55 protein-coding genes (2 of these 55 running past the window's edge) are annotated in these 55,175 nt (G+C 69.8%); 32 read left to right on the forward strand and 23 right to left on the reverse strand.

Translation table 11 applies throughout. The features are described from left to right. The 9 genes from atpB to ACZ5U5_RS36085 all read left to right on the forward strand — a co-directional run. Positions 1-95, forward strand: partial view of a F0F1 ATP synthase subunit A gene (gene atpB / locus ACZ5U5_RS36045; RefSeq protein WP_469030632.1) — the 3' end only. Its footprint begins 676 nt before the window's first position; 95 of the gene's 771 nt are visible here — the last part of the coding sequence; the start codon falls outside the window, past its left edge; the stop codon is at positions 93-95. A gap of 78 nt (positions 96-173) precedes the next feature. Further along, the gene (gene atpE, locus ACZ5U5_RS36050; protein ID WP_249587740.1) at positions 174-413 is read left to right on the forward strand and encodes an ATP synthase F0 subunit C; all 240 of its coding nucleotides are present in this window, start codon (positions 174-176) and stop codon (positions 411-413) included. Between the two features lie 36 nt (positions 414-449). After that, positions 450-998: a F0F1 ATP synthase subunit B gene (locus tag ACZ5U5_RS36055; protein ID WP_469030414.1), complete on the forward strand. Its 549-nt coding sequence runs from the start codon at positions 450-452 to the stop codon at positions 996-998. Beyond that, positions 995-1,816: a F0F1 ATP synthase subunit delta gene (locus tag ACZ5U5_RS36060; RefSeq protein WP_469030416.1), complete on the forward strand. Its 822-nt coding sequence runs from the start codon at positions 995-997 to the stop codon at positions 1,814-1,816. The genes ACZ5U5_RS36055 and ACZ5U5_RS36060 overlap by 4 nt, the downstream gene beginning before the upstream one ends. 127 nt (positions 1,817-1,943) lie before the next feature. Further along, the gene (gene atpA, locus ACZ5U5_RS36065; RefSeq protein ID WP_469030418.1) at positions 1,944-3,542 is read left to right on the forward strand and encodes a F0F1 ATP synthase subunit alpha; all 1,599 of its coding nucleotides are present in this window, start codon (positions 1,944-1,946) and stop codon (positions 3,540-3,542) included. Positions 3,543-3,562: 20 nt separating this feature from the next. Continuing rightward, positions 3,563-4,480 carry a F0F1 ATP synthase subunit gamma gene (locus tag ACZ5U5_RS36070; protein ID WP_399394775.1) on the forward strand — a complete coding sequence of 306 codons (918 nt, stop codon included), beginning with the start codon at positions 3,563-3,565 and terminating at the stop codon, positions 4,478-4,480. Continuing rightward, a complete protein-coding gene (gene atpD / locus ACZ5U5_RS36075) occupies positions 4,480-5,922 on the forward strand; it encodes a F0F1 ATP synthase subunit beta (RefSeq protein WP_469030421.1) in 1,443 nt (480 codons plus the stop codon). The genes ACZ5U5_RS36070 and atpD overlap by 1 nt, the downstream gene beginning before the upstream one ends. Before the next feature lie 109 nt (positions 5,923-6,031). Further along, positions 6,032-6,406 (forward strand): F0F1 ATP synthase subunit epsilon, encoded by a 375-nt coding sequence (locus tag ACZ5U5_RS36080; protein ID WP_361049993.1) that lies wholly within the window; start codon positions 6,032-6,034, stop codon positions 6,404-6,406. A 130-nt stretch (positions 6,407-6,536) separates the two neighbouring features. After that, positions 6,537-6,986, forward strand: a complete 450-nt coding sequence (locus tag ACZ5U5_RS36085) for a DUF2550 domain-containing protein (protein WP_469030424.1) — start codon at positions 6,537-6,539, stop codon at positions 6,984-6,986. Positions 6,987-7,118: 132 nt separating this feature from the next. Here the strand turns inward: ACZ5U5_RS36085 and ACZ5U5_RS36090 are convergent, their stop codons facing one another. The 3 genes from ACZ5U5_RS36090 to ACZ5U5_RS36100 all read right to left on the reverse strand — a co-directional run bounded on the left by ACZ5U5_RS36090 (position 7,119) and on the right by ACZ5U5_RS36100 (position 10,991). Further along, the gene (locus ACZ5U5_RS36090) at positions 7,119-8,954 is read right to left on the reverse strand and encodes a glycosyl hydrolase family 18 protein (protein WP_469030635.1); all 1,836 of its coding nucleotides are present in this window, start codon (positions 8,952-8,954) and stop codon (positions 7,119-7,121) included. Between the two features lie 193 nt (positions 8,955-9,147). Further along, entirely contained in the window at positions 9,148-9,804 is a 657-nt protein-coding gene (locus tag ACZ5U5_RS36095; RefSeq protein WP_469030427.1) for a response regulator, read from the reverse strand. After that, on the reverse strand, positions 9,801-10,991 hold the full coding sequence (locus ACZ5U5_RS36100) for a sensor histidine kinase (RefSeq protein ID WP_469030429.1): 1,191 nt from the start codon (positions 10,989-10,991) through the stop codon (positions 9,801-9,803). Before ACZ5U5_RS36100 ends, ACZ5U5_RS36095 begins: the two co-directional genes overlap by 4 nt. Positions 10,992-11,144: 153 nt before the next feature. Between ACZ5U5_RS36100 and ACZ5U5_RS36105 the strand changes: the two genes are divergently transcribed. Further along, positions 11,145-11,723, forward strand: coding sequence for a hypothetical protein (locus ACZ5U5_RS36105; protein WP_469030432.1), 579 nt, complete (start codon positions 11,145-11,147; stop codon positions 11,721-11,723). Here ACZ5U5_RS36105 and ACZ5U5_RS36110 read toward each other — a convergent pair. The 3 genes from ACZ5U5_RS36110 to ACZ5U5_RS36120 are packed head-to-tail and all read right to left on the reverse strand — an operon-like array spanning position 11,720 to position 13,860. Next, complete coding sequence (locus tag ACZ5U5_RS36110; protein WP_469030434.1) at positions 11,720-12,292, reverse strand: cob(I)yrinic acid a,c-diamide adenosyltransferase; 573 nt, start codon at positions 12,290-12,292, stop codon at positions 11,720-11,722. The two genes, ACZ5U5_RS36105 and ACZ5U5_RS36110, sit on opposite strands and share 4 nt — an antisense overlap. A gap of 13 nt (positions 12,293-12,305) precedes the next feature. Beyond that, complete coding sequence (locus tag ACZ5U5_RS36115; RefSeq protein ID WP_469030436.1) at positions 12,306-13,061, reverse strand: ABC transporter permease; 756 nt, start codon at positions 13,059-13,061, stop codon at positions 12,306-12,308. A 16-nt stretch (positions 13,062-13,077) separates the two neighbouring features. Next, positions 13,078-13,860, reverse strand: coding sequence for an ABC transporter ATP-binding protein (locus ACZ5U5_RS36120; RefSeq protein WP_469030439.1), 783 nt, complete (start codon positions 13,858-13,860; stop codon positions 13,078-13,080). 101 nt (positions 13,861-13,961) lie between these two features. Here ACZ5U5_RS36120 and ACZ5U5_RS36125 point away from each other — a divergent pair, with 101 nt between their 5' ends. The 4 genes from ACZ5U5_RS36125 to ACZ5U5_RS36140 all read left to right on the forward strand — a co-directional run bounded on the left by ACZ5U5_RS36125 (position 13,962) and on the right by ACZ5U5_RS36140 (position 18,772). Then, a complete protein-coding gene (locus ACZ5U5_RS36125; protein ID WP_469030442.1) occupies positions 13,962-14,603 on the forward strand; it encodes a TetR/AcrR family transcriptional regulator in 642 nt (213 codons plus the stop codon). Positions 14,604-14,750: 147 nt separating this feature from the next. Then, complete coding sequence (locus tag ACZ5U5_RS36130; RefSeq protein ID WP_469030445.1) at positions 14,751-15,599, forward strand: 3-hydroxyacyl-CoA dehydrogenase family protein; 849 nt, start codon at positions 14,751-14,753, stop codon at positions 15,597-15,599. 163 nt (positions 15,600-15,762) lie between these two features. Further along, entirely contained in the window at positions 15,763-16,086 is a 324-nt protein-coding gene (locus ACZ5U5_RS36135; RefSeq protein WP_160507247.1) for an STAS domain-containing protein, read from the forward strand. Between the two features lie 214 nt (positions 16,087-16,300). Then, positions 16,301-18,772, forward strand: coding sequence for an ATP-binding protein (locus tag ACZ5U5_RS36140; RefSeq protein WP_469030447.1), 2,472 nt, complete (start codon positions 16,301-16,303; stop codon positions 18,770-18,772). A 73-nt stretch (positions 18,773-18,845) separates the two neighbouring features. Here ACZ5U5_RS36140 and nucS read toward each other — a convergent pair whose 3' ends face one another. Next, complete coding sequence (nucS, locus tag ACZ5U5_RS36145; protein ID WP_469030450.1) at positions 18,846-19,517, reverse strand: endonuclease NucS; 672 nt, start codon at positions 19,515-19,517, stop codon at positions 18,846-18,848. A 212-nt stretch (positions 19,518-19,729) separates the two neighbouring features. On the opposite strand from nucS, the gene ACZ5U5_RS36150 reads away from it, so the two are divergent. Continuing rightward, positions 19,730-20,122 (forward strand): SCO5389 family protein, encoded by a 393-nt coding sequence (locus tag ACZ5U5_RS36150; RefSeq protein ID WP_361049961.1) that lies wholly within the window; start codon positions 19,730-19,732, stop codon positions 20,120-20,122. Positions 20,123-20,192: 70 nt separating this feature from the next. Here ACZ5U5_RS36150 and ACZ5U5_RS36155 read toward each other — a convergent pair whose 3' ends face one another. Next, a complete protein-coding gene (locus tag ACZ5U5_RS36155; RefSeq protein WP_469030452.1) occupies positions 20,193-21,254 on the reverse strand; it encodes an LLM class flavin-dependent oxidoreductase in 1,062 nt (353 codons plus the stop codon). Positions 21,255-21,464: 210 nt separating this feature from the next. Here ACZ5U5_RS36155 and ACZ5U5_RS36160 point away from each other — a divergent pair, with 210 nt between their 5' ends. After that, a complete protein-coding gene (locus ACZ5U5_RS36160) occupies positions 21,465-21,797 on the forward strand; it encodes an ATP/GTP-binding protein (RefSeq protein WP_469030455.1) in 333 nt (110 codons plus the stop codon). A gap of 24 nt (positions 21,798-21,821) precedes the next feature. Here ACZ5U5_RS36160 and ACZ5U5_RS36165 read toward each other — a convergent pair whose 3' ends face one another. The 7 genes from ACZ5U5_RS36165 to mce form a co-directional block, all read right to left on the reverse strand. Next, on the reverse strand, positions 21,822-22,658 hold the full coding sequence (locus ACZ5U5_RS36165) for an ABC transporter permease (protein ID WP_469030637.1): 837 nt from the start codon (positions 22,656-22,658) through the stop codon (positions 21,822-21,824). Between the two features lie 98 nt (positions 22,659-22,756). Beyond that, positions 22,757-23,920 (reverse strand): ABC transporter ATP-binding protein, encoded by a 1,164-nt coding sequence (locus tag ACZ5U5_RS36170; protein WP_469030457.1) that lies wholly within the window; start codon positions 23,918-23,920, stop codon positions 22,757-22,759. Positions 23,921-24,099: 179 nt separating this feature from the next. Further along, on the reverse strand, positions 24,100-24,870 hold the full coding sequence (locus ACZ5U5_RS36175; protein ID WP_469030459.1) for an ABC transporter permease: 771 nt from the start codon (positions 24,868-24,870) through the stop codon (positions 24,100-24,102). A 3-nt stretch (positions 24,871-24,873) separates the two neighbouring features. Then, positions 24,874-25,869, reverse strand: a complete 996-nt coding sequence (locus tag ACZ5U5_RS36180) for an ABC transporter ATP-binding protein (protein WP_469030462.1) — start codon at positions 25,867-25,869, stop codon at positions 24,874-24,876. 113 nt (positions 25,870-25,982) lie between these two features. Continuing rightward, a complete protein-coding gene (locus tag ACZ5U5_RS36185; protein WP_160507257.1) occupies positions 25,983-26,918 on the reverse strand; it encodes a coiled-coil domain-containing protein in 936 nt (311 codons plus the stop codon). Between the two features lie 182 nt (positions 26,919-27,100). After that, positions 27,101-31,018 (reverse strand): polarized growth protein Scy, encoded by a 3,918-nt coding sequence (scy, locus tag ACZ5U5_RS36190; protein ID WP_469030465.1) that lies wholly within the window; start codon positions 31,016-31,018, stop codon positions 27,101-27,103. Between the two features lie 266 nt (positions 31,019-31,284). Then, positions 31,285-31,725 (reverse strand): methylmalonyl-CoA epimerase, encoded by a 441-nt coding sequence (mce, locus tag ACZ5U5_RS36195; RefSeq protein ID WP_135330222.1) that lies wholly within the window; start codon positions 31,723-31,725, stop codon positions 31,285-31,287. Between the two features lie 136 nt (positions 31,726-31,861). Here mce and ACZ5U5_RS36200 point away from each other — a divergent pair, with 136 nt between their 5' ends. Beyond that, on the forward strand, positions 31,862-33,064 hold the full coding sequence (locus ACZ5U5_RS36200) for an acetyl-CoA C-acetyltransferase (protein WP_469030468.1): 1,203 nt from the start codon (positions 31,862-31,864) through the stop codon (positions 33,062-33,064). Between the two features lie 60 nt (positions 33,065-33,124). Next, a complete protein-coding gene (gene meaB, locus ACZ5U5_RS36205) occupies positions 33,125-34,081 on the forward strand; it encodes a methylmalonyl Co-A mutase-associated GTPase MeaB (protein WP_469030471.1) in 957 nt (318 codons plus the stop codon). A 418-nt stretch (positions 34,082-34,499) separates the two neighbouring features. On the opposite strand, the gene ACZ5U5_RS36210 is transcribed toward meaB, so the two are convergent. After that, complete coding sequence (locus ACZ5U5_RS36210) at positions 34,500-35,198, reverse strand: PepSY domain-containing protein (RefSeq protein ID WP_469030473.1); 699 nt, start codon at positions 35,196-35,198, stop codon at positions 34,500-34,502. A gap of 145 nt (positions 35,199-35,343) precedes the next feature. On the opposite strand from ACZ5U5_RS36210, the gene ACZ5U5_RS36215 reads away from it, so the two are divergent. After that, positions 35,344-36,027, forward strand: coding sequence for a response regulator transcription factor (locus tag ACZ5U5_RS36215; RefSeq protein ID WP_469030476.1), 684 nt, complete (start codon positions 35,344-35,346; stop codon positions 36,025-36,027). Next, the gene (locus ACZ5U5_RS36220) at positions 36,024-37,457 is read left to right on the forward strand and encodes a sensor histidine kinase (RefSeq protein ID WP_469030479.1); all 1,434 of its coding nucleotides are present in this window, start codon (positions 36,024-36,026) and stop codon (positions 37,455-37,457) included. Before ACZ5U5_RS36215 ends, ACZ5U5_RS36220 begins: the two co-directional genes overlap by 4 nt. 3 nt (positions 37,458-37,460) lie before the next feature. On the opposite strand, the gene ACZ5U5_RS36225 is transcribed toward ACZ5U5_RS36220, so the two are convergent. The 4 genes from ACZ5U5_RS36225 to ACZ5U5_RS36240 all read right to left on the reverse strand — a co-directional run bounded on the left by ACZ5U5_RS36225 (position 37,461) and on the right by ACZ5U5_RS36240 (position 40,154). Beyond that, positions 37,461-37,937: a MarR family winged helix-turn-helix transcriptional regulator gene (locus tag ACZ5U5_RS36225; RefSeq protein WP_363209318.1), complete on the reverse strand. Its 477-nt coding sequence runs from the start codon at positions 37,935-37,937 to the stop codon at positions 37,461-37,463. 120 nt (positions 37,938-38,057) lie between these two features. Beyond that, a complete protein-coding gene (locus ACZ5U5_RS36230; RefSeq protein ID WP_469030639.1) occupies positions 38,058-38,855 on the reverse strand; it encodes an AIM24 family protein in 798 nt (265 codons plus the stop codon). An 8-nt stretch (positions 38,856-38,863) separates the two neighbouring features. Further along, the gene (locus ACZ5U5_RS36235) at positions 38,864-39,514 is read right to left on the reverse strand and encodes an AIM24 family protein (RefSeq protein ID WP_469030482.1); all 651 of its coding nucleotides are present in this window, start codon (positions 39,512-39,514) and stop codon (positions 38,864-38,866) included. A 1-nt stretch (position 39,515) separates the two neighbouring features. Continuing rightward, positions 39,516-40,154, reverse strand: coding sequence for an AIM24 family protein (locus tag ACZ5U5_RS36240; protein WP_469030485.1), 639 nt, complete (start codon positions 40,152-40,154; stop codon positions 39,516-39,518). A gap of 190 nt (positions 40,155-40,344) precedes the next feature. Between ACZ5U5_RS36240 and ACZ5U5_RS36245 the strand changes: the two genes are divergently transcribed. The 7 genes from ACZ5U5_RS36245 to glxA all read left to right on the forward strand — a co-directional run bounded on the left by ACZ5U5_RS36245 (position 40,345) and on the right by glxA (position 47,290). Next, positions 40,345-40,689, forward strand: a complete 345-nt coding sequence (locus ACZ5U5_RS36245; RefSeq protein ID WP_469030487.1) for a DUF3817 domain-containing protein — start codon at positions 40,345-40,347, stop codon at positions 40,687-40,689. Beyond that, positions 40,686-40,979: an MTH1187 family thiamine-binding protein gene (locus tag ACZ5U5_RS36250; RefSeq protein WP_160507269.1), complete on the forward strand. Its 294-nt coding sequence runs from the start codon at positions 40,686-40,688 to the stop codon at positions 40,977-40,979. The genes ACZ5U5_RS36245 and ACZ5U5_RS36250 overlap by 4 nt, the downstream gene beginning before the upstream one ends. A 149-nt stretch (positions 40,980-41,128) precedes the next feature. Continuing rightward, a complete protein-coding gene (locus tag ACZ5U5_RS36255) occupies positions 41,129-41,821 on the forward strand; it encodes a hypothetical protein (RefSeq protein WP_469030490.1) in 693 nt (230 codons plus the stop codon). Next, on the forward strand, positions 41,821-42,504 hold the full coding sequence (locus ACZ5U5_RS36260; RefSeq protein WP_469030492.1) for a DUF4166 domain-containing protein: 684 nt from the start codon (positions 41,821-41,823) through the stop codon (positions 42,502-42,504). Before ACZ5U5_RS36255 ends, ACZ5U5_RS36260 begins: the two co-directional genes overlap by 1 nt. Beyond that, the gene (locus ACZ5U5_RS36265) at positions 42,501-43,133 is read left to right on the forward strand and encodes a TetR/AcrR family transcriptional regulator (RefSeq protein WP_469030494.1); all 633 of its coding nucleotides are present in this window, start codon (positions 42,501-42,503) and stop codon (positions 43,131-43,133) included. The genes ACZ5U5_RS36260 and ACZ5U5_RS36265 overlap by 4 nt, the downstream gene beginning before the upstream one ends. A 353-nt stretch (positions 43,134-43,486) precedes the next feature. Beyond that, entirely contained in the window at positions 43,487-45,322 is a 1,836-nt protein-coding gene (locus ACZ5U5_RS36270) for a glycosyltransferase family 2 protein (protein ID WP_469030496.1), read from the forward strand. A gap of 3 nt (positions 45,323-45,325) precedes the next feature. Then, positions 45,326-47,290 (forward strand): radical copper oxidase GlxA, encoded by a 1,965-nt coding sequence (gene glxA / locus ACZ5U5_RS36275; protein ID WP_469030498.1) that lies wholly within the window; start codon positions 45,326-45,328, stop codon positions 47,288-47,290. Positions 47,291-47,305: 15 nt separating this feature from the next. On the opposite strand, the gene ACZ5U5_RS36280 is transcribed toward glxA, so the two are convergent. After that, entirely contained in the window at positions 47,306-48,337 is a 1,032-nt protein-coding gene (locus ACZ5U5_RS36280) for a glycoside hydrolase family 6 protein (RefSeq protein ID WP_469030500.1), read from the reverse strand. A gap of 102 nt (positions 48,338-48,439) precedes the next feature. Continuing rightward, a complete protein-coding gene (locus ACZ5U5_RS36285; protein ID WP_469030503.1) occupies positions 48,440-49,426 on the reverse strand; it encodes an ArsR/SmtB family transcription factor in 987 nt (328 codons plus the stop codon). A 72-nt stretch (positions 49,427-49,498) separates the two neighbouring features. On the opposite strand from ACZ5U5_RS36285, the gene ACZ5U5_RS36290 reads away from it, so the two are divergent. The 5 genes from ACZ5U5_RS36290 (at position 49,499) to ACZ5U5_RS36310 (ending at position 54,984) form a co-directional block, all read left to right on the forward strand. After that, the gene (locus tag ACZ5U5_RS36290; RefSeq protein WP_469030505.1) at positions 49,499-50,860 is read left to right on the forward strand and encodes an MFS transporter; all 1,362 of its coding nucleotides are present in this window, start codon (positions 49,499-49,501) and stop codon (positions 50,858-50,860) included. Positions 50,861-50,870: 10 nt separating this feature from the next. Beyond that, positions 50,871-51,380, forward strand: coding sequence for a MarR family winged helix-turn-helix transcriptional regulator (locus tag ACZ5U5_RS36295; RefSeq protein ID WP_363308244.1), 510 nt, complete (start codon positions 50,871-50,873; stop codon positions 51,378-51,380). A gap of 68 nt (positions 51,381-51,448) precedes the next feature. Then, positions 51,449-51,781, forward strand: a complete 333-nt coding sequence (locus ACZ5U5_RS36300) for a DUF3817 domain-containing protein (protein WP_469030508.1) — start codon at positions 51,449-51,451, stop codon at positions 51,779-51,781. Between the two features lie 213 nt (positions 51,782-51,994). Then, positions 51,995-53,695, forward strand: coding sequence for an acyl-CoA mutase large subunit family protein (locus tag ACZ5U5_RS36305; protein ID WP_469030511.1), 1,701 nt, complete (start codon positions 51,995-51,997; stop codon positions 53,693-53,695). A 188-nt stretch (positions 53,696-53,883) separates the two neighbouring features. After that, positions 53,884-54,984 (forward strand): alpha/beta fold hydrolase, encoded by a 1,101-nt coding sequence (locus ACZ5U5_RS36310; protein WP_469030513.1) that lies wholly within the window; start codon positions 53,884-53,886, stop codon positions 54,982-54,984. A 14-nt stretch (positions 54,985-54,998) separates the two neighbouring features. On the opposite strand, the gene ACZ5U5_RS36315 is transcribed toward ACZ5U5_RS36310, so the two are convergent. Next, positions 54,999-55,175 carry the end of a sensor histidine kinase gene (locus ACZ5U5_RS36315; RefSeq protein ID WP_469030515.1) on the reverse strand. The gene runs 1,209 nt beyond the window's last position, so only the last 177 of its 1,386 coding nucleotides appear in the window; its start codon lies off the right edge, out of view — the gene reads right to left on this strand; its stop codon occupies positions 54,999-55,001.

Raw genomic sequence — 55,175 nt, forward strand, 5'->3', positions numbered from 1 at the left:
TCCTCTTCGAGCTCTTCGTGCAGGCGGTTCAGGCGTACGTCTTCGTGCTCCTGTCCGCGACCTACATTCAGGGCGCACTCGCAGAGCACCACTGAGTCGGCCCCGGCTCTACCCCCCCCAGATCGCCCGGTGGCCAACCCCCACCGGTCCATGAAAGAGAAGGAAGTAACGGCATGTCCGCGACCCTCGAACTCGCCGCAGGCGTCACCGGCTCCCTCGGCTCCATCGGCTACGGCCTCGCCGCGATCGGCCCCGGCATCGGCGTTGGCATCGTTTTCGGTAAGGGCACCGAGGCCCTGGCCCGTCAGCCCGAAGCGGCCGGCCTGATCCGCTCCAACCAGATCCTCGGCTTCGCCTTCTGTGAGGCGCTCGCCCTCATCGGCATCGTTATGCCGTTCGTGTTCGGTCAGTAATTACTGCTTACCGACATTTCGACGAAAGGCACTGATGTGATCGCCAACCTGGTGCAGCTGGCGGCCGAGGAGAAGCAGAACCCGCTGATCCCGCCCGGCCCCGAGCTGCTCGTCGGCGCCATCGCCTTCGCCATCGTCTTCTTCTTCTTCTGGAAGAAGCTCCTCCCGAACATCAACAAGGTTCTGGACGAGCGCCGGGAGGCGATCGAAGGCGGTATCGAGAAGGCCGAGGCCGCTCAGACCGAGGCCCAGAGCGTGCTCGAGCAGTACAAGGCTCAGCTCGCCGAGGCACGGCACGAGGCCGCGCGTCTGCGCCAGGAGGCGCAGGAGCAGGGCGCCACGCTCATCGCTGAGATGCGCGCCGAAGGCCAGCGTCAGCGCGAGGAGATCGTGGCCGCCGGTCACGCGCAGCTCGCCGCCGACCGCAAGGCCGCCGCGCAGTCGCTGCGTCAGGACGTGGGCCAGCTGGCCACCGACCTGGCCGGCAAGCTCGTCGGTGAGTCCCTCGAGGACTCCGCCCGGCAGAGCCGCACCATCGACCGTTTCCTCGACGAGCTCGAGGAGAAGGCCGAGGCGGCTCGATGACAGCGCACGGAGCCAGCCGCGAGGCCCTCGCGGCCGCGCGAGAGCGTCTCGACGCGCTGACCGACAACACCTCGGTGAACGTACGGCAGCTGGCGGACGAGCTGGCCTCGGTCACGGCGCTGCTGCACCGCGAGGTGTCGCTGCGCCGGGTCCTGACCGACCCGTCGCAGTCCGGTGAGGCCAAGGCGGAGCTCGCCGGGCGGCTGCTCGGCGGGCAGGTGGGCGGCGAGACCGCCGACCTGGTGGCCGGCCTGGTCCGCTCGCGCTGGTCGCAGTCGCGTGACCTGGTGGACTCCCTCGAGGAGCTCACCAACCTCGCCGAGCTGACCGGCGCGCAGAAGTCCGGCGCGCTGGACGACGTCGAGGACGAGCTGTTCCGCTTCGGCCGGATCGTCTCCTCGAACACCGGGCTCCGGTCCGCGCTGACCGACCGCGCCGCCTCGGGTGCCGCCAAGAGTGAGCTGCTGCGCAGCCTGCTCGGTGGCCGGGCCAACGAGGTCACGGAGCGGCTCGTCGAGCGCCTTGTGACCGCGCCCCGTGGACGTAGCCTGGAGTCGGGACTCGAGTCCCTCTCCAAGCTGGCCGCGGACCGCCGCAGCCGGATGGTCGCCGTCGTCACTTCCGCTGTTCCGCTCTCGGACCAGCAGAAGCAGCGCCTCGGTGCCGCCCTCGCGAAGGTCTACGGCCGCGAGATGCACCTGAACCTCGACGTGGACCCCGAGGTCCTCGGCGGGATCACGGTGCAGGTCGGCGACGAGATCATCAACGGCAGCATCGCGGATCGCCTCGAGGACGCACACCGCCGCATGGCGCGCTAGCAGTAACGCAAAACGTTGTAATTACGGCCCTAGTTGGGCCGTGCAGAGGATTCACCTCTTACTTGGGGGGAGTCCCCAGACCCCCAAAGTGAAACTTCGGGCCCAACAAGGAGAGCAGGGAACCCAGATGGCGGAGCTCACGATCCGGCCGGAGGAGATCCGGGACGCACTGGAGAACTTTGTCCAGGCGTACAAGCCGGACGCGGCCTCGCGCGAGGAGGTCGGTTCGGTCACCGTCGCCGGTGACGGTATCGCGAAGGTCGAGGGCCTCCCCTCGGCCATGGCCAACGAGCTGCTGAAGTTCGAGGACGGCACCCTCGGTCTCGCCCTCAACCTTGAGGAGCGCGAGATCGGCGCCGTCGTACTCGGCGAGTTCAGCGGCATCGAAGAGGGCCAGCCGGTCACCCGTACCGGCGAGGTCCTGTCCGTCGCGGTCGGCGAGGGTTACCTCGGCCGTGTCGTCGACCCGCTCGGCGCCCCGATCGACGGCCTCGGCGAGATCGAGACGTCCGGCCGCCGCGCCCTCGAGCTGCAGGCCCCCACGGTCATGGACCGCAAGTCGGTCCACGAGCCGATGGAGACCGGCTACAAGGCCGTCGACGCGATGACCCCGATCGGCCGTGGCCAGCGTCAGCTGATCATCGGCGACCGCCAGACGGGCAAGACCGCCCTGGCCGTCGACACGATCATCAACCAGCGCGACAACTGGCGCTCGGGCGACGTGAACAAGCAGGTGCGCTGCATCTACGTCGCCGTCGGTCAGAAGGGCTCCACCATCGCCTCCGTGCGCGGTGCCCTCGAAGAGGCCGGCGCGCTTGAGTACACGACCATCGTCGCCGCCCCGGCGTCCGACCCGGCGGGCTTCAAGTACCTGGCGCCCTACACCGGTTCGGCCATCGGCCAGCAGTGGATGTACGAGGGCAAGCACGTCCTCATCATCTTCGACGACCTCTCGAAGCAGGCCGACGCCTACCGCGCCGTGTCCCTGCTGCTCCGCCGCCCGCCGGGGCGCGAGGCCTACCCGGGTGACGTCTTCTACCTGCACTCGCGTCTTCTCGAGCGCTGCGCGAAGCTCTCGGACGAGATGGGCAAGGGCTCGATGACGGGTCTCCCGATCGTCGAGACCAAGGCGAACGACGTGTCGGCGTTCATTCCGACCAACGTCATCTCCATCACCGACGGTCAGTGCTTCCTGGAGTCCGACCTGTTCAACGCCGGTCAGCGTCCGGCCCTGAACGTCGGTATCTCGGTCTCCCGTGTCGGTGGCTCCGCCCAGCACAAGGCGATCCGCCAGGTGTCCGGCCGTCTTCGCGTGGACCTCGCCCAGTACCGCGAGCTGGAGGCGTTCGCCGCCTTCGGTTCCGACCTGGACGCCGCGTCGAAGGCCTCCCTCGAGCGCGGTCAGCGCATGGTCGAGCTGCTCAAGCAGGCTCAGTACCAGCCGATGGCCACCGAGGACCAGGTCATCTCCATCTGGGCCGGCACCACGGGCCGCATGGACGAGGTCCCGGTCAACGACATCCGGCGCTTCGAGCGTGAGCTGCTCGACTACCTGCACCGCAAGGAGCAGGGCCTGATGACCTCCATCAAGGAGGGCGGCAAGATGTCCGACGACACGATCACGGCCATCGCCGACGCCGTCGCCGAGTTCAAGAAGCAGTTCGAGACCTCGGACGGCAAGCTGCTCGGCGAGGACGCTCCGGCTGCCGTCGACGCGTCCAAGTGACGACGGAAGGGACCTGACTCATGGGAGCCCAGCTCCGGGTCTACAAGCGTCGCATCAAATCCGTCACCGCGACCAAGAAGATCACCAAGGCGATGGAGATGATCGCCGCCTCGCGTGTCGTCAAGGCACAGCGCAAGGTGACCGCCTCCACTCCGTACGCGACCGAGCTGACCCGCGCGGTCACCGCGGTGGCCACGGGTGCGAACGACAAGCATCCGCTGACCACCGAGGCCGAGGCTCCGACCCGGGCCGCTGTGCTGCTCCTCTCGAGCGACCGCGGTCTGGCCGGCGCCTTCAACTCCAACGCCATCAAGGGTGCGGAGAAGCTCACCAAGAAGTTGCAGGACGAGGGCAAGGAGGTCGACACGTACATCGTCGGCCGCCGTGGCATCGCGCACTACAACTTCCGTGAGCGGAAGATCTCCGGGCAGTGGACGGGCTTCACCGATGCCCCTTCCTACGCGGATGCCAAGGAGATCGCCGCACCCCTGATCGAGGCCATCGAGACGGACACGGCGGAGGGCGGCGTGGATGAACTCCACATCGTCTACACCGAGTTCATCTCGATGATGACGCAGGAAGCAACCGGTTCCCGGCTGCTCCCGCTGAGCCTCGACAAGGTCGCGGAAGAGGCGGGCCAGAGTGACGAGGCCCGTCCGCTGTACGACTTCGAGCCGTCGGCGGAGGACGTCCTTGACGCCCTTCTGCCGCGCTACGTCGAGAGCCGTATCTACAACGCGCTGCTCCAGTCGGCTGCTTCCAAGCACGCCGCCACGCGCCGCGCGATGAAGTCGGCGACCGACAACGCGGGTGACCTGATCAACGCGCTCACCCGTTCTGCCAACGCGGCCCGCCAGGCCGAAATCACCCAGGAAATCAGCGAGATCGTCGGTGGCTCCAGTGCCCTGGCCGACGCTTCCGCGGGGAGTGACAAGTAATGACGACCACTGTTGATACGGCCGTTGCCACGGGCCGCGTCGCCCGGGTGATCGGCCCGGTCGTCGACGTGGAGTTCCCCGTCGACGCGATGCCGGAGATCTACAACGCCCTTCACGTCGAGGTGGCCGACCCGGCCAAGGACGGCGAGAAGAAGACGCTGACGCTCGAGGTTGCCCAGCACCTCGGCGACGGCATCATCCGCGCCATCTCGATGCAGCCCACCGACGGTCTGGTCCGCCAGGCCGCGGTGACCGACACGGGCGCGGGCATCACCGTCCCCGTCGGTGACATCACCAAGGGCAAGGTGTTCAACACCCTCGGTGCGATCCTGAACCACCCCGAGGCCGAGGCCGACGTCACCGAGCGCTGGCCGATCCACCGCAAGGCCCCGGCCTTCGACCAGCTCGAGTCCAAGACCGAGATGTTCGAGACCGGCCTGAAGGTCGTCGACCTTCTCACCCCGTACGTCAAGGGTGGAAAGATCGGTCTGTTCGGTGGAGCGGGCGTCGGCAAGACCGTCCTCATCCAGGAAATGATCATGCGTGTGGCCAAGCTGCACGAGGGCGTTTCCGTGTTCGCCGGTGTCGGCGAGCGCACCCGTGAGGGCAACGACCTCATCGACGAGATGGAAGAGTCGGGCGTTCTGGACAAGACCGCCCTGGTCTTCGGCCAGATGGACGAGCCGCCGGGCACGCGTCTGCGTGTCGCCCTCGCCGGTCTGACCATGGCGGAGTACTTCCGCGATGTGCAGAAGCAGGACGTGCTGTTCTTCATCGACAACATCTTCCGCTTCACGCAGGCCGGTTCCGAGGTCTCGACCCTGCTCGGCCGTATGCCCTCCGCGGTGGGCTACCAGCCGAACCTGGCCGACGAGATGGGCCTCCTCCAGGAGCGCATCACCTCGACGCGTGGTCACTCGATCACCTCGATGCAGGCGATCTACGTCCCCGCGGACGACCTCACCGACCCGGCCCCGGCCACGACCTTCGCGCACCTTGACGCGACGACCGTGCTGTCGCGTCCGATCTCGGAGAAGGGCATCTACCCGGCGGTGGACCCGCTGGACTCGACGTCCCGCATCCTGGACCCCCGCTACATCGCGCAGGACCACTACGACGCCGCCATGCGCGTCAAGGGAATCCTGCAGAAGTACAAGGACCTCCAGGACATCATCGCGATTCTCGGCATCGACGAGCTCAGCGAAGAGGACAAGCTGGTCGTCCAGCGCGCCCGTCGTGTCGAGCGCTTCCTGTCGCAGAACACGCACGCTGCCAAGCAGTTCACCGGTCTCGACGGTTCGGACGTGCCGCTCGACGAGTCGATCGCGGCGTTCAACGCGATCATCGACGGCGACTACGACCACTTCCCCGAGCAGGCGTTCTTCATGTGCGGTGGCATCGAGGACCTGAAGGCGAAGGCCAAGGAGCTCGGCGTCTCCTGAGTCCGTGACTCACGGGAGGGGTGGGCGAGTCCCGCCCCTCCCGGTACGCCCACTAGAATTTGACCCAACACCCGGCGAAGCCGCCGGGTGGTGACCCGAGGAGCCACCCTTGGCTGCTGAGCTGCATGTCGAGCTGGTCGCCGCGGACCGCAGTGTCTGGTCCGGCGAGGCCACCCTGGTCGTCGCGCGCACCACGTCCGGCGACATCGGCGTCATGCCCGGTCACCAGCCGCTTCTGGGTGTGCTGGAGTCGGGCCCGGTGACCATTCGTACGAGTGACGGCAACACTGTCGTCGCCGCCGTCCACGGAGGATTTGTCTCCTTCGCGGACAACAAGCTGTCACTGCTTGCTGAGATCGTCGAGCTGTCGGACGAGATCGATGTCCAGCGTGCGGAGCGGGCGCTCGAGCGCGCGAAGTCGGAGGCCGACGCCTCCGCCGAGCGTCGCGCGGACGTCCGACTGCGGGCGGTGTCGTCGCGCTGAAACCGGCGCGACGGCGTTTGACGTGACTCAGCCGCGGCCAGGTCCGGAGCAATCCGGACCGGGTCGCGGCTGAGGCAATGCGGGTGCAATTCTGTTGGTCCGTTACGTAGAGGCGAGGAGGTCGGTGCCGATGATCCTCACTCTGCTCGTGTGCGGACTCGTGTTGGTCGTGCTGGTGTTGGTGGGACTCTTCGTCTTCGGGCTGCGGCGCCGGCTCATCCAGCGCTCCGGCGGGACCTTCGACTGCAGCCTCCGCTGGAACGCCCCGGAGAAGGGCGACACCTCCGGCAAGGGCTGGGGGTACGGGGTCGCCCGCTACAACGGCGACCGTGTCGAGTGGTACCGCGTCTTCTCGTACGCTCCCCGTCCCCGGCGGACCCTGGAGCGCTCGGCCATCGAGGTCGTCGACCGGCGTGCCCCGGACGGCGAGGAGGAACTCGCGCTGCTCTCCGACGCGATCGTCCTCGGCTGCCTGCACCGCGGCGTCCGCCTTGAGCTGGCGATGGGCGAGGACGCACTCACCGGGTTTCTGGCCTGGCTGGAGGCGGCGCCTCCGGGCCAGCGAGTGAACGTGGCGTAGGTGGAGCGCCCCTAAGGGGCGCGGGGAACTGCGCGACCAGCCACGTGCGGCCCGCAGACGCCAGACATCGAGAAGCCGGGAAGACAAGGGGCGTACTTGTCTTCCCGGCTTCGTCTTAGAGGGACGGCCTTGTTACTTCAGGCCGTCGTTGATAGCGCTCACCAACTCACCGTTGGTGGTGTCCCCGCTGAACTCCCAGAAGAACGCGCCGCCGAGGCCCTGCTGCTTCGACCAGGCCATCTTGCTCTTGACCGTCGCCGGGGTGTCGTACGACCACCAGTTGTTGCCGCAGTGGGCGTAGGCCGTGCCGGCGATGGTGCCGTTGGCGGGGCAGGAGTTCTTCAGGACCTTGTAGTCCTCGATGCCCGCTTCGTACGTGCCCTGTGCGGCGCCCGTCGCCGTGCCGCCGGGCTCCTTCTGGGTGACGCCGGTCCAGCCGCGGCCGTAGAAGCCGATGCCGAGCAGGAGCTTCGATGCGGGGACGCCCTTCGCCTTCAGCTTCGATATCGCGTCGGCGGAGTTGAAGCCGTCCTGCGGGATGCCGGGGTAGGAGGTGAGCGGGGAGTGCGGGGCCGTCGGGCCCTTGGCCGCCCAGGCGCCGAAGAAGTCGTACGTCATGACGTTGAACCAGTCGGCGTACTGCGAGGCGCCGCCGTAGTCGGCCGCGTCGATCTTGCCGCCGCTGGAGCCGTCGGCCGTGATGGCGGCGGTGACCAGGGCGTCCTTGCCGAACTCGGTGCGGAACGCCTGCATCATGTTCTTCATCGAGGCGGGGCCGCTGGTGTCACAGGTCAGGCCGCAGGCGTTGGGGTACTCCCAGTCCAGGTCGATGCCGTCGAAGACGTCGGCCCAGCGCGGGTCCTCCACGAGGTCGTGGCAGGACTTGGCGAAGGCGGCCGGGTTCTTCATGGCGTCGGTGAAGCCGCCGGACCAGGTCCAGCCGCCGAAGGACCACAGGACCTTGATGTTGGGGTGCTTGGCCTTGAGCTTGCGCAGCTGGTTGAAGTTGCCGCGCAGGGGCTGGTCCCAGGTGTCGGCCTTGCCGTCGACGGACTGGTCGGCGGTGTAGGCCTTGTCGTAGTCGGCGTAGGCGTCGCCGATCGTGCACTTGCCGCCCTGGACGTTGCCGAAGGCGTAGTTGATGTGCGTGATCTTGGAGGCGGAGGCCGAGGTGTCGATGTTCTTCACGTGGTAGTTGCGGCCGTAGACGCCCCACTGGGTGAAGTAGCCGAGCTTGACCTTGTCGCCGGGTCCTGGACCCGGGTCGGTGGTGCCTGTCGTGCGCACCTTGACGGCGCCGGAGGCCGGTCCCGTCTGGTCGGCGGTGTCGCGGGCCTGGACCGTGTACGAGTAGTCGGTGCCCTTGCTGAGGCCGCTGTCGGCGTACGAGGTGCCGGTCACCGTGGCGACCTTGGAGCCGTCGCGCAGGACGTCGTAGTTCTTGACTCCCTTGTCGTCGGTGGCCGCCTTCCAGGCGAGCTTCACCGAGGTGTCGGTGATGTCGGACGCGGTGGGGGTGCCGGGTGCGGAGGGCGCCTCGTCGCCGGGGACGCTGCCGCCGTCACAACTGGCGCCGTTTATCTGGCAGTTGGAGGGGGAGCCGGGGCCCGAACCGTTGAACCCGAAGGAGACGGAGGCGCCGGGGGCGAGCGTCCCGTTCCAGCCGAGGTTCTTGGCGGTCCAGTGGTTGGCGGAGTTGGTGACGGTGGCGTCCCAGGCGGAGGAGACCTTTGTGCCGGTGGGGAAGTCCCACTCGACGTTCCAGGAGCTGATGTTGGTGGTTCCGGTGTTCTTGACGGTCCACTTGCCCTCGAAGCCGCTGCCCCAGTCCTGGGTCTTGGCGTACGTGGCGGTGGCCGCGGGGGCGGCTTCCGGTGCGGCTTCGGCGGGACCGCCGAGTGCGACCAGGGTGGCGAGCGGGAGCAGCAAGGTGGTGAGGCCTGCCACGGCTCTGTGTCTGAAGCGCAAGGTGCGCAAGGTGTGCTCCTCGGGTGAGATCCGGGGGGTCATAGGGGGTGGATCCCTGCGCCGCCCGTGAGCACGTGGAACACGTGGGGGGAGTGCTCACCGCAGTGCGGTGAGAATAGAAAGGTCTGGACCAGCGGTCAAGAGGTCTGAACCATTGGCCGGATCGTGCCGGTCGGGCGCACCGGAGCCGGGCTCATACACCCAACTCCTGCGCGAGTACGGCGGCTTGGACCCTGCTGCGCAGCTCCAGCTTGGCGAGCAGTCGGCTGACGTGCGTCTTCACCGTCGCCTCCGCCATGTCCAGGCGGCCCGCGATCTCCGCGTTCGACAGCCCTTCGCCCAGGCACGCGAGCACCTCGCGCTCGCGGCGGGTGAGGGTGTCGAGGATGGCGGGATCGGGTCCGTTCTCGCGGCGCGCGGGCTTCATGGTCTTCGGGGCGGCGAACTCGGCGATCAGCCGCCGGGTGACGGCCGGGGCGATCAGGCCCTCGCCGCGGCCGACCGCGCGGACCGCCTCCAGGAGGTCCTTGGCCTCGGTGTTCTTCAGGAGGAAGCCGGAGGCGCCCGCCCGCAGCGCGCCGAAGACGTACTCGTCGAGGTCGAAGGTGGTCAGGACGAGCACGTCCGCGAGACCGTCCGCGACGACCTGACGGGTCGCCGAGACGCCGTCGAGGCGCGGCATCTGGATGTCCATGAGCACCAGATCGGGCCGCAGTTCACGCGCGAGCGTCACCGCCTCCTCGCCGTCCGAGGCCTCTCCCACCACCTCGATGTCCGGTGCGCTGCGCAGGATCAGGACGAGCCCGGCCCGTACGGCGGACTGGTCCTCGGCGACGAGCACTCGGATCATGGGGTGGCTCCTTGGTCTGCGGGGTCGACGGGAAGAGTGGCGCGGACGTCCCAGACCTTGCCGCCCGAGGTGCTCTCGGGGCCCGACTCGAAGGTGCCGCCGAGCAGTTCGGTGCGTTCGCGCATGCCGACGAGACCGGCTCCGGAGCCGGGGGCGCGGGGTCCGGCGGGGGAACCGTAAGGGCTTGTCACGTGGACGTCGAGGGAGTGGGGGCGCTGGGTGAGCGTCACCGTGACCAGGCCGGGCGACGCGTGCTTGAGGGCGTTGGTCAGGGATTCCTGGACGATGCGGTACGCGGCGAGCTCTACGGGTGCGGGGAGCCCCGGGCCGTCCGGTTCGCGACCGTCGTCGAGGGTGACGTCCAGACCATTGGTACGGGCGTTGTCGATCAGGGAGCCGAGACCGTCCAGGGTGGGCGCGACCGTCGGCTCCCGGTCGTCGCCGGCGTCCCGCAGGATCCCGATGAGGCGCCGCATCTCGGCCAGGCCCTCGACGCTGTTCTCGCGGATGACGGCCAGGGCGTCACGGGTGGTCTTCGGGTCGTCCAGGGAGAGTGCGGCCGTGGAGTGGATGGCGATCGCCGAGAGGTGGTTGGCGACCATGTCGTGCAGCTCGCGGGCCATCCGGGCGCGTTCCGCCGTGATGGCCTGTACGCGGTCCATCTCGGCGAGCAGCGCGGTCTGTTCGGCTCGCAGCCGCGCGGCGACAACGGCCTCGCGGTGGTTGCGCACGAGAACGCCGGTACAGGCGGGTCCGAAGGACACGAGGCCGGTGACGACGCCGATCAGGATCGTCTCCGGTTCACGGATCCAGGCGAGGAACCCGATCGTCACGGCAACCGTGATCGCGCCGGTGGTGACCGGGATGCGGCGGGCGGAGGCGGGCGTCCCGTAGACCACGGCGGCGTACACGATGTCCGTGAACATCATGATCGACGCGAGATTGCCCGACGTGAACTGGTCGGCGATCAGCGCGAGCGTGCCGATGGTCAGGGCGGTCTGCGGCATGCTGCTGCGCAGCAGTTCGAGCCCCCCGAGGACGGCGAGCGGGATCAGTGCCCAGGTCGCGCCGAGCGGCCGGTCCGTCTGGGTGTGCAGTCCGAGCCCCCACAGCGCGAGCCCGGCGAGCACGCAGGTCACGGAGATCTGTACGTCGACGCGCATCGGGCGGGGAAGGGGCAGGGCCATGTCTCCATCCAACACGCCGCGCGATGGCCATGCCTGATCCTGAGGGAGGAACCGCGCGCTACATCGAAGGATGCAGTTCAGCTTCGTCACTGCTGACGATGATCCGAGGCCGGTCCGCCGGGAGCCTGGAAAGGTGACCGAGAGGAGCGAACCGTGATCGTCACGCTGATCATCATCTGCGAGGTCGGATTCTGGGTGCTGCTGGCCGGCGGCCTGGCCCTGCGTTACGCGGCGAAGATGCCGCGCGCCGGCGTCGCCGTACTGCTCTGCGAGCCGATCCTGGAAGTCGTCCTCCTCGTCGTCACCGCGATCGACCTGAAGAACGGCGCGGAGCCGGACTGGAAGCACGGCCTGGCCGCCGTCTACATCGGCTACTCCATCGCGCTCGGCCACTACACGATCAAGTGGGTCGACGTCCGCGTCGCCCACCGCTTCGCGGGCGGCCCGCCGCCGTCGACCCCCAAGTACGGCGCCGCCCGCGCCCTTCACGAGTGGAAGATCGCCGCCCGCTGGATCCTGGCGGGCCTGATCGCCATGGCGCTGCTGCAAGGTGCGATCTGGTACGTCGAGGGCGAGGGCGACATCGGCTCGCTGCGGGACTGGCAGCAGCGGATGGTGTGGCTGATCGGCATCAACGTGATCATCGCGGGGTCGTACACACTGTTCCCGAAGAAATCACCGCCGGTGGAGTCCGCCAAGGACGAGCGCCCGAGCTTCCTCAGTAAGCTCTAACGCTCGCCGCCGGGAACCCACAGCACGTCGCCGACCTCCTTGTTCGCCGTACGAGCCAGGATGAACAGCAGGTCGGAGAGCCGGTTCAGATAGGTGGCGGTCAAGGGGTTCATGGCAGCGCCATGGACCTCGAAGGCCGCCCACGTCGACCGCTCGGCCCGCCGCACCACCGTGCAGGCCTGGTGCAGCAGCGCCGCGCCCGGCGTGCCCCCCGGCAGGATGAAGCTGCGCAGCTTCTCCAGCTCCCCGTTGAAGCGGTCGCAGTCCGCCTCCAGCTTGTCGACGTAGAACTGCTCGACGCGCAGCGGCGGGAACTCCGGGTTCTCGGCGACCGGCGTCGACAGGTCGGCGCCCACGTCGAAGAGGTCGTTCTGGACCCGGACCAGGACCTTCACGACCTCCTCGTCGAGCTGACCGAGGGCGATCGCCGTGCCGATCACGGCGTTGGCCTCGTTCGTGTCGGCGTACGCCGAGATCCGCGGATCGGTCTTGGCGGTCCGGCTCATGTCGCCGAGGGCCGTTGTGCCCTTGTCGCCGGTCCTGGTGTAGATGCGCGTCAGATTGACCATGGGGCCAGCCTAGTTACGCGCCCGCCTTCCGGAAGACACGTGTGCCGACCGTCACGGACCCGAGCGCGAGCGCCGCCGCCATCAGGACTCCGTACAGCATCGCCGTACTCGCGTACTCGCCCACGTAGGCGGCCCGCACAGCGTCCACGAGATAGCGGAACGGCATGAAGTGCGAGAGCACGTCCAGCCAGCCCGGCGCGAGCGCCATCGGCAGCATCAGGCCGGAGAGCAGCATCGAGGGCATGCTGACCGCGTTGATGACGGGGCCGAACTCGTGCGGCTTGGAGACCAGCAGCGCGAGCGCGTACGACAGCGACGCGAGGATGACGGTCAGGACGCCCACGAAGGCGAAGCCGATCAGGATGCCGGCGAGCGGCGCCCGCAGCCCCATGACCACGGCCGCGAGGACCAGGAGCACCGCCTGGAAGACGAAGAGCGCGGCATCGCGAAGCACCCGCCCGAGCAGCAGCGCGAGCCGGCTGACCGGTGTCACCCGCATCCGCTCCACCACACCGAACTGCTTCTCGATGATGATCGCGAATCCGCTGTACGAGGCGCCGAACAGGCCGAGTTGGAGCAGCAGCCCCGGCACGAGCACCTGCCAGGAGTCACCGCGCGAGCCGAGCGGCAGGTCGGTCAGGAGCGGGCCGAAGAAGAGCAGGTAGAGGAGCGGCATCAGGACGCCGAAGAGGATCTGGAACTTGGAGCGCAGGGTCTGGCGGGCGTACCGCCCGAAGATCAGCGCGGTGTCGGAGAGAAACGCAGTCATGAGGGGGTCCTGGGGTTCAGACGGCGACGGGCGCCGTGTCCTTGGGGGTGAGGTCGCGTCCGGTGACGGCGAGGAACGTGTCCTGGAGCGATGCGTCGATGGAGCCGCCGTACCGGAGCTTGAGCGCGCTCGGTGTGCCCTCGGCGGCCACGACGCCCTTGTCGATGACGACGAGGCGGTCGCAGAGCGCGTCGGCCTCGTCGAGGTAGTGCGTGGTCAGGACGACCGTGGTGCCGTGCTCGTCGCGCAGCCGCCGCACCAGCGCCCAGAGGTCGGCCCTGCTGCCGGGGTCGAGCCCCGTGGTCGGTTCGTCGAGGAAGAGCACATCGGGCCGGTGCATGAGCCCCATGGCGATGTCGAGGCGCCGCCGCTGGCCGCCGGAGAGGGTCGCGCACGTGCGGTCGAGGAGGTCGGTCAGGTCCAGGTCCGCTGCCAACTCCTCTGCGCGAGCCGCGGCTTGGGGCTTTGTCAGGCGGTAGAGGCGCCCTTGGGTGACCAGTTCCTCGCGTACGGAGATGTTCAGGTCGACGCCGCCGGACTGCGCCACGTACCCGATCCTGCGCCGTACGGCGGCCGGGTCGCGGGCCAGGTCGCAGCCCGCGACGGTGGCGGCGCCGCCGGTGGGGGCAAGGAGCGTGGTGAGCATGCGCAGCGTCGTCGTCTTGCCCGCGCCGTTCGGCCCGAGGAAGCCGAGGATCTCGCCGGGGGCGACGGTCAGGTCGATGCCGCGCACGGCTTCGACGGCGCCGCGCTTGGTCCGGAAGGTCTGGGTGAGTCCGGCCGTGCTGATGATTGCCATGGCGACCACAAAAACAGAGTCGCTTAAATTTTGCAATCACTCCAAGTTTTATGACGGGCCAAGTTTTCAGTCGCCCTAGCCAGTGGTCGTAGGGTGAGGTCATGGCTGAAGGACTCAGGGAGCGCAAGAAGCGGCAGACGAAGCAGCGGATCTCGGACATCGCGACGGGGCTGTTCCTGGAGCACGGCTTCGTCACGGTGACCGTCGCGGACGTCGCGGAGGCCGCGGACGTCTCGGTGAACACCGTCTACAACTACTTCCCGGTCAAGGAGGACCTCTTCCTCGACCGGGGCGAGTCCGTCGTCGACCGGCTCTCCGGTTACGTACGCGGCCGTCACGTGGGGGAGTCCGCGGCCGCCGCCGTCCTGCGCGAGCTGCGCTCGGACGTGGAGGGCGTGTCGCCCCACGTCGGCCTCTTTCCGGGCTGGGCCGACTTCATGAAAGTCATCACCGACGCCCACGGCCTGCGCTCCCGCCTCTGGGAGATCCAGCAGGAGGCGCTCGGTCATCTCACCAAGACCCTCGCCGACGAGGTGAAGGCCGCCGATGGCGACCCCATGCCCGGCCTGATCGCGGGTCAGCTCTCGTGGGTCCACAGCACGCTCATGGCGTGGATCGGTGACGAGATGACCAAGTGCCGCAAACCCGCGGAAGTGTCCCGTGATGCCCTCGTCCTGCTCGACGAGATGGAGGACCTGCTCGGCGAGAAGGTCCTCAACTATGCGGTGCGCGACGCCGAATGAGGCGTACCAGTGTGATGTCCGTCATCTGAGACGTGACGCGCATCTCGTTGCCGCCACAGGCGGGCTCACGAACGCTAACGTGCGCCGCAGAGGCAAACGTAAACAGCGTGTAAGCCAGGCGTGATAAGCGGTAGGGGAGTCGGAACAGTGGCACGGAAGCTCGCCGTCATCGGAGCCGGACTCATGGGGTCCGGCATCGCACAGGTCTCCGCCCAGGCGGGCTGGGACGTCGTCCTGCGGGACGTCACCGATGAGGCCCTGACCCGTGGCACCGACGGGATCAAGGCGTCGTACGACAAGTTCGTGAGCAAGGGCAAGCTCGCTGCCGAGGACGCCGAGGCGGCGCTCGGGCGCATCACGACGAGCACCGACATGGACGCCGTCGCCGACGCGGACATCGTCGTCGAGGCCGTCTTCGAGAAGCTCGAGGTCAAGCACGAGATCTTCCGTATCCTCGACAAGATCGTGCGCCCCGACGCCGTGCTCGCGTCGAACACCTCTGCCATCCCGATCACGAAGATCGCCGCCGTGACGGAGCGTCCGGAGCGCGTCGTGGGCGCCCACTTCTTCTCGCCGGTGCCGATGATGCAGCTGTGCGAGCTGGTGCGCGGCTACAAGACCAGCGACGAAACCCTCGCCCGCACACGTGAGTTCGCCGAGTCCGTCGGCAAGACCTGCATCGTCGTGAACCGCGACGTCGCTGGGTTCGTGACGACCCGTCTGATCTCGGCGCTCGTCGTCGAGGCCGCCAAGCTCTACGAGTCGGGCGTCGCCACCGCCGAGGACATCGACATCGCGTGCAAGCTCGGCTTCGGGCACGCCATGGGGCCGCTCGCGACCGCCGACCTGACGGGCGTCGACATCCTGCTGCACGCCACGAGCAACATCTACACGGAGTCCCAGGACGAGAAGTTCGCGCCGCCCGAGCTGATGCGCCGGATGGTTGACGCCGGTGACATCGGACGCAAGAGCGGGCAGGGCTTCTACAAGCACTGACGTCTGTTTACTCCTCCGCGGGGTCACCCCTCGGAGTGAATTCGGTATCGGTTCGCTTACAGACGGCAACTTCCTTGCCCATGCGGCAGTCAGTTGCAGTGACATACGCAGACGCCGTACGGAACAGACGTCACACGAAACTCAGCACTCTCGGGGAGCGCATATGCACATCAGGGGCGACCAGGCCCAGCTGGTCGTCGGGGGACGCCTCGACGTACGCAGCGCGGCGGACGCCCGAACGGTCCTGCACTCGGCCGTCGACGACGGAGCCGGTGACCTGGTGCTCGACCTGTCCGAACTCGACTCGTGGGACGCCACGGGACTCGGCGTCATCATGGGCGCGCACCGGCGCGCGGGACGGTGCGGACGCCGGCTCGTGCTCCGCAGCGTGCCGCCGCAGATGCAGCGCCTGCTCGTGGCCACCCGGCTGCACAGGATCCTTGCCATCGAGGGTGGCATCGGGGTCGAATCGCTGCCCCGTGTGTGACGGGGATCTCGCGCACAATCCTCACGAAGCTGTGACGTCTCGGACGGCGCGGTACCCCGCCCGTTCGTAGATACTGAGCGAAGGTCTAGGGTTCGGTCGCCCACCGTCATGACGAGACAGACGCCCGAGCGGGGGCACCGGACCAGAAGCGACAGCGCAGTGTGCACAAGGCCGGAGGGGGCTGTGTACACGACGCATCTGGGGGGCTTTGACCATGGACCCGATGAACCGGGGACCGGAAGAGTACGGCCATGACGGCATCAACGACGACGATTCGGCGCGTCCCGTGCGTCCACCGCGTGATCCTCTGACGCCAGACTTCGGACAGCCCGCGCCGGCGCTCGCCCGCACCGTGCAGCTCGTCTCGGGCGACTTCCTGCTCACCGTGAACCCCGTCGACGGCAGCGAGATCGAACCCTGCCCGCCGGGGGAGCGGCCCGCACGCCCCGTCAGGCGCACCGCGGCCGAGCGCGCCGAGGTGCGCCGGGCCTCGGCGCCGCCCGTGCCGCCGGGCCCCGCACTGCCCCGGCTGCCGCTCCTTGAGCGCCAGGAAGAGCGCGAGCGGCTCGTGCGCCTGCTCGCACGCGGGCGCTCGGTGCGCCTCACCGGTCCCGCGGGCTCGGGGCGCACGTCGCTCCTGAACGCCGTGGCGGAGGACTGCGCGGACCTCGCACCGGACGGCGTCGTACGCCTCTCCGGGTACCACAAGACGCCGGCGGACCTGCTCCAGGACCTCTTCGGCACGGTCTACAACGCACCGCTGCACCGCCCCGACCGCGCCCTGCTGCTCGAACTCGTCCACGACATCGGCGCCGTCGTCGTCCTGGACGACCTGGAGTTCGGCGCCGCGGCCCTGGAAGAGCTGCTCGACGCCACTCCCGAGTGCGCCTTCCTGATCTCCGCGACCCCTGACGTCGCGGCACCGTCGCCCGACTCGCACCTCGAAGAGGTCTTCCTCGGCGGCCTCGGCCGCAGCGGCGGCCTCGAACTCCTGGAGCGCGCCGTCGGCCGCGTCCTGACGGACGACGAGGCGAGCTGGGCGGGCGACCTCTGGTTCGAGTCGGAGGGGCTGCCCCTGCGCTTCGTCCAGGCGGGCGCCCTGCTGCGCCAGCGCGACCAGCTGCGCGCCGACCCGAACGCCTTCGACGAGTACGGCTACTACGCCGAGGGACCGGTCGACGCGCCCTTCGACGCCGAGGGCCACGATGTGCCGCTGCCCTCGCTCGCCGACGGCGCGGCGCCCGCGGTGCTGCTCGCCTCCCGCCTGAGCCCGTCGGCGCGCACCACCCTGCGGTTCGCCGTCGCGCTCGGCGGGGAACTGCCGCACCAGGCGCATCTGCCCGCTCTCGTGGGGGACACCCACGCGGACGCGGCCCTCGCCGAGCTGGTCTCCACCGCGCTCGTCACGCCCGTCGGCTCGCACTACCGGCTCGCCGCAGGAGTGCGGACGCAGCTGGAGGCCGCCGGGTACGCGGACGACACCGCCGAACGCGCACAGGGCGCCGCCCAGCACTACGCCTGGTGGGCCGGGCACCCCTCGGTCGGTCCGGAGCGGGTCGTGGCCGAGGCGGACGCCGTGCTCGCGGCCCTCGGTGTCCTGGTGGCGGGACAGCCCGCGTCGGGGGCGCCGGCCGGCGGCGAGGAGAGCGCCGCGGTGCTGCTCGCCCGTACGGTCGCGCCCGCCTTCGCGGGAGGGCTCGACTGGGGCGCCTGGGAGCGTGCCCTGCGGTCGGGCCAGGAGGCGGCACGGACCGCGGGTGAGGTCGCCGAAGAGGCGTACTTCCACCATGAGCTCGGCATCCTCGCCCTCTGTGGCGGACAGCTCGACCGGGCCCGCGTCGAGCTGGAGGCCTCCGTCGGCCTGCGCGGCGCGCTCGCCGACAAGCGGGGCACGATCGCGGGCCGCAGGGCCCTCGCCCTGGTCGCCGACCGCTCGGGCGGCATGATTCCGGGCGCGAGCCCGGCGGCGGGCGAAGAGATGCCCGACGCGCGCCACGACGAATCGGCGTCGCCCCCCGGCGGCGTACCGGCGGCGTTCGCGCTGCCCACACCGCCTCCCGAGCCCGAAACCCTGGTCACCCGCAACGCCGCGCCCGCGGTGGGCGCGGGCCCGGCTCCGACCCGGCGCTCCATCGTCAACGGCACCCGGCGCAACCTCGTGGCGGCGGGCGCGGGAGCCCTCCTCGCCGCGGTGCTCGGCACGGTGGTGACCCTCGGCGCGACGTCGGACGGGAACGACAACCCGCCCGACAAGGTCAAGACCGAGCAGTCGGCGAGCGAGGACCAGGACGACGACGGCCTGACCGCCGACAAGCCGGCCAAGGACTCGACGAGCCGCCCGGACAGCGACGGCCCCGACAACATCCCCGGCACCGCCGACGACGGCACCCCGAGCGAGAGCGACGACCCGTCGGACAAGCCGAGCGACAGCGGCAAGCCGTCCGACGACACCTCGGACAAGCCGTCCGACAAGCCCACGGACAAGCCGACGACCAAGCCGCCCACGACGAAGCCGCCGACGACCAAGCCGCCGACCACGAAGCCGCCCACGACCAAGCCGCCGACGACCCCGCCGCCGACCACTCCGCCGCCGAGCACGGATCCGACCCCGGACCCGCCGTCGTCCCCGGACATGTCGGACTCGGCGAGCGGCCCCGCGAGCAGCAGCCCGGCGTCGACGATCTGACGCTCGTACGAAGAGGGGGCCGGGTCCACCAGGACCCGGCCCCCTCTTCGTGCAAGAACTCCTACGAGAACCTCTAGAACAGCCGCAGCTTGTCGTCCTCGATGCCGCGCATCGCGTTGTAGTCCAGGACGGCGCAGCCGATGCCGCGGTCCGTGGCGAGCACGCGCGCCTGCGGCTTGATCTCCTGCGCGGCGAAGATGCCCTTCACGGGAGCCAGGTGCGGGTCGCGGTTCAACAGCTCCAGATAGCGGGTGAGTTGCTCGACTCCGTCGATCTCGCCGCGCCGCTTGATCTCGACGGCGACGGTCTGTCCGTCGGCGTCGCGGCAGAGGATGTCCACCGGGCCGATCGCCGTCATGTACTCGCGCCGGATCAGCGAATAGCCCTCGCCCAGCGTCTCGATCCGGTCGGCGAGCAGTTCCTGAAGGTGTGCTTCCACGCCGTCCTTGATGAGGCCGGGATCAACACCCAGTTCGTGTGAGGAGTCGTGCAGAATCTCCTCCATCGTGATGATGAGTTTCTCGCCCCCCTTGTTCACGACGGTCCACACGCCCGCGTCGTCCCCTGACCCCTCCTTCAAGGTGCAGGGCGGGGACATCCAGTTGAGGGGTTTGTAGGCCCGGTCGTCCGCGTGGATCGAGACACTGCCGTCCGCCTTCACAAGGATCAGGCGGGGGGCCGACGGGAGATGGGCTGTGAGCCTGCCCGCGTAATCCACGGAGCATCGGGCAATGACGAGACGCATGGGGCGCAACGCTACTCGACCCCAGGTGGTCCGCGCGATTCCTCCGGCGATGGCCCTGTTCGATCCTGGCCGGTTATGTTCCCAATCTCCTGGTGCAGCGCGGGTCCGATGCTTACCGTATAAGCAGGAGGTCGCCGTGCATGCACGCTGCGTGCACGGGCTCCTGCCCTGTCCGGAAGCCCCCGCTCCCCGGGGGTGCGAGAGGAGAACCCATGTCGCTCGACGTCTCACCGGCACTGTTGGAACAGGCCGAGCGAGGCGAGGTCGATGAAGCGGAATTCGTCGACTGCGTCCGGACCTCCCTGCCTTACGCATGGGAGATGATCAGCTCCCTGGTGGCCCAGCTGAAGGTTGACGGCGGCGAGTTCGCCGACAACCAGACGCCGCCGCCGAGTGAGCAGGCACGCGGCCAGCTCCTGCGGGCGCTGGCGAGTGACGCGATTCGCGGCGCTCTGCAGCGCCACTTCGGAGTGCGTCTCGCATTCCAGAACTGCCACCGTGTGGCGGTGTTCCCGCTGGATGCATCCGTGGATGACAGGCTCGCCCGGTTCACCTCGATCCGGGGCCAGCTGCTCAACCAGTCGCCCGAACTGCGGGACTGCTGAGGCCTTTTGCTGCCGCTCCGTACGCGGGAGGTGTTCTGGTACAGGAGCGGCAGCTCCCCGCCCCGGCGGCTCAGCCGAGCTGGGGCAGCACTTCGGCCCCCAGCCTTCGGACGTTCTCCTCCGTCGTCGCCAGGTCGCCCGAGCCCTCGACGAGCAGCGCGAAGCGGGTGATCCCCGTGCGCTCCGAGGTCGCCGCGATCCGGTCGGCGCACAGCTGCGGCGTCCCCACCGGATGCAGTCCGCAGAGCAGCTCCGTGTACGCGAGCGGGTCTCGCATGGCCCGTGCCCGGCCGTCGACCGTGACGTGCGCGTCGAGCCCCTGCTTGAGCCACCCCGGCATCGCCTTCTGCAGCGTCTCTGCCGCGTCCAGGCGCCGGTCCGCGATCTGCGCGACCCCGGCCGAGACGTGCGCGGCCCTCAGGACCTCCTCCGGCGTGCGCCCCGCGGCGCGCGCGTGCCTCTGCCACAACGCCACCATTTCGGCCTTCTCCTCGTCGCCGACGTGCATGCCGAGCAGCATCGGCAGACCGCGTTCCGCGGCGAGCCGCACGCTGGCCGGTGAGGTGCAGGCGACGATCACCTCGGGCCCTTCGGGTGGCTCCCCGACATCCCCGGCTTCCCCGCCCGAGCCGCTCAGCGCCTCCTGTGGCCGTGGCACCACGGCGACCTCGCGGAACGGGAAGCGCTCCGCGTCGCTCGCGACCCGGGGCTCGGTCAGCCACCGCAGCAGCAGGTCGAGCGACTCCGGGAAGCCCTTCTCGTACGCCTCGAGGCCGGACCCGAAGACCTCCAGGTCCACCCACGGTCCGCCGCGCCCCACGCCCAGCGAGAAGCGCCCGCCGGACGTCAGGTGCAGCAGGGCCGCCTGCTCGCCCAGGGCGACGGGATGAACCGTCGGCAGGACGCTCACGGCGGTGCCGACCCGGATGCGCCGCGTACGCCCGAGAAGGAGCGCGGCCAGGGTTACGGCGGACGGACACGTGCCGTACGGCACGAAATGGTGCTCGGCGAGCCAGACCGAGTCGAGGCCCGCCTCCTCGGCCACCTCGGCGGACCGCACCGCACGGTGCAGCGCCTCCCCCGGCCCCTGTCCGGGGAACTGGGCGGCCAGAACAAAACTACCTACACGCATCGCACTCCTGCCTCCTTGGCGCCGACGCAGGCACTCCCCCTACGGGCAACAACGCATGACACGTGCCAAAGGCACGGCTTGGCATGAAGATTGACGGATTTTCTGCGAAATGCAGGGGGGATCTGTGGGGGTTGGTGCAGGACGACTACCCGGGTCCGCGCCGCGTAGGCTGGACTCACCCTGGCCCCCGTACATCCCGTGAGGTGTCCCGTGTCCCCGCGTCGCAACCGCCCGAAGGGCGCCGGAGAAGACAGTCCGCGCATGGACGGGGAAACGACGGGCCGCTACGGCGGCTTCCAGTCCACCGAGAGCTGGCGGGGCGAGCAGTGGAGCATGCGGCACGTCGCGGGCGCGAGCGCGGCCGGCAAGACCTACCGCTGCCCCGGCTGCGACCAGGAGATCCCCTCCGGGCTCGCGCACGTGGTGGCCTGGCCCGAGCACTCCGGGGTCGATGAGCGCAGGCACTGGCACAAGGCCTGCTGGAACGCGAGGGACCGCCGCACCACGCGGGTGCAGCGGTCCCGTAACGCGCCGAGGTACTGAGCCCCCGGGGGAGACCCCGGGCGACTACACGTCGCGCTTCTCCAGGAGCGCGAAGGCGCCGACGATCGCGGCCGCCGTCACGCCGACGAGCAGCAGCAGCTGTGAGGTGCCGCCGCCCGCCCCGTCCATCTCGAAGATCTTGGCGAGCGAGTTGATGGCGTTGTAGTCCATCATCTTCTCGCCGAAGGGCCGTGTGCCCTCGGAGATCATCAGGAACACGGGCAGGATCGCGGGGACCAGGACCACACCGAGCATCGCGGTGATCGCACCCGCGGAGTGGCGCAGCATCGAACCGGCGGCGAGGGCGAGGACCCCCAGGAGCGAGACGTAGAGCCCGCCCTTGAGGACCGTGCCCGCCCAGGCGACGTCGCCGGCCTCGGGGCCGCTGTGCATCCCCGAGGTCATCAGGCCCACCAGGAGAACAGAGCCCGCCGAGACGACGAAGGCGATCACGAAGAAGATCATGATCTTGGCGGTGAGCACGCGATAGCGCTGCGGTGACGCCGTGAACGTCGTACGGATCATGCCCGTGCCGTACTCGGACGACGTCACCAGGACGCCGAGCGTGATCAGGCAGATCTGGCCGAGCACGAGGCCGAAGAAGGCCGGGATCGTGAACGGCACGTCCGCGTAGTCCCGGCTCTGCGTGTTCACGGCCACGAGCAGGCCGATGCCGACGACCAGCAGGAAGAAGACGCCGAGGGTCCACATCGTCGAACGGACGGACTTGATCTTCGTCCACTCGGAGGCCAGGGCGTTGCCGAGGTGGGTCTTCTTGACCGGGATCGGCGAGGTGTAGGCGTTGTTCATCGCCTGTTGCCAGGCGGAGGGCGGCGCGGGGGCGGCCGGCGGGGGAGCCATCGGGGCGCCTTGCGGCACGGGGGCGCCGACCGGTGCGTAGGCCTGCTGGGGGGCCTGCTGAGGTGGCTGCGCCTGCGGCTGCGGAGTCGGAGGCGTGGTCATCGGGGGTCCTCGCTGTCGCGCTTGGTCATGTCAGGGGCGAGCGCCTGCGGGGCGGCGGTCGCGTACGGGTTCGGGGTGCCCTGCGGTGCGCCGGGTGCGCCCTGCGGCATCGCGAAGGGCTGGCCGCCCTGCTGGGGCGGCGGCGGTGCGTACCACCCGGGCTGGCCCTGGCCGGGCACCGGCATCTGCTGCGGCGGCATCGCGCCCGGCGGCAGCTGCTGCTGGAGTCCGGCGCGCTGGTCGACGGTCGAGCGGTAGTCGACGGCGCCCTGCGTCATCCGCATGTATGCCTCTTCCAGCGAGGCCTGGTGCGGGGAGAGCTCCCACACGCGGACGTCCGCGCCGTGCGCGAGGTCGCTGATGCGGGGGAGCGGAAGACCGGTCACGCGCAGCGCGCCGTCCTGCTCGGGCATGACCTGGCCGCCGGCCTCGCTCAGCGCGGCGGACAGCTTCTCGCGCTGCTGCACATCGCCTTCCGGCGTACGCACGCGGGCGAAGTCGGCGGAGTTGTGCGAGATGAAGTCCTTGACGCTCATGTCCGCGAGCAGCTGCCCGCGGCCGATCACGATCAAGTGCTCGGCGGTGAGTGCCATCTCGCTCATCAGGTGCGAGGAGACGAAGACCGTACGCCCCTCGGCGGCAAGGGTCTTCATCAGATTCCTGACCCAGAGGATGCCCTCGGGGTCGAGGCCGTTGACCGGCTCGTCGAAGAGCAGCACCTGCGGGTCGCCGAGCAGCGCGGCGGCGATGCCGAGGCGCTGGCCCATGCCGAGCGAGAAGCCCTTGGAGCGCTTCTTCGCCACCTCCTGGAGACCCACGACGCCGAGCACCTCGTCGACCCGGCGGGCCGGGATACCGGAGAGCTGCGCGAGACACAGGAGGTGGTTACGGGCGTGCCGGCCGCCGTGCACCGCCTTGGCGTCGAGCAGCGCACCCACCTGGCGGGGGGCGTTGGGAAGCTTGCGGTACGGGTAACCGCCGATCGTCACCTGGCCCGTGGTGGGTTGGTCGAGCCCGAGGATCATGCGCATGGTCGTCGACTTGCCGGAGCCGTTCGGGCCCAGGAAGCCGGTGACCGTGCCGGGTCGCACCTGAAAGGAAAGGTTGTACACGGCTGTCTTGGCGCCGTAGCGCTTCGTCAGGCCGACTGCCTCGATCATTCTCCGCACCCATCGAATGGTTCAGGACGTCGGGGCACACGCCCCCGTAAGGGTTAGGAGGATAACGGGGAGCTGACGGTTCCAGCCAAGAGTGCGCACTGAATCTTCCGGGGGGACGACCCCCGGGCCCCCAGCCGGAAGGGCGAGCGCCTTGCCGGGCCCGCGGTGTCAGCGAAGCGTCACGCGTCCCGCTTCTTCAGCAGCACATAGCCGCCGATCAGCGCGACCACGACCCACACCACCATGATCGCCAGCCCGCCCCAGGGGCCGTACGGGGTGTCGTCGTCCAGTGGGGTCTTCACCTGCATGATCTTGCTGCCCGCCTGGTCGGGGAGGTAGCGGCCGATCTTTTCCGTTGCCGAGACGTTGCCCAGGATGCTGGAGATGAGGAAGAAGAACGGCATCAGGATGCCGAGGGACAGCATCGGGCTGCGCAGCATCGTCGCGACGCCCATCGAGAACATCGCGATGAGCGTCATGTAGAGCCCGCCGCCGATCACCGCGCGCAGCACGCCCGGATCACTGATCACCGCCTTGTGCTCGCCGAGCACCGCCTGGCCCACGAAGAACGCGATGAAACTGGTGACCAGACCCACCACCAGACAGAGCAGGGTGGCGACCGCGACCTTGCTCGCCATGAAGGTGGCGCGCTGCGGGACCGCGGAGAGCGAGGTGCGGATCATGCCGGTGCTGTACTCGTTCGACACGACGAGCACACCGAAGACGATCATCGCGAGCTGGCCGAGGCTCATGCCGGCGAAGCTGGTGAAGGTCGGGTCGAAGACCCGGCGGTCCTGGGCGTTGAGGCTGTCGTAGTCGTTCTTCGCCAAAATGCTGATCAGCAGGCCGAGCCCGACCGTGACGACCAGCGCGAGACCGAGCGTCCACACGGTCGACGAGACCGAGCGGATCTTGGTCCACTCCGACTTCAGTACCTGCGTCGCGGCCATCGCTCAGGCCCCCCTCTTCGGCTGCTGCCAGCTCTCGCCCCAGCCCGCGGCGGCCCGCCCGGGTGGCGGCGGGGCGACGCCGGGCCCCGCGTGGTCTGCGTGCGCGTGATACTCCACCGACTCCGCGGTGAGCTGCATGAACGCCTCTTCCAGCGAGGCCCGCTGGGGGCTCAGTTCATGGAGTACGAGCTGATGGCGGGCGGCGAGCTCACCGAGGTCCTCCGAGGGCGTGCCATCGACCTCCAGGGTGCCGTTGCCCGCCTCGACGGCGGTGACGCCCTCCTGGTGCAGCACATCGAGGAGGCGCTCACGCTCCGGGGAGCGCAGTCGTACGTAACTGCGTGAGTTCTGCTGGATGAAGTCCGCCATGGAGGTGTCCGCGAGCAGCCGCCCCTGTCCGATGACGACCAGATGGTCGGCGGTCAGCGCCATCTCGCTCATCAGGTGGGAGGAGACGAAGACCGTGCGGCCCTGCGAGGCCAGGGACTTCATCAGGTTGCGGATCCAGTGGATGCCCTCGGGGTCGAGCCCGTTGACCGGCTCGTCGAACATCAGGATCTCGGGGTCGCCGAGCAACGCGCCCGCGATGCCGAGCCGCTGCCCCATGCCGAGCGAGAAGCCCTTGGCCTTCTTCTTGGCGACCTGCGTCAGGCCCACGGTGTCCAGGACCTCATGGACGCGGGCGCGCGGGATGCCGTTGCTCTGGGCGAGGCACAGGAGGTGGTTGAAGGCGCTGCGCCCACCGTGCATGGCCTTGGCGTCGAGCAGGGCGCCGATGTACTTGAGCGGATCCTTCAGCTGGGCGTACCGCTTGCCGTCGATCCGGGCGGCGCCCGCCGTGGGGTTGTCGAGCCCGAGCATCATCCGCATCGTCGTGGACTTGCCCGCGCCGTTGGGCCCGAGGAAGCCGGTGACCATGCCCGGACGCACGGTGAAGGTGAGGTCGTTGACGGCCAGCTTCTCGCCGTACCGCTTGGTCAGCCCCTCGAGCTCGATCATGCGGCCACGCTAAAACGGCACGAGGCCCCTTGCCACCGGAGCGGCAGGGGCCCCGTGAGGGGCGCGGGGAACTGCGCGACCAGCCAGAGCGGGCCCGCGGTGTCCCAACGGCCTTATCGCGTCTGCTGAGCAGGCACCCCGCGGGAGACCGGCTCGTCCTCGGCAGGCGTACCCGCGGCAGCCACAGCCGCACCCGTAAGGGTGGCCAGCATCTCGCGCACGTTCGTGAGCTGCGCGTTGATGGAGTCCCGACGGTTCGTCAGGGCGGCGAGCTCCCGCTCGGACTCCGAGCGGATCCGGTCGGCCTTGGCGTTCGCGTCGGCGACGATGTCCTCGGCCTGACGCTGAGCGGTCTCCACCGTCTGGCGAGCGCGGCGCTCGGCGTCCGTGCGAAGCTTCTCGGCCTCAAGGCGGAGCTGCTCTGCGCGGTGCTCGATCTCCGCGAGACGCTTCTCGGCCTTGGCCTGACGCGAGGCCAGGTCACGCTCCGACTGCTCCCGGCGCTTGGCGAGGTTCGTCTCGAAGTCGGCCGCGGCCTGGGCGGCCTTGGCGCGGGTCTCCTCGAAGAGGGCGTCCGCCTCCTCGCGCTTCTGCTGCGCGTCCTTCTGCGCCTCGCTGCGCAGCGCGCCCGCCTCGCCCTTGGCCTTCTCGACGATCCGGACGCCCTCGTCCTCCGCCTTGGCCTTGCGCTCGGCCGCGAACGACTCGGCGTCGTTGCGCACCTGCTGGGCCGCCGACTCGGCGAGCTCGCGGTGCTGCTCGGCTGCGCGACGAGCCTCCTCGCGCAGGTCCTTCGCCTCCTCCTCGGCGAGGCGGAGGATCTTCTCGACGCGGGCACCGAGGCCCGCGTACGACGGTTCGGCGTCGGCTACCTGCGCCTGCGCGTTCTGCGTCTCGAGGTGCAGCTCCTCAATGCGCTTTTCCAGAGCAGTGATACGAGCAAGAGCGCTGTCACGGTCGGAGACGAGCTTGGAGATACGTTCGTCCACCTGAGCGCGGTCGTACCCACGCCGCACAAGCTCGAAGCCGTAGGGGGAAGTGTCGCTCATGGGGTTCCTGTCGAATGAGACCGGTGAGGTGATAGAGGGAATCCTAGGGGTCCAAGCGGCGTGTCATCGAGCAGATGCCCGTTTGATCTGGAGAATGACACCCCTTTTGAGTGGCTAACCGCCGGAGCACTTGCCAGCGACAGTGCCGAAGGTCCTTACAAAGCACGCGAGATGTTCTTTGGCTAGCCCTCAGACGGCTTGCCACCCGATCGAGTTGAGCCTGCCGTCGCACCGGCCTTGACGCCACCGTCCTTCGGGCCGGGGACCGTTGGCGCCTCAAAGGATTCCAACGCCTCCAGCACGTCCTGGACACGGGAAATCTCGGCGTTGATGTCCTCGCGGCGGCGGACGAGAACCTCGAGCTCGCGTTTGCCCTCGTCAACCGTACGCTCCGCCTCGGCCTGCGCCTCCGCCTTGACGCGCTCGGCCTCGCGCACCAGCTCGGCCACCTTCGTCTCGGCCTCCTTGAGCAGCGCCTCGGCCCGCTTCACGGCCGAGATACGGACCTTGCCGGCCTCGGAACTCGCGTCCGACACCAGTTCCTTGGCCTGCGCCTCGGCCTCGGCACGCTGTTCCTCCGCGGCCTTCACCAGCGCGTCACAGCGTTCACCGGCGGTCTTCATCGCCTCGGCGGACTCGCGGCGCGCACGCTCGTGCAGCTCCTCGATCTCCGCGGTGAGGCGGTCGCGCTGCTCCTCGGAACGCTCCCTTATGGCCGTCGCGTCCCTGCGGGCGCCGACGAGCAGTTCGTCCGCGTCCGTACGGGCCTTCTCCACCAGGGAGTTGCCCTCGACCCGCGCCTCGGAGACAAGGCGGTCGGCCTCCGTGCGGGCGGCGCCGACCATCGTGTCGGCCTGCGCCTCCGCGTCCGTGGTGGCCTTGAGCGCCTTCTCCTGCGCGTCGGTCGTCAGCTTCTCGGCCTCGGCCGCGGCCTCCGTGATGAGCGTGTCGACCTGCTCGGCCGCTTCGGAACGGCGCTTGTTGGCCGCCTGGCGCGCCTCGTCCAGGGTGCGGTCGGCCTCGTCCCGCGCCTGCGAGGTGAGCCGCTCGGCCTCCGCCGCCGCCTCCGCCTTGACGCGCTCGGCATCGGACCGGATGCGCTCGGCGTGCTGCTGGGCGGAGCCGACCGTCTCGGCGGCGTCCGCGCGCAGCCGCTCGGCGTCGCCCGTCGCGTCCGAGATGAGCTTCTCGGCCTTGGCCACCGACTCCGAGCGCACCCGCTCGGCCTCCGCGGCCGTCTCGGCACGCAGCCGCTCGGCTTCCGTGATGGTCTCGGCCTGCAGCCGCTCGGCCTCCGCGACCGTTTCGTTCTGCAGCCGCTCCGCCTCGCTGCGCGCCTCGCCGATCAGCTGGTCGGCCTGGCTCGCGGCGTCACTGCGGATGCGGTTGGCGTCCTCGCGGGCGTCGGCACGGGTGCGGGAGGCGTCCTGCTCGGCCGACGCGATCGCGTCCGAGGCTTCCGTACGCGACCGCTGGGCGTACTCCGAAGCGTCCGAACGCAGCCGCTCGGCCTCCGCGATGGCCTCCGAAACGGTGCGCTCGGCCAGGGACTTGGCGGCCTCGGCCTCCTCGCTCGCCTCGCGACGAGCGCGGGCGGCGTCCTCGGACGCGCGCTCCCGCTCGGCGTACGCGTCGGAGCGGACACGGTCCGCCTCCTCCTGCGCCTCGGTCCTCGTGCGCTCCGCCGCGTGCTCGGCGGCGCTGCGCAGGCCCGTGATCTCCTCCTGCGCCGCCTCCTGGAGGCCCGCCACGGAATCCCGCACGGACTGGGCGGTCTGCTCGGCGCTGGAGACCATCTCGGTCGCCCTGCGGTCGGCTTCCTCGACCAGGCGGACGGCCTCGGCCTGAGCCTCCTCGACGCGGTTGCGGGCGGAGGCGAGGAGCTCCTCGCTCTGCTCGCGGGCCCGCTCGCGCTCCTGGTCGGCCTCTCCGCGCGCGGAGCTGAGGGTCTCCTCCGCCTCCCGGCGGCGCCTCGCGGCCTCCTCCTGGGCGGCGGACAGCGCCTCGGCGGCCTCCGCGCCCACGCGCTCGGCGGCGGCAGCGGCCTCCGAGCGCAGCCGGTCGGCCGACTCCTGCGCCTCGGTCTTGAGGCGCTCGGCCTCGGCAGCGGCGTCCGAACGCAGCCGCACGGCCACGTTCTCGCCCTCGGCGCGCGCCTGCGAGGCGTCGGCGGCGGCCTCGGTGCGCAGCCGCTCGGCCTCGGTCTCGGCCTGCGACTGAAGGGTGCGGATCCGCTCCGCGGACTCCGAACGGAGGCGGTCCGTCTCGTCCGCCGCCTCCTTGCGGATGCGCTCGGCCTCGGCGCGGGCGTCGGTGAGTGCCTGCTCGGCGGAGGCCAGACGCTCCTCGGCCTCCGTGTGCAGGCGCGTCAGCTCGTCGGCCGCCTCGGCCTGGCGTGCCGCTATCGCCCGCTCGGTCTCCTCGCGCAGGGCCCGCGCGGCGTCCTCGGCCTCGGACTTCGTGGCCTCGGCCTGCTCGGCGGCCTCCTCGCGGTGCCGCTCGGCCTCCGCGCGGGTGCGCTCCAGGGTCTCCTCGGCCTGCTTGCGCAAGCTCGTGGCGCGCTCAATGGCCTCGGTGCGGACCCGCTCGCTCTCGGTGGTCGCGGCCGACTTCAGCTCGTCCGCGTCGGCCTTCGCCTTGGCGAGCAGCTCCTCGGCGGACTTGGCCGCCTCCTCGATCTGCTGGACGGCCTCGCGCCGGGCCTCGCCCCGGATCCGCTCGCCCTCGGTGACCGCGTCGGCGCGCAGCTGCTCGGCCTCGCCGCGCAGCCTGCGCGCCTCCTCCTGCAGTTCGACGGTCTTGGCGCGGTACTCCTTGGTGTCGTCCTTCGCCGTGCCCTTGAGGCCCTCGGCGATGTCGTGCGCCTCGGCGCGCAGCCGGTCCGCCTCAGCCTCGGCCTCGCTGCGGATCCGCTCGGCCTCCTCGGTGGCGGCCTTCGTCGTGTCCTTGGCGTCCTTGGACGCCTTCTCCAGTACTTCCTCCGCCGTACGGGCCGCCTTGGCGAGCTGGCCCGCGGTCTCCTCGGCGGTGATCGTGCGCGCCTTCTCGGCGGCGTCCTTGATCAGCTTCTCGGCCTCGGCGCGGGCGTCGGCGACGAGCTGCTCGGCCTCGGACTTCGTGGCCTCGGCTTCCTTGGTGGCCTCGCCGACAAGACGCGCGACCTGCTCCTTGGCCGTACGCGTGCGCTGTTCGTTGGCCCCCTCGGCGGCCGAGAGCTGCTTGGACGCCAGTTCCTTGGCCTCGGCGAGGACCTTGTCGGCCTCGGCGCGCGCCTCGCGCAGCGCCGTCTCGGCCTCCGCCATGCGCTGCTCGGCGGCCCGGCTCGCCTCGGTGGCCTGGCGGCGCGCCTGCTCGGACTCGGTGGCCGTGGACGAACGCAGCTGCTCCGCGTGGTCGGTGGCCTCCTGCGCCTGGGTGGACGCGGCGTTCAGGAGGCGCTCGGCGTCCGAACGGGCCCGGCGCAGGATCGCCTCGGCCTCGGCACGGGCCGACTCGGCATCGCTCGACATGCGCTGGCGGGCCTCTTCGGCCACGCGCTCGGCCTCCGCGCGGGCGGCGGCAAGGGCCTGATCGGCCTCGGCGCGCGACTCGTCGAGCAGGCGGCGCGCCTGCTGCTCCGTGCGCGCCCGCAGCTGCTCGGCCCACGCCACGTTCTCGTTGACGTGCGACTCGACGGTCTGGCGGCGCTCGGACAGCTCGTGGTCGAGCTGCTGACGGCGTGACACCGCCTCGGAGTGCAGCTCGGACTGGAGCCTGGCCTGCTGCTCGGCGTGCTCCTGAAGGATGCGCTGGGTCTGCGCACGGGCGTCGCGCAGCTCCCGCTCGGCGTCCTGGCGCAGCTGGTCGGCCTGGATCTGGGCATTACGGAGCAACTGCTCGGCCTGATAGCCGATGTCCGCGCCGTCATAGGCAGGGCGGGACGCGAGGTTACGGCGCGCCTCGTGCAGCTTGGCGCGCAACACCTCGACCTGGTAGCCGAGGTCTTCGGCGTGCTGAACAGCCTTCTCTCGCTCGGTCTTCAGCCGGTCCATCTCGGCCTCGAACCGCGAAAGATGGTCCGTCTCAGCCCGCGAGCTCTCTTGGCGTTCGTAGCCCCGCACTGCGCGGTCCCATCCTTCCCCAGGCTCTGAACTTCGTTCGAGCAGGAGAGACCCCACTCTGGTCGCAAGTTTCGTACGAGCCCTGTCCATCCGCCGAACGGGGCCCACGGGGAATGGTGTCAGATCAACAGCAGAGCCTGGGCTGCTGCCCTGACGCTCGTCCCCCGAAACCCGGACCCCGGCAAGCGGCCGCCCAGCGTACGGACGACCGGCCGCCCGAACTTCGGACGGCCGCCCCCAACCCTACCGGCCCAAGTATGCGGAGGTCAGTGCTCCGGTGACTCCTGAGCTGCCGAGGTGACGAGTTCGGTCAGCACACCGTGACAGTCCTTGGGGTGCAGGAAGGTGATGCGGGAGCCCATGGAACCGATCCGGGGCTCCTCGTAAAGGACGCGTACGCCCTTGTCCTTGATGGCCGCCGCGTCGCCGTCCACGTCCGCGGTGCCGAAGGCGATGTGGTGCACGCCCTCGCCATTCTTGGCCAGCCATTTGCCCACGGCGGAGTCGTCGCGGGTGGGTTCGAGGAGTTGCAGGTAGGAGGCGCCGCCGTCACTCGTCTCATTGATCTTGAGCATGGCCTCGCGTACGCCCTGCTCTTCGTTGACCTCGGTGTGGAACACCGTGAAGCCATATGTCTCGCGGTAGAACTCGACGGTCTTGTCGAGGTCGAAACAGGCGATCCCGATGTGATCGATTCGCGTCAGCATGTTTTAAGTGCAGCCCTTCCGGCGGTGATTACGCAACGTGCGCGCGATCACACCGAACGCCCGATGACGCGCGGCGTACCGCTCAGTACATTCAAGTAAACCCTCATTAACTCCTCCTCCCAAGGGGCCGTGGCACATGTCTGGAACGACCGGTACCACCTCAGTGATCGTCGCGGGCGCGCGGACGCCCATGGGCCGCCTGCTCGGCTCCCTCAAGTCCTTCTCCGGCGCCGACCTGGGCGGTTTCGCGATCAAGGCCGCGCTGGAGCGGGCCGGGATCGGCGGCGACCAGGTGCAGTACGTGATCATGGGGCAGGTGCTCACGGCCGGGGCAGGGCAGATCCCGGCGCGTCAGGCCGCCGTCAAGGCGGGCATCCCCATGAACGTCCCGGCACTCACCGTCAACAAGGTGTGCCTCTCCGGGCTCGACGCGATCGCGCTCGCCGACCAGCTGATCCGCGCGGGCGAGTTCGACATCGTCGTCGCCGGCGGCCAGGAGTCGATGACGAACGCGCCGCACCTCCTCCCGAAGTCCCGCGAGGGCTACAAGTACGGCGCCATCGAGATGCTCGACTCCATGGCGTACGACGGCCTGACCGACTCCTTCGAGGCCATCGCCATGGGCGAGTCCACGGAGAAGCACAACACCCGCCTCGGCATCGCACGCCCCGAGCAGGACGAGATCGCCGCCGGCTCGCACCAGCGCGCGGCCGCCGCCCAGAAGAACGGCATCTTCGAGGCCGAGATCACCCCGGTCGAGATCCCGCAGCGCAAGGGCGACCCGGTCCTGTTCTCCAAGGACGAGGGCATCCGCGCCGAGACGACCGCCGAGTCGCTCGGCAAGCTGCGCCCCGCCTTCACCAAGGACGGCACGATCACGGCGGGCACCTCCTCGCAGATCTCCGACGGCGCCGCGGCGGTCGTCGTGATGTCCAAGGCCAAGGCCGAGGAGCTCGGCCTCGACTGGATCGCGGAGATCGGGGCGCACGGCAACGTGGCGGGCCCGGACAACTCGCTCCAGTCGCAGCCGTCGAACGCCATCAAGCACGCCCTGAAGAAGGAGGGCCTGGACGTCGCCGACCTCGACCTGATCGAGATCAACGAGGCGTTCGCCGCGGTCGCGGTGCAGTCAATGAAGGACCTCGGGGTGTCCTCGGAAAAGGTGAACGTCAACGGCGGTGCCATTGCCCTGGGTCACCCGATCGGGATGTCCGGCGCACGCGTCGTCCTGCACCTCGCCCTTGAGCTGAAGCGGCGGGGCGGCGGCGTGGGTGCCGCGGCGCTCTGCGGTGGCGGCGGGCAGGGTGACGCGCTGATCGTGAAGGTGGCGAAGGCCTGAGGTCCTGACGCGTTTCGCGCGGGTACGCCTTCTCTACGTCTAGGAACGGAGCTGTCTGACATGCAGGACGTCCCCTCCCTGGTGGCACAGGCCCGCGAGGGCAGGCCACGGGCCGTGGCCCGGCTGATCTCACTGGTCGAGGGGGCGTCCCCGCAGCTCCGCGAGGTCATGGCGGCGCTGGCTCCGCTGGCGGGCCATGCGTACGTGGTGGGCCTCACCGGATCTCCCGGTGTCGGCAAATCGACTTCGACGTCGGCGCTGGTCTCGGCGTACCGGCGCGCGGGCAAGCGGGTCGGCGTCCTCGCCGTCGACCCCTCGTCGCCCTTCTCCGGGGGCGCGCTGCTCGGCGACCGGGTCCGGATGTCGGAGCACGCGTCCGACCCCGGGGTCTACATCCGCTCCATGGCGACGCGCGGCCACCTGGGCGGCCTGGCATGGTCGGCCCCGCAGGCGATCCGCGTACTGGACGCGGCGGGCTGCGACGTGATCCTGGTCGAGACGGTCGGCGTGGGCCAGTCCGAGGTGGAGATCGCCTCGCAGGCGGACACGTCGGTGGTGCTCCTCGCCCCCGGGATGGGGGACGGGATCCAGGCGGCGAAGGCCGGAATCCTGGAGATCGGTGACGTGTACGTCGTCAACAAGGCGGACCGGGACGGCGCGGACGCGACCGCGCGCGAACTGAACCACATGCTGGGGCTCGGGGAGTCGCGCGGTGCCGGGGACTGGCGCCCGCCCATCGTGAAGACGGTGGCCGCGCGGGGCGAGGGGATCGACGAGGTCGTCGAGGCCCTGGAGAAGCACCGGGCGTGGATGGAGGAGCGGGGCGTACTGGGGGAGCGTCGCGCGGCGCGGGCGGCCCGGGAGGTGGAGACAATCGCGGTCACTGCTTTGCGGGAGCGAATCGCGGACCTTCACGGTGACGCGCGGCTTTCGGCTTTGGCGGAGCGGATCGTGGCGGGGGAGCTGTCCCCCTACGCGGCGGCGGACGAGCTGGTCGCGAGCTTGACCTCGGGGTGAGGTGGCGGACGCCTTGACCTCGGGCTGCGGCGGGGGCCGCCTTGACCTCGGGCTGAGGTGGCGGACCGGTTGGGTGATCCGGCGGGCCGCCGGAACCGCTGCTGCCGGTGGCCGGCAGCCGAACATGCCACATGCCGCCGCTTCGCGGCGATGTCTCCCGCCCACCCACCCGAGCACCCCGGGGTAATCGGGTGGGTGGGTGGGAAAGATCCGCCGCGAAGCGGCGGTTCAGGGCGAAGCCGAAAGATGAGGCAAGGCCGGAAGACGAGGCGAAGCCGAAAGACGAGGCAGCCGGAAGACGAGTCGAACCCGGAGGACGAGACGCAGCCGGAAGAGGAGCCCCGCACCCACGACACAAACCGCCCCGCAGGGAAATCCCTGCGGGGCGGTGGGGGCTGACTGACGGAGGGGGGACCCGTCAGTCGTCGGAGCCGTCGTCGTCCGAGTCGTTGTCGTCGGAGTCATTGTCGTCCTGGGCGTCCGACTTGTCGGCCGTGACCTTGCCCGACTGCAGGTCCACCTTCCAGTCGGACTCCGCACCCTTGCCGGAGGCCGTCTCCGCGTCCCAGGCCTTGGCCGTGCCGTCCTCGTCCAGGTCCACGGAAGTGACCGTGCCCTTGGCGGCGGCAGCCTTCGCCGCGTCCTCCGCCGTGGTGGACGCACCCTTCAGGGCGGCGGCCACGCGGTTCGCGTCGCCGTCCTCGTCCTGCTCGGTGTGCGAGCCGAGCACCTTGCCGGTGCCGGGGTCGACCTGGACGCTGTGCCACGTGCTGCCCTTGCCGAGCACGTCGACGTCCCAGACCAGACCGCCGTTGTCCTCGTCGTCCAGCTCGGCGGAGACGGCCGTGCCGGACTGGTTCGCCAGGGCCGCCTTGATCGCGTCGGCCGCCGTCACCTTGGCGGCCTTCGCCTCGGCGGTGTTCTCCTTGGCGTCGTCCCGGTCGTCGTACCGGTCGTCGTCACGGTCGTTGTCCCGGTCGTCGTTCTTCAGCTGGACGCTCGACTTCTTCGCGGCGGCCGACGAGTCGTCGTCGCCGGTGGCAGCGAGCGCTGTCGCCGTACCGCCCCCGGCCAGGGCCAGGGCTGCGACGGTGGCGATGACGATGTTGCGCTTCATAAGGGGTTCCTCCCGAGACGGTGGCTGTGCGGCCCGGGGGCCGCTGCCGTTCGCTTTCGACAAGGACCAATCTGGCTGAGCGACCCTGAAGCCAGCCTGAAGCCGCCTGAAGAACTCTTCAGGTTGCTTCTGCCACCCTTGGCGCATGCGCCTGTTGATCGTGGAAGACGAAAAGCGCCTCGCGCTGTCCCTGGCCAAGGGGCTGACGGCCGAGGGTTATGCCGTGGACGTCGTGCACGACGGCATCGACGGGCTGCACCGGGCGAGCGAGGGCTCGTACGACCTGGTCATCCTCGACATCATGCTGCCCGGCATGAACGGCTACCGCGTCTGCTCCACCCTGCGCGCCGCGGGCCACGACGTACCCATCCTGATGCTCACGGCGAAGGACGGGGAGTACGACGAGGCCGAAGGGCTCGACACGGGCGCGGACGACTACCTCACCAAGCCCTTCTCGTACGTGGTGCTCGTTGCCCGGGTGAAGGCCCTCCTGCGCCGCCGCGGCAACGCGGGGCCGTCCCCCGTCCACACCATCGGCGACCTCAGGGTCGACACCGCCGCGCGCCGCGTCTTCCGCGGTGACGGCGAGGGGGACGGCGACGACGAAGTGACCCTCACCGCCAAGGAGTTCGCGGTTCTGGAGCAGCTCGTGCTGCGGGTGGGCGAGGTCGTCTCCAAGGGCGACATCCTGGAGCACGTCTGGGACTTCGCCTACGAGGGGGACCCCAACATCGTCGAGGTCTACATCAGCGCGCTGCGGCGCAAGCTCGGCGCACAGCTGATCAAGACGGTGCGCGGCGCCGGATACCGCCTGGAGACCCCCCGATGACCAAGCGCTTCTTCAGTTCCGTACGGGCTCGCGCCACGATCGGCGCCAGCCTCGTCGTGGCCGTCGCGCTGGTCGCCGCCGGCGCCGCCGTCCTGCTCTCGCTGCGCGCGAACCTGACCGACCAGGCCAGTGGGCAGGCCGAGTCCACGGCCCGCGGGGTGGCCTCGCGGCTCGCCGGGAACGAGCCGTACGACAACCTGGACCTGGACGACGAGGACCACCCGGTCCAGATCGTCGACGGCGACCGGAGGCTGGTCGCCGCCACCGAGGACCTGCAGAGGATCAGCGGCACGGGTGTGGCCGCGGTCAAGCCCCAGTCGGCCGCGACGCCTCCCAAGGGCGACGACGATGACGACGACGCGAGCGAGGGCGACGCGCTCGAACTCGGTGAAGTCTCCGATGACCCGGCGGACGTCACCTCGGGCTCCGCCACCATCGACGGCGAGACGCGGGACTACCGCTTCGCCGCCGTCGAGGTGAACGTCGAGAAGAAGGGCGACCTCACCGTCTACGCGGGCGCCTCGCTGGCCGCCCGACAGGGCGCGGTGTCCACGGCGTTGACGTCCATGCTCATCGGTTTCCCGCTGCTCCTGGCCGTGATCGCCCTGGTGACCTGGCTGGTGACGCGCCGCGCCCTGCGCCCGGTGGACGCGATCACCTCCGAGATGGCGGCCATCACCGCGTCGGAGGACCTCGCGCGCCGCGTGCCCGAGCCGGACACGCACGACGAGATCGCCCGCCTGGCCACGACCACGAACGAGACGCTGGCTGCCCTGCAGACCTCTGTGGAACGTCAGCGCCGCTTCGTGGCCGACGCCTCGCACGAACTGCGCAGCCCCATCGCCTCCTTGCGCACACAGCTCGAAGTGGGCGCTGCCCACCCGGAGTTGCTGGACGTGGACGGTGCGGTCGAGGACACCGTACGACTTCAGGAGCTGGCCGCCGACCTGCTCCTCCTGGCCCGCCTCGACGCGGGGGAGAAGCCGGGCGGCGGGCAGGTGGATCTGGCGGCCCTCGCCCGCGAGGAGCTCTCGCAGCGCACGCGGGACAGGGCCGACGTCCGCATGGATCTGAAGAGCGTCGACGTCACCGGCTCCCGGAGCCAGTTGGCGCGCGTGCTCGGCAATCTGGTGAACAACGCGCAGCGCCACGCGCGCTCGCACGTCACGGTCGCCACCCGCGCCGAGGGCGCGTGGGCGGTCCTCGAGGTCTCCGACGACGGGGACGGTGTGCCGGAAGGCGAACGCGACCGGATCTTCGAGCGCTTCGTCCGCCTCGACGACGCCCGCACCAGGGATGACGGCGGGGCGGGCCTGGGTCTCGCCATCGCGCGCGACGTCGCCGCGCGGCACGGCGGGACCCTCACGGTCCGAGAGGCTCCCGGTGGGGGAGCGCTCTTCGAGCTCAGGGTCCCTGCCGCCACCCGGTGAGGGTCAGGGCTTGCCCCGCTGGGCGCGGAGGTGTTCCGCGATCGGGGTCAGGGCCTTGTGGAGTTCGCCGAGTGCCTCGGGTGAGATCAGGTCCACGAAGTGCTTGCGGACCGAGTCCACGTGGTGCGGGGCGACGCGCTGCATGGTCTCCATGCCCTCGTCCGTGAGGACGGTGTAGAGCCCGCGCCGGTCGGACTCGCAGTTCTCCCGGCGGACCAGGCCCGCGTTCTCCATACGGGTGATCTGATGGGACAGGCGGCTCTTGGACTGCAGTGTGGCGGCCGCGAGATCGCTCATACGCATCCGCTTCTCTTCGGACTCGGAGAGGTGGACGAGGATGTCGTAGTCGTTCATGGTCAGGTTGAACGGCTGGAGGTCCTTCTCGAGCTGATAGGTCAGCATCCTGTTGACCTCTACGTGGGTGCGCCAGGCGCACTGTTCCTCGTTGGTCAGCCACTGCGGGGCCGTATCGGTCTCCATGGAATCGATTCTACCTAAGAAGTTGAAAGGTGAACGAATGTCGGGGTGTGACACGCGCCTCTGACCCCCAGTTGTCAGAGGGGCACAGGCGTTCGCCCGTCACACTCCGCAGACTACCGCTCACAGGCCGAAGCGACGCTGGAGGTCCCCCAGTTGTCCGGGAAGGCGTGGTTGTCCCGGCTGCTGGCCGTGTGGACTGCGCTGACCCGGCGCGCCCTGGCTGCCCGGCACGCCCGCCTGCTGCGGCACCACGCCCGTCGCCTGCTCGGTCATGAGTGCCTCCGAGGACTGCAGGAGCACCGTGCCTGCTCCCACGAACTCGAACTGGTGCTCCTCACCTGAGGTTCCCCCGATCCCGGTCAGTGCCCGCACGCCCCCGATGACCCCGGTCAGATATCCGTGGTCATAGTGATGGCAGGGCGAGGGGCAGTCCGCCCAGCCCACGAGGGCCTGCGGGTCCACCCGGATCGGCGGCTCCATGAACACCACTGGGCCGTTCGACGCGGCCACGAACTTTCCGGATCCGATCAGGGTCAGAAAGCCCGGAACGATGGATTGCTTCAGCGCGAGAGTTGGCTGAAAAGCGAGGAGGTTGCCCGAGCGAATGGTCAGGTTGCCGTCCTCGAGGTCGTACGAATTCACGTCGAAGGCCCGGTCGGCGAGGAGCATCTTGCCCTGGCCGTCGGCCACCACCCAGTCGCTCGCGTGCAGGGGCGAATGGAAACTCGTGCGCACCAGACGGTCCAGGCGGCCGTGGCCGATGCCGTTGAACTCGATCGATCCGTAGTACGCGATCATCTTGCCCTTCTGCAGGAACCACTGGCTCCCCTTGAGCTCCACGCAGAAGGTGTACGCGTTCACGCTGTCGTCGCTCGGCAGTGTCATCGGGTCGAGGGCCGCGGGTGCTCCCGCGGGCATTGAGGGGTTCACAGCTTCTCCTCCGACGCCTGGACGTACACCGCACCGCTTCCGGACAGCTCGAGCTGGAACGCCTCGCCCGAGCCCCTGCCCACCATGTCGCGCCAGCCGAGCGCCGTGGAGAGCTTGTTGCGTACGTCCCCGTGGTGGGCCACATACGCCTGTGGGTCGACGTGGACCGGGCGCTGCGGGGTGATCGGGACCTCGATGACACCGCCGTGGGCCATGACGGCGACCGCGCCCTGTCCCTTGAGGGTGGTCGTGAAGAGGCCCTGCCCCGTGACCTGGCCGCGGACCATGCCCATGACGCCGCCCTGCGAGCCCATGAACATCGTGCCCTGCTGGAGCGTCCCGTCGAAGGCGAGCAGCCGGTCCGCCTCCACGTAGAGGGTGTCCCCGGAGAGGGTGATGACCTGGATGTGGTGACCGCCGTGCCCGAAGAGGACGGTGCCGCTGCCTTCGACGGTCATCAGGGGTGTGGCTTCGTTGGCGACGCGGCGCCCGATCATGGAGGCCAGGCCGCCCTGGCCGCCCTGGACGTTGGGGGTGAAGGCCACGTCTCCCTTGTAGGCGAGCATCGCCCCGCGCTGGCTGAACAGCCGCTGGCCCGGCAGGACGGTCGCCTCGACCATCTTCGAGTTGATCTCCCGGAATGGCATGTCAGACGTCCCCCGCGATCGTCGTCCGCTCGCTGGGCTGGACATAGACGAGCCCCTCGCCCTCGAACCGGATCTGGAAGGCCTCGCCGCCGCCCTCGCCCAGCAACGTACGGAAAGTGACGCCCGACTGGAGGTGCTGCTGGAGGTCTCCTTGATGCGCGACATACGCCCCCGGGTCCACCGTCAGGGGGAACTGCCGGCTCACGCGCAGCACCACGGCGGGTCCGTCGGACATGATCGCCGCCTGGCCCGAGCCCTCGACCGTGGTGGTGAACAGGCCATTGCCCTGGGAGGCGCCGCGGACGCCGGTGAACTGGGTGCCGGTGCGCAGGCCCCCGTCCGTGCACAGGAGATTGCCGGCCTCGACGAAGAGCTTCTCGCCGCGCAGCTGCACGAGGTTGATCTCCGTGGCGCGGTCGGCGAACCAGCACGTGCCGTGCCCCTTCACCTCCATCACCGTCATCTGCTCGCCGGTGACGCGACGGGTCACCATGCCGCGTATCCCCTCGCCGCCGCCGGTCATCTTTTTGAAGGCCATCTGGCCGTCGTACGCGACCATCGAGCCGTTCTTCGCCTTGACGGCGTCGCCGGTCATGTCCACGGCGAGCACCCTGCTGCCTTGCAGTCGGAACGTTGCCACGTATCGACGGTAGCCGTCGGATATGGGGTCGGAACAGGGCAACGGCCCCTGAGGGAACCCGGAGAACACCCCGATGTCACAATGGGGGTCGCTTGTGCGCGCATTCACAAGATCGCCGGTGGTCAGATCGCCGGATCGATGCCGTCGAGCGGCCCCGCCCCTCGCTCCCGCCTCACACCGAAGGTGATCCGTGGACATCAAGACCGCTTCCGCACTCCGCCGCCTCCGTCTGGTCTCGGCCCCCGAGGCCGTCTCCTTCCTGCTCCTGATCATCTGCTCGGTGCTCAAGCGGACCACGGAGTTCAACGCCGTGCCGGTGATGGGCATGGTCCACGGGGTGCTCTTCATCCTTTACGTGCTGTTCTGGCTCGACGCCTGGAACCGCACGAAGTGGGACGTGAAGACGGCCGCCCTCTACTTCGTGCTCTCCGTCCTGCCGGCCGGCGGTTTCTACGCCGAGCGCAAGCTCAAGCGTGAGGCCGAGGCCGCCGTGATCGCGTCGCGCGCCCGTCGCGAAGGCGTCGTGAGCGCATGATCGTCGCCTTCTCCGTGACCCCGCTCGGGGTCGGCGAGGACGTGGGCGAGTACGTCGCCGACGCGGTCCGCGTCGTCCGTGAGTCCGGCCTGCCGAACCGCACCGACGCGATGTTCACCTCGGTCGAAGGTGAATGGGACGAGGTGATGGACGTCGTCAAGCGTGCCGTCGCGGCGGTCGAGGCGCGGGCGCCGCGCGTCTCCGTCGTCATGAAGGCGGACATCCGTCCCGGAGTGACGGACGGGATGACGTCGAAGGTCGAGACGGTGGAGCGGCACCTGTCCGCGTAGCCGTCGCCCCTGTGTCGTAAGAAGTCCTCGCCGTCGGACGGCGAGGACTTCTCTTTGTCCGCGGACTTGAGCACTCGCTCAAAACTCTCTATGGTCGTCATGGTCATCTTGAGCAGTCGCTCAAAAATGCGCTGACATGGGGGAATGCCGTGAGCTTGTACGTCGAAGCACGCATAGACGCCGACCTCGACGAGCTCTGGGCACGCACCCAGGAGCCGTCCCAGCATCAGCGCTGGGACCTCCGCTTCACCGAGATCGACTACCTGCCGCAGACACCGGGCGAGCCGCGGCACTTCCGGTACGGCACGCGCGTACTGCCCTTCCTGACCGTCGCGGGCACCGGGATCTCCGCGGGCGAGAAGCGCCGCGCGGACGGCACCAGGACGTCCGCGCTCCGCTTCGCCTCGCCGCATCCGCTCTCGCTCCTCCGGGAGGGCTCGGGCTACTGGCGGTACGTCCCCGTACCCGGCGGCGGCATCCGCTTCCTCACCGGCTACGACTACCGGCCGCGCTGGGGCCGCTTCGGTGCGCTCGCCGACCGTGCCGTCTTCCGCCCCCTGATGGGCTGGGCCACGGCCTGGTCCTTCGACCGGCTCCGGCTCTGGCTGGAGCGCGGGATCACGCCCGAGCGTCAACTGCTGCACGCGCTGGCCGAGGTGGGTGTGCGCGTCGGGTGCGTGGCCGCGGCCGCCGTCGCCTCGCCCATGGTGGCGCCCGCGGTCCTGGCCCTCGCCTTCGTCCTGCCGCCTCTGCCGACGACGCCGGCCGCGCGCCGCTGCCTGCGCAATCCACCGGCACGCACGCGTGCACCGCGTGTTCTCGCGACCCTTCAGGAGAAGTGATGAGGACATCGATCTTCCGTACGGTGATGGGTGCCGATTTCGACCGGCTGCATCCCCAGCTGCAACGCCGCTTCTCGGTGGGTCTGGCGAGCGGCGAGGCGTGCACGGGGCGGGGCGTCATGGACCGTATCTGGCACGGCAGAGGCTTCGTGAAGCCGTTCCTGGCCCTCGGGGGCACGCGCAACATCCTCGTCCCGCGGGAGGGCCGCCATGTGCCCTTCACCATCGAGAACGTGCCGTACGTCGACACCTTCGGCCGTGAGACGGTGAGCTTCGTGCGCACCTTTGATCTGCCAGGATGCTCCCGCCGCTTCGACGCCCAGATGGTCCTGGGCCCCAAGGGCGACCGGATCCTCGACTACCTGGGCACTCATCAGCACCTCGCGAGCGACCTCCACCTCCGGGCCCAGCCGGACGGCTCCCTGCTGATCCGTTCCGGGGAGCACCGCTTCCGGGAGGGGCCGGTGGATGTCCGCGTCCCCGAGGTGATCGGCGGTGACGCGGAGGTGCGGGAGTCCTACGACGACTCCACGGGCCGCTTCCGTATCCGGGTCAGGGTGGTGAACCGGCACTTCGGGCCGCTCTTCGGGTACGAGGGTTCCTTCGCGGCGGAGTACGCGGATGTCCGCGGCTGCGGTGTGCGGCCGGGGTTGCGGCCCCTGCGCGAGGAGGCGAGGGCGTGAGCGGCGACACGAAGGAGAAGCTCCTCGAAGGGGCGCTTCGTACGTTGACGGAGCAGGGCATCGCGAAGACCTCCGCGCGGACGATCGCGGCTGCCGCCGGGGTCAACCAGGCGCTGGTCTTCTACCACTTCGGGTCCGTCGACGAGCTTCTGGCGGCGGCCTGCCGTCATGGCTCCGAGCAGCGGGTCTCCCGTTACCGGGAGCGGCTCGACGCGGTGTCCTCGCTGGCCGAACTCCTCGAATTCGGCCGTGAGATGCACGAGGAGGAGAGGGCCGCGGGGCATGTCGCGGTCCTCGGCCAGCTGCTTGCGGGGGCCCAGACGCAGCCTCGCCTCGCCCCCGCGACGGCGGCGGGCCTCGCCCTCTGGATCGAGGAGATCGAGAAGGTCCTGATCCGGGTCCTCTCGGCGACGCCGCTGGGGGAGTTCGCGGATCCCGTGGGTCTTGCGCGGGCCGTGGCGGCGTCCTTCGTGGGGATCGAGCTGTACGAGGGGGTGGATGCGGCGGGGGCGGAGCGGGCGCTGGATGCTCTGGAGCAGTTGTCCGTCCTGGTGACGGCCGTCGAGGAGTTGGGGCCGATTGCTCAGCGTGCCATGCGGGGGCGCCTACGGCGGGTTGCGCGGTCCTGAGCTGAGCCCCCTGCGGCGGGCGGGCTCCGTAGGGACCTTTCCCACCCACCCGCCCGATTGCCCCGGGTCTGCTCCTGGCCGAACAAGCCTTTCCCGCCCACCCGCCCGATTGCCCCGCATCCGCCTCTGGTCGAGCAGGCCTTGTCCGCCCGGCGTTCACAGACGGAGCAACGTCGTTCGACCCGTGCCCCGGGGTCTTCCGGCCCGCAACCCCGGCCGAACCGCTCACCGTAAGACCGCTCGCACGGACGCGTCCCGTTCGACACGCCGGGGAAACTCCACTTTTGTGTGGGTATCGGCTCGTTCGCACCTGAACCTGCCAGAGCCAGATCACCCACGACCTGGAGGGCGCTGTGCGGCCGGAGGGCTACGACTACGACACCCACAGCACACTCGCCGGACCGCTCACCGAGCCGGACGGCGGAGGCAGCGGCAGCGGCGAAGGCGGCCGCTATCGGGTGCAGTACAACAAGCTGCTCTCCAGCGAGCCCCACCGAATACGAGCCGTCATCCTGATGACGCTCGCCCCCGTCCTCACCGGCCTCCTCCTCGTCTACCTCGTGTGGCCGAGCCACTGGACGGAACGCGAGGGCGCCGACAGCTGGCTCATCGGGCTCGACATCACGATGCTCGTGGCCATCGGCCTGATCGAGCTCTTCATGCTCGTCAACGTCGTGTCCATCGCCCACGCGACCCTGGTGGCGAGGGACCCCGTCCCGGTCACCCCCGAATCCGGCACCCGCGTCGCGTTCCTCACGACGTACGTTCCGGGCAAGGAACCCCTCAGCATGGTCCGCGCCACCCTCGAAGGCGCGAAGGGCATACACCACCCCGGCCCCCTGGACGTGTGGCTCCTGGACGAGGGTGACGACGAGGACGCCAAGGCCCTCTGTGCCGAACTCGACGTACGTCACTTCTCCCGCAAGGGCGTGCCCGAGTGGAACCGCAAGAAGGGCGTCCACAAGGCCCGCACCAAGCACGGCAACTACAACGCCTGGCTCGCGATGCACGGCGGCGACTACGACTTCTTCGCCTCCGTGGACACCGACCACGTGCCGCTCCCCAACTTCCTGGAGCGGATGATGGGGTACTTCCGGGACGAGGATGTCGCGTTCGTCGTCGGGCCCCAGGTCTATGGGAACTACGACTCGCCCGTCACCAAGGCCGCCGAGTCCCAGCAGTTCCTCTTCCACGCGCTGATCCAGCGCGCCGGCAACCGCTACCGCGCACCCATGTTCGTCGGCACCAACAACGTCGTACGCATCCAGGCGCTCCGCCAGGTCGGCGGCCTGTACGACTCCATCACCGAGGACATGGCGACCGGCTTCGAGCTGCACCGGCACAAGAACCCGCTCACCAAGCGCCACTGGCGGTCGGTCTACACCCCGGACGTGCTCGCCGTCGGCGAGGGGCCCGCCTCGTGGACGGACTTCTTCACCCAGCAGATGCGCTGGTCGCGCGGGACGTACGAGACGCTGTTCAAGCAGTACTGGAAGGCGCCGTTCACGATGCCGCCCGGCCGCCTCTTCTCGTACACGATGATGCTCGTCTACTACCCCATGACTGCGATCAACTGGCTGCTCGGCGTGCTGAGTTGTGTTCTCTTCCTCTGGTTCGGGGCGTCCGGTACGCAGGTCGCCGCCTCCGTCTGGCTGATGCTCTACAGCGACGCGGCCGCCCTCCAGGTGGGGCTCTACCTGTGGAACCGCCGCCACAACGTCTCCCCGCACGAACCAGCAGGCTCCGGAGGCCTCGCCGGAATGGGGATGTCCGCCCTCTCCGCACCCATCTACGCCAAGTCCCTCGGCGCCGCCGTCGTGCGCCGCCCCAGCCGCTTCGTGGTCACGCCCAAGGGCGGTGACGCGAGCCCCGACCGGCTGCTCACCTTCCGCATCCACCTCTTCTGGGCGGCGGTGCTCACCAGCTCACTGGTCGCGTCGTTCGTGCTCGGCCACACCCACGCGGCGATGCGCACCTGGGCCGTCCTCGCCCTGGTCATCTCGCTGGCCCCCGTCACGATCTGGTCCTTCACGCTGCTCAAGGAGCGCAGGGCGAGCGAGGGGCGCAAGGAGGCCCGCGCGCGGGCCCGGCAGCGCGGCAGGCAGGACGCGGAAGGCATCACCACCGCGGCCCCGGACGGCGAGCCGGAGCCGGCGTTCGCCACCGGTACGACGACAGGAGGGAACTGACCCATGGCATACCGGCCCTCTCAGCGGACGAAGAAGACACTCCTGGGTGTCGGGGCGGGCGCGCTGCTCGTCGGACTCAACGCACCGGCGGCACTCTCCTTCGCCGAGGAGCAGTACTACGAGTACAAGATCGCCCAGCCCGGTTACAAGGCCAAGTACGGCTCCTGGAAGCAGATCGGCATCCCCGAGGAGTTCCGCACCAACGCCATCCACGCCGCGCTCCTGCACACCGGCAAGGTCCTGATCGTCGCGGGCTCCGGGAACGAGCAGAAGAAGTTCGACAAGGGCGCCTTCGACACGATCCTCTGGGACCCGAGGAACGACACCTTCAAGAAGGTCAGGACCCCGGAGGACTTCTTCTGCTCGGGCCACGCCCAACTCCCCGACGGCCGCCTCCTGGTGGCGGGCGGCACGGCGCGCTACGAACTCCTCGACGGCGAGATCAACCGGGCCGGCGGCGGCATGCGCGTCAAGAACGAGAACCCCGACAAGGCCATCGTCCTCAAGAAGGGTACGCGTTTCCGCTCCCCGTCGGGCGTCGAGTACGTGAGCAAGTTCGACGTCGAGGTTCCCAAGGCCAAGCGGGACTACGAGATCACGTACACCAAGTCCGGCGTGATGAAGCCCTGGAAGACGTCGGTCAAGGCGAGCGAGGCGCGCGTCTTCGTCGAGGCGGCCCGGGAGGGTGAGGAGTACGCCACCCAGAAGTCGGCGCAGTACGAGATCGAGGGCCTCACCGGCAAGGCGGCGGACAACGCGTACGGGATCGCCGAGAAGATCACCATGGACAAGCAGGACTTCCAGGGGATCAAGGCGGCGTACGAGTTCGACCCGAAGGCCGAGAAGTACGTCCCCGTGGAGCCGATGGAGAAGGCCCGTTGGTACCCCACGCTCGTCGGTCTCGACGACGGCAAGGTGCTCGCGGTCTCCGGCCTCGACGACGTGGGCATGATCGACCCGGGCGACAACGAGATCTACGACCCGAAGACGAAGAAGTGGACCGACGGCCCCAAGCGCTACTTCCCGACCTACCCGGCGCTCTTCCTCACCAAGGGCGGCAAGCTCTTCTACCCGGCGTCGAACGCGGGCTACGGCCCCGCCGACAAGGGCCGTGAGCCCGGCCTCTGGGACCTGAAGACCAACAAGTTCGAGAAGATCCCGGGTCTGGTCGACCTCGACCAGACCGAGACGTCCGCGTCCCTCCTGTTGCCCCCGGCGCAGGACCAGAAGGTGATGATCCTGGGCGGCGGAGGCGTCGGCGAGTCCGACAAGGCGACGCGGCGCACGGCCGTGGTGGACCTCAAGGAGAAGCGACCGTCCTTCCGGACGGGCCCCGAACTCCCGCAGGGCACCCGCTACTTGAACAGCGTGATCCTGCCGGACGACTCCGTCTTCACGGCCAACGGCTCCACGGACTACCGGGGGCGCGGGGCGAGCAACATCCTCAAGGCGCAGTTCTACGACCCCAAGTCGAACAGCTTCCGCGAGGCCGCGTCCCCCAAGGTGGGCCGCAACTACCACTCGGAGGCGCTGCTCCTGCCCGACGGGCGCGTCGTCACCTTCGGCTCCGACCCCCTCTACGACAACCAGCAGAACACCAAGCTCGGCCACTTCGAGCAGCGCATGGAGGTCTTCACGCCGCCCGCGCTGCACAAGGCGGGCAACAGCCGCCCGGTCCTCGGCGAGGGCCCGGAGGAACTGGCGGCGGACGGCCGCGCGACGTTCCGTACGAAGAGCCCCGGGAAGATCGCCTCGGCCCGTCTGATGCGCCCCAGCGCGGTGACGCACACGACGGACGTCGAGCAGCGGTCGATCGCGCTCGGCCTCACCAAGGGCAAGGGCGAGGTGACGGTGGAGGTGCCCAGGGGCGACACCGCGCTGGTGCCGCCGGGCTGGTACATGCTCTTCGTGACGGACCGGGACGGCACGTCGTCGGAGGCGAAGTGGATCCACGTGGGCGGGAAGTAGCCGGATCCGCCGCGGTCAGGTGGCCTTGGCGTTGCGCGCGAGACCGAGCGCGTAGTCGGGCCACCACTGGCCGGCCGCCGGGCCGCCCCGGCACGGTCCGTCCGAGTCTCCGGGCCGCTTGATCCACAGGACCGCGTCGAGCAGCGGCTCACCGGTCTTGTCCGTGGGCGGAGTGCCGAGACCGCGCCCCGGCGGGTTGCACCAGGCGTCCTCGCGGTCGCCCGCGAGGGGGCCCTTGCCGTTGCGGCTGGTGTCCATGACGAAGTGCTTGCCGCCGACGAGCCCCGAGAGGCTGCGGCCGTACGACTTGATGGTCTCGTCGCTCTGGAAGTTCGACACGTTCAGCGAGAAGCCGTCCGCCTGCGCGATCCCCGCCTGCTGGAGCGGCTCGGCCAGCTTGCCCGCCTGGGTGATCCAGCTGGGGTTGCCCGCGTCCAGGTAGACCTTCACCCGGGGCTGCTGCTTGAGCCGTTGGATGGCCTCGGAGAGCAGTTGGTAGCGGTCGGCGTGGTACTCGGCGGGGGTGCAGCCGTCCACGATGTGCGGGACCGCGTCGGGCTCCAGGATCACGACGGCCGGGCGGTCGCCGATGGCCCCCGCGAACGCGTCGATCCACTGCCCGTAGAACTCCGGGCTCTGCGCGCCGCCCGCGGAGTGCTGGCCGCAGTCGCGGTGCGGGATGTTGTACGCGACGAGCACGGCGGTGCGGTCGCCCTGTGCGGCGCCGTCGACGGCCGCCTTGATGTCCGGGGCCGGGTCGTCGCCCGCGGGCCACACGGCCATGGGCTGCTCGGAGATCCGCTTGAGCGCGGCGGCGTCCTGGGTGCGGCCCTCCTGCTCCCACTGCCTGACCTGCCGGGCGGCGGCGCTCTGCGGATCGACCCAGAACGTGCTCTGCCGCGCCTTCTGGGTGGCGGCGGGGGAGGCCCCGGCCTCGGTGGCGGTCCGCTCCTCGCCCTTCGTGCCGGATTCGGAGGAGCACCCTGCCGTGAGCGCGAGGGCCGTGAGGGCCGTGAGTGCGGTGAACGTGCGGACCAGCCGGTACATCCAGCCCCCTATGGGCGACGGTGACCGGGCAATCGTTACATAACGGGCCAATCGCCCTTGGTTACGACACCGGGGCGGGTGACGACGACACCGGTGCGGGCCTCAGATGCCCCCGCCGCCCGCCAGCGCGATGCCGAGCGGAGTGCGTTCGTAGAGCACCTGGTGCCCGTACCGCCGTGAGACCAGCAGGCCCGCGCCGCGCAGGGCGCCGAGGTGCGCGGACACGGACGAGGGGGCGAGCCCCAGGCGGTGGGCCAGGGTCGAGGTGGTGGCCGGGTCGTCGAGCGCGGTCAGGACGGACGCCTTGCCCCGCCCCAGGAGCCGTACGAGCGCTTCGGCGGTGTGCTCGCCCGGCTCGGTCCAGAGTCCGGCGAGGCCGCGCGCGGGATAGACCAGGGTCGGCTGCCAGGGTGGCTCGTGGCCGCCCACCACGTCGGGCCAGGCGAAGACGCTGGGCATCAGGACGAGGCCCTGCCCCGCCAGATGCCGCACGTGGTCGTCCCGCCTGGCGACGGTCAGCGTGCCCGCGTCCCAGGCGAACCGCGGGTCGAGTTCGGCGACCAGCGCGCCGAGGCCGACCTCCGCGAGCCGCCGCGAGTGGAAGGCGACGTCCGCCTCCAGGAGCGCGCGCAGCCGGGGCCAGTCCGGCTCGACCAGGGTGCGCCAGGCGGCCTCCATGACGTCGGCCAACTCCCGTACCGCGCGCACGGGATCGGCGAGCAGCGCGCGCCCCCGCGGGGACGCGGCGGCCCCCGGGGTACAGGCCAGCGCCCGCGCCAGTTCCTGCCGCGCGGCCTCGGGGTCGGCCGCGCGCACGGCCGCGATCTCCTCGTCGAAGGTGGCGGCGGGCCCGATGGGCGGCGGGCCGATGAAGTCCGGGGTGTAGCCGCGCACCGGCATCAGGAGCCACAGGGCCTCCAGTTCGAGCCCGGCGCCCGCCCCGCGGATCCGCCGCAGCCACCGCGGGTGGTAGCCGTGCCGCTCGGGCCGCTTCAGGGTGCGCACGGCCTCCTGCGTCTCCCACAGCGGCGACACGGCGAACCGGCACCGCAGGAGATCGTCGGGACCGAAGTGCAGCCGGTTCGGCACGTGCTCACCCCCATGTTTCGCCTGGAACCGAAACTCTAGGGCGGCGGGCACGCGCGCGTGCAGGGTCCGGGCATGCCCGAAGAGAACCCCACCGCCCCCGAAGCCACCGCCCCCGAACCCACCGCTCACGAACCCGTCGCCCCCGAACCCACCGGCTATCTCCGCCTGTTCACGATCCGAGAGTTCCGTGCCGTCTTCCTCGCCCACGCGCTCTCACTGCTCGGTGTGGTCGTCAGCGAGGTCGCGCTCACCGTGCTCGTGTACGGGCTCACCGGCTCGCCGCTGCTCGGCGCGCTCACCTTCGCCCTGGGGATGCTGCCCTACCTCGTGGGCGGGACGCTGCTGTCCGGGATCGCCGACCGGTACCCGCCGCGCCGGGTGCTCGTGCTGTGCGACGTGGTGTGTGCCGGGTGCGCGGCGCTCATGGCCCTGCCCGCCACGCCCGTCTTCGCCCTGCTCGCGCTGCGGTGCGTCATCGCCCTCGTGTCACCGGTGTTCAACGGGACGCGGATGGCCACCCTCACCGACATCCTCGGGGACGGTGACCTGTTCATCCTCGGGCGCTCGCTGCTGCGGATCGTCTCGCAGAGCTCCGTGCTCGTCGGGTTCGGGCTCGGCGGCGTCCTGCTCACCGTCGTGTCACCGCGCGGGGCGCTCCTCATCACCGTCTGCACGTTCGCCGCCTCCGCGCTGCTCCTGCGCTGCGGGACCAAGCGCAGGCCCGCGCGCGGGGGCGGCGGCTCCGCCCTGGTCAAGTACTCGCTCAGCGGCGCCGGACGGGTGCTCGGCGACCGGCGGATCAGGGCGCTGCTGCTCCTCCTCTGGGCGCCGCCGATGTTCATGGTCACCCCGGAGGCGCTGGCCGCTCCGTACGCCGACCAGATCGGGGTCGGCGTCGCGGGCGTCGGCCTCCTGATGTGTGCGCTGCCGGTCGGCACGATCGCCGCGGAGCTGTACGCGGGGTCCATGCTCTCCGCGGCTTCCCGCGCCCGCGTCGCGCTGCCGCTCGCGTCCGTCACGCTGCTGCCGCTCACGGTGTACGCGGTCACGCCGGGCCTCCTGTGGGCGATGCTCGCCCTCGTGCTCGCCGGCGCCGGGTCGGCGTACACGCTGGGCGTCGACCGGTGGTTCGTCGACGCCGTCCCCGAGGAGCTGCGCGGGCGGGCGATGACCGTGCACACGGCGGGGCTCATGACGATCCAGGGGGTCGGGATGGCGCTCGCCGGGCTCGCGGCGGAGTTCTTCGCGGTGAGCACCGTCGTCACGGCGTCGGGGGTGCTCGGCACGGTCTGCTGCCTCGCCCTGGCAGCCGAGGTGCGTGCCACACGTCGTACGGACGCCGCACACCGTACGGCCGACGGCAAACCCGCCAACCTACGGGAACAGGCGACCGAATCGCGAGACGGGGCTGACCACCATGTGACCGGCGGGTAAGGTCTTTGGCGTGCCGAAGCCGCTCAGCCTCCCCTTCGATCCCATCGCCCGCGCCGACGAGCTCTGGAAGCAGCGCTGGGGATCCGTTCCGGCCATGGGTGCGATCACCTCGATCATGCGGGCGCACCAGATCCTGCTCGGCGAGGTCGACGCGGTCGTCAAGCCCTACGGGCTGACCTTCGCGCGGTACGAGGCCCTGGTCCTGCTGACGTTCTCGCAGGCCGGTGAGTTGCCGATGTCCAAGATCGGCGAGCGGCTCATGGTCCACCCCACGTCCGTCACCAACACCGTCGACCGCCTGGTCAAGTCCGGCCTCGTCGACAAGCGCCCCAATCCGAACGACGGGCGCGGCACGCTCGCCTCCATCACGGAGAAGGGCCGCGAGGTCGTCGAGGCGGCCACCCGCGAGCTGATGGCGATGGACTTCGGGCTCGGGGTGTACGACGCCGAGGAGTGCGCGGAGATCTTCGCGATGCTGCGGCCCCTGCGGGTCGCCGCCGAGGACTTCGAAGAGCAGTAGAAGCTGCCGTTCCGCTCGTGCCGGGGCCGCCCGAAGATCGCGCAAAACGGGCCGATACGCTCGTGGGCATGAAGCGATCCGTGCTGACCCGTTACCGGGTGATGGCCTACGTCACCGCCGTCATGCTGCTCGTGCTGTGCACCTGCATGATTTTCAAGTACGGCTTCGACAAGGGCGAGGGCCTGACGCTGGTCGTCTCCCAGGTCCACGGCGTCCTCTACATCATCTACCTGATCTTCGCCTTCGACCTGGGCTCCAAGGCGAAGTGGCCGTTCGGGAAGCTGCTGTGGGTCCTCGTGTCGGGCACCATCCCCACCGCCGCGTTCTTCGTCGAGCGCAAGGTCGCGCGGGACGTCGAGCCGCTGATCACCGACGGCTCCCCGGTCGCCGCCAAGGCGTAAGCGCTCCGCTGGGAGTGCGGTGATCGGCCTGCGGGCCGGTGGGGGCTGGTCGCGCAGTTCCCCGCGCCCCTTGCGGGGCGCCCCCGGGGCTCCGCCGAGCCCCCGCTTCTTCGCCTCGAAGCGCCGTCACGGGCCTGCCCGTGGCGGCGCTTCGGCGTAGCCGGTGGCGCCACGCCTCGACATTTACTAGGACGTCCAAGTAAATTCGAGGGTATGGACGCTGACGCCATCGAGGAGGGCCGCCGTCGCTGGCAGGCCCGGTACGACACCGCGAAGAAGCGCGACGCGGATTTCACCACGCTCTCCGGTGACCCGGTCGAGCCGGTCTACGGGCCACGGCCCGGGGACACCTATGAGGGATTCGAGCGGATCGGATGGCCCGGCGAGTACCCCTTCACCCGCGGACTGCACGCCACCGGCTACCGCGGCCGGACCTGGACCATCCGCCAGTTCGCCGGCTTCGGCAACGCCGAGCAGACGAACGAGCGCTACAAGATGATCCTGGCCAACGGCGGCGGCGGCCTCTCCGTGGCCTTCGACATGCCGACCCTGATGGGCAGGGACTCCGACGAGCCCCAGTCCCTGGGCGAGGTCGGGCACTGCGGCGTCGCCATCGACTCCGCCGCCGACATGGAGGTCCTGTTCAAGGACATTCCGCTCGGTGACGTCACGACGTCGATGACGATCTCCGGACCCGCCGTCCCCGTCTTCTGCATGTACCTGGTCGCCGCCGAGCGGCAGGGCATTGACCCGGCCGTCCTGAACGGCACGCTCCAGACGGACATCTTCAAGGAGTACATCGCGCAGAAGGAGTGGCTCTTCCAGCCCGAGCCGCACCTGCGCCTCATCGGCGACCTGATGGAGCACTGCGCGCGCGACATCCCCGCGTACAAGCCCCTGTCGGTCTCCGGCTATCACATCCGCGAGGCCGGGGCGACGGCCGCGCAGGAGCTCGCGTACACCCTCGCGGACGGCTTCGGGTACGTCGAGCTCGGCCTGAGCCGCGGCATGGACGTAGACGTCTTCGCGCCAGGGCTGAGCTTCTTCTTCGACGCGCACCTGGACTTCTTCGAGGAGATCGCCAAGTTCCGTGCCGCGCGCCGCATCTGGGCGCGCTGGATGCGGGACGTGTACGGCGCGAAGACGGACAAGGCCCAGTGGCTGCGCTTCCACACGCAGACCGCGGGCGTCTCGCTCACCGCCCAGCAGCCCTACAACAACGTCGTACGCACCGCTGTCGAGGCCCTCTCCGCGGTCCTCGGCGGCACGAACTCCCTGCACACGAACGCCCTCGACGAGACCCTCGCGCTGCCGAGCGAGCAGGCCGCCGAGATCGCGCTGCGTACGCAGCAGGTGCTCATGGAGGAGACCGGCGTCGCCAATGTGGCGGACCCGCTTGGCGGCTCCTGGTACGTCGAGCAGCTCACCGACCGCATCGAGGCCGACGCCGAGAAGATCTTCGAGCAGATCAAGGAGCGGGGGCGCAGGGCGCACCCGGACGGTCAGCACCCGATCGGGCCGATCACCTCGGGCATCCTGCGCGGCATAGAGGACGGCTGGTTCACCGGTGAGATCGCCGAGTCCGCCTTCCAGTACCAGCAGTCCCTGGAGAAGGGCGACAAGCGTGTCGTGGGCGTGAATGTCCACCATGGTTCCGTCACCGGTGACCTGGAGATTCTGCGGGTCTCTCATGAGGTCGAGCGTGAGCAGGTCAAGGTGCTGGGGGCTCGCCGCTCGGCGCGGGACGAGGTTCGGGTGCGGGGCTCACTCGACGCGATGCTTGCCGCTGCGCGGGGCGGGGCGAACATGATCCCGCCCATGCTGGAGGCGGTCCGTGCGGAGGCGACCCTCGGGGAGATCTGTGGTGTCCTGCGGGACGAGTGGGGGATTTACACGGAGCCGCCGGGGTTCTAGTTCGGGTGCTTCAGGTGCGTGGGGATCTGCGGGCCCGTTGTGGCTGGTCGCGCAGTTCCCCGCGCCCCTGACGGGCCCCTGACGGGCCCCTTCAGGGCCCGCTGGATTCGGCGGAAACTCATGGGTGTCAGATGCGCGCGGCTGGGTAGGCGCCGCCCGTCCACCCGCCCTGCCCCTGGAGTCACCCTGTGTCACCCGTGAGCCTGCCCGGCCCCACCCGTACCGCCGTGATCGCCATCGGAGCGGCGACGCTCACGCTGCTCGGTGCGCTGACGGTGTACGGCTCCGGAGAGGTGAGCGCGAGCCCGCCCGCCGAGCCGAAGGTCCAGGACACCTTCGACTCGCTGGGCCCCGACGTGCACGCGGCAAAGCTCTCGAACGGCCGGACGGCTCACTACTCCGACACCGGGAACAAGAAGGGCAAGCCCGTCCTGTTCATCGGCGGCACCGGCACCAGCGCCCGCGCTGCGCACATGACGGACTTCTTCCGCACGACCCGTGAGGACCTGGGTCTTCGCCTCATATCCGTCGAGCGCAACGGCTTCGGCGACACGGAGTACGACGAGAAGCTCGGCAAGGCCGACTTCGCCGACGACACCCTCGAAGTCCTCGACAAGCTCGGCGTGGACGACGTGAGCGTGATCGCGATCTCCGGCGGCGGTCCCTACGCCGCGGAGCTCGCCGGGCGCGCCCCCGAGCGCGTATCGGCCCTGCACCTAGCGGCCGCCCTGCCGCCCTACGGCACGAAGCCCGCGTACTGCTCGATGTCCGACGACGAGCTGGCCGCCACCGTGAAGGACTCCATCAAGGACCCGCGCAAGTGGTGGGCGTTCCCCGACGACAGTCCCGTGAAGTCGATACCGGGCTTCGCCGACACGGCGTACGAGGAAGGCGCGCGCACCTACAACCAGCGCGGCCAGCAGGCCGACCCCGCGCCGCAGGTGCACGAGCAGAAGCTGTACTGCGGGCGCCCGGGACCTGACCTGAAGAAGCTCGACGCGCCCGTCTACCTCTACGGCGGCAAGAAGGACACGACCGTGCCGCCGGCCACCCTCAAGACCTGGCAGGACGCCCTGCCGGGCAAGGCGACCGTGCGTACGTACGCGGACTCCGGGCACGACGTGCAGTACCGCCACTGGGACCAGATCCTGGTCGACCTGGCGGGACACGGCGACCGCACGGTCATCTGCCGCGGCAAGCACACGCGCGTGCTGCCCGCCGACGAGGCCGACCGGCTCCTCGCCAAGGGCAGGGCCACGCTGGGCAGTTGTGCCTGGAAGAACAACTGACCGACTGCGAGTGATCAGCCGGGCAGCGTCAGTCTGAACAGCGCGCCGCCGCCCGGCGCCCTCTCAGCCGAGAGTTCCGCCCCGTGCGCGTGGGCGATCTGGCGGGCCATCGCGAGACCGAGGCCCGAGCCCGGCAGGGCGCGGGCCTTCTCGGCGCGGTAGAAGCGGTCGAAGACGTACGGCAGGTCCTC

The sequence above is a fragment of the Streptomyces sp. NPDC033177 genome (genome assembly GCF_055577715.1).

What these genes read in the sequence shown, in the direction of transcription:
- ACZ5U5_RS36165 (WP_469030637.1), bottom strand. Translation starts at nt 22,658, where the DNA reads ATGGCTCCCCCGCCGGCCGCCCCCGCGCCGCCCTCCGCCTGGCAACAG.
- ACZ5U5_RS36155 (WP_469030452.1), bottom strand. Translation starts at nt 21,254, where the DNA reads ATGCGTGTAGGTAGTTTTGTTCTGGCCGCCCAGTTCCCCGGACAGGGG.
- ACZ5U5_RS36135 (WP_160507247.1), top strand. Translation starts at nt 15,763, where the DNA reads ATGCACATCAGGGGCGACCAGGCCCAGCTGGTCGTCGGGGGACGCCTC.
- ACZ5U5_RS36260 (WP_469030492.1), top strand. Translation starts at nt 41,821, where the DNA reads ATGAGGACATCGATCTTCCGTACGGTGATGGGTGCCGATTTCGACCGG.
- nucS (WP_469030450.1), bottom strand. Translation starts at nt 19,517, where the DNA reads ATGCGTCTCGTCATTGCCCGATGCTCCGTGGATTACGCGGGCAGGCTC.
- ACZ5U5_RS36280 (WP_469030500.1), bottom strand. Translation starts at nt 48,337, where the DNA reads ATGTACCGGCTGGTCCGCACGTTCACCGCACTCACGGCCCTCACGGCC.
- ACZ5U5_RS36300 (WP_469030508.1), top strand. Translation starts at nt 51,449, where the DNA reads ATGAAGCGATCCGTGCTGACCCGTTACCGGGTGATGGCCTACGTCACC.
- ACZ5U5_RS36120 (WP_469030439.1), bottom strand. Translation starts at nt 13,860, where the DNA reads ATGGCAATCATCAGCACGGCCGGACTCACCCAGACCTTCCGGACCAAG.
- ACZ5U5_RS36290 (WP_469030505.1), top strand. Translation starts at nt 49,499, where the DNA reads ATGCCCGAAGAGAACCCCACCGCCCCCGAAGCCACCGCCCCCGAACCC.
- ACZ5U5_RS36150 (WP_361049961.1), top strand. Translation starts at nt 19,730, where the DNA reads ATGTCGCTCGACGTCTCACCGGCACTGTTGGAACAGGCCGAGCGAGGC.
- ACZ5U5_RS36085 (WP_469030424.1), top strand. Translation starts at nt 6,537, where the DNA reads ATGATCCTCACTCTGCTCGTGTGCGGACTCGTGTTGGTCGTGCTGGTG.
- ACZ5U5_RS36220 (WP_469030479.1), top strand. Translation starts at nt 36,024, where the DNA reads ATGACCAAGCGCTTCTTCAGTTCCGTACGGGCTCGCGCCACGATCGGC.
- ACZ5U5_RS36140 (WP_469030447.1), top strand. Translation starts at nt 16,301, where the DNA reads ATGGACCCGATGAACCGGGGACCGGAAGAGTACGGCCATGACGGCATC.
- ACZ5U5_RS36175 (WP_469030459.1), bottom strand. Translation starts at nt 24,870, where the DNA reads ATGGCCGCGACGCAGGTACTGAAGTCGGAGTGGACCAAGATCCGCTCG.
- ACZ5U5_RS36060 (WP_469030416.1), top strand. Translation starts at nt 995, where the DNA reads ATGACAGCGCACGGAGCCAGCCGCGAGGCCCTCGCGGCCGCGCGAGAG.
- ACZ5U5_RS36215 (WP_469030476.1), top strand. Translation starts at nt 35,344, where the DNA reads ATGCGCCTGTTGATCGTGGAAGACGAAAAGCGCCTCGCGCTGTCCCTG.
- atpA (WP_469030418.1), top strand. Translation starts at nt 1,944, where the DNA reads ATGGCGGAGCTCACGATCCGGCCGGAGGAGATCCGGGACGCACTGGAG.
- ACZ5U5_RS36125 (WP_469030442.1), top strand. Translation starts at nt 13,962, where the DNA reads ATGGCTGAAGGACTCAGGGAGCGCAAGAAGCGGCAGACGAAGCAGCGG.
- ACZ5U5_RS36170 (WP_469030457.1), bottom strand. Translation starts at nt 23,920, where the DNA reads ATGATCGAGGCAGTCGGCCTGACGAAGCGCTACGGCGCCAAGACAGCC.
- ACZ5U5_RS36095 (WP_469030427.1), bottom strand. Translation starts at nt 9,804, where the DNA reads ATGATCCGAGTGCTCGTCGCCGAGGACCAGTCCGCCGTACGGGCCGGG.
- ACZ5U5_RS36210 (WP_469030473.1), bottom strand. Translation starts at nt 35,198, where the DNA reads ATGAAGCGCAACATCGTCATCGCCACCGTCGCAGCCCTGGCCCTGGCC.
- ACZ5U5_RS36305 (WP_469030511.1), top strand. Translation starts at nt 51,995, where the DNA reads ATGGACGCTGACGCCATCGAGGAGGGCCGCCGTCGCTGGCAGGCCCGG.
- ACZ5U5_RS36115 (WP_469030436.1), bottom strand. Translation starts at nt 13,061, where the DNA reads ATGACTGCGTTTCTCTCCGACACCGCGCTGATCTTCGGGCGGTACGCC.
- ACZ5U5_RS36225 (WP_363209318.1), bottom strand. Translation starts at nt 37,937, where the DNA reads ATGGAGACCGATACGGCCCCGCAGTGGCTGACCAACGAGGAACAGTGC.
- glxA (WP_469030498.1), top strand. Translation starts at nt 45,326, where the DNA reads ATGGCATACCGGCCCTCTCAGCGGACGAAGAAGACACTCCTGGGTGTC.
- ACZ5U5_RS36230 (WP_469030639.1), bottom strand. Translation starts at nt 38,855, where the DNA reads ATGCCCGCGGGAGCACCCGCGGCCCTCGACCCGATGACACTGCCGAGC.
- ACZ5U5_RS36250 (WP_160507269.1), top strand. Translation starts at nt 40,686, where the DNA reads ATGATCGTCGCCTTCTCCGTGACCCCGCTCGGGGTCGGCGAGGACGTG.
- ACZ5U5_RS36180 (WP_469030462.1), bottom strand. Translation starts at nt 25,869, where the DNA reads ATGATCGAGCTCGAGGGGCTGACCAAGCGGTACGGCGAGAAGCTGGCC.
- ACZ5U5_RS36200 (WP_469030468.1), top strand. Translation starts at nt 31,862, where the DNA reads ATGTCTGGAACGACCGGTACCACCTCAGTGATCGTCGCGGGCGCGCGG.
- ACZ5U5_RS36110 (WP_469030434.1), bottom strand. Translation starts at nt 12,292, where the DNA reads ATGGTCAATCTGACGCGCATCTACACCAGGACCGGCGACAAGGGCACA.
- mce (WP_135330222.1), bottom strand. Translation starts at nt 31,725, where the DNA reads ATGCTGACGCGAATCGATCACATCGGGATCGCCTGTTTCGACCTCGAC.
- atpD (WP_469030421.1), top strand. Translation starts at nt 4,480, where the DNA reads ATGACGACCACTGTTGATACGGCCGTTGCCACGGGCCGCGTCGCCCGG.
- ACZ5U5_RS36070 (WP_399394775.1), top strand. Translation starts at nt 3,563, where the DNA reads ATGGGAGCCCAGCTCCGGGTCTACAAGCGTCGCATCAAATCCGTCACC.
- ACZ5U5_RS36100 (WP_469030429.1), bottom strand. Translation starts at nt 10,991, where the DNA reads ATGGCCCTGCCCCTTCCCCGCCCGATGCGCGTCGACGTACAGATCTCC.
- atpE (WP_249587740.1), top strand. Translation starts at nt 174, where the DNA reads ATGTCCGCGACCCTCGAACTCGCCGCAGGCGTCACCGGCTCCCTCGGC.
- ACZ5U5_RS36185 (WP_160507257.1), bottom strand. Translation starts at nt 26,918, where the DNA reads ATGAGCGACACTTCCCCCTACGGCTTCGAGCTTGTGCGGCGTGGGTAC.
- ACZ5U5_RS36235 (WP_469030482.1), bottom strand. Translation starts at nt 39,514, where the DNA reads ATGCCATTCCGGGAGATCAACTCGAAGATGGTCGAGGCGACCGTCCTG.
- meaB (WP_469030471.1), top strand. Translation starts at nt 33,125, where the DNA reads ATGCAGGACGTCCCCTCCCTGGTGGCACAGGCCCGCGAGGGCAGGCCA.